57 protein-coding genes, 5 tRNA genes, 1 other RNA gene and 1 other annotated feature (2 of these 64 running past the window's edge) are annotated in these 57,671 nt (G+C 34.5%); of the genes, 56 read left to right on the forward strand and 7 right to left on the reverse strand.

Annotated elements, in window-relative coordinates; genetic code table 11:
• The 33 genes from glmM to ald form a co-directional block, all read left to right on the forward strand.
• Window positions 1–678, forward strand: partial view of a phosphoglucosamine mutase gene (glmM, locus tag DTUR_RS05195; protein WP_012583382.1) — the 3' portion only. 666 nt of this gene lie to the left of the window's left edge; 678 of the gene's 1,344 nt are visible here — the last part of the coding sequence; its start codon lies beyond the left edge, outside the window; it ends in the stop codon at window positions 676–678.
• A 194-nt stretch (window positions 679–872) separates the two neighbouring features.
• Entirely contained in the window at window positions 873–2,699 is a 1,827-nt protein-coding gene (gene glmS, locus DTUR_RS05200) for a glutamine--fructose-6-phosphate transaminase (isomerizing) (protein ID WP_012583383.1), read from the forward strand.
• Between the two features lie 5 nt (window positions 2,700–2,704).
• Entirely contained in the window at window positions 2,705–3,085 is a 381-nt protein-coding gene (gene acpS / locus DTUR_RS05205; RefSeq protein WP_012583384.1) for a holo-ACP synthase, read from the forward strand.
• 5 nt (window positions 3,086–3,090) lie between these two features.
• Window positions 3,091–4,017 (forward strand): tetratricopeptide repeat protein, encoded by a 927-nt coding sequence (locus DTUR_RS05210; protein ID WP_012583385.1) that lies wholly within the window; start codon window positions 3,091–3,093, stop codon window positions 4,015–4,017.
• A gap of 43 nt (window positions 4,018–4,060) precedes the next feature.
• Window positions 4,061–4,236, forward strand: a non-coding RNA gene (ssrS, locus tag DTUR_RS09650) — 6S RNA.
• Between the two features lie 39 nt (window positions 4,237–4,275).
• Window positions 4,276–6,873 (forward strand): alanine--tRNA ligase, encoded by a 2,598-nt coding sequence (gene alaS / locus DTUR_RS05215; protein ID WP_012583386.1) that lies wholly within the window; start codon window positions 4,276–4,278, stop codon window positions 6,871–6,873.
• On the forward strand, window positions 6,870–7,295 hold the full coding sequence (gene ruvX / locus DTUR_RS05220; RefSeq protein ID WP_012583387.1) for a Holliday junction resolvase RuvX: 426 nt from the start codon (window positions 6,870–6,872) through the stop codon (window positions 7,293–7,295). The genes alaS and ruvX overlap by 4 nt, the downstream gene beginning before the upstream one ends.
• Before the next feature lie 25 nt (window positions 7,296–7,320).
• A tRNA-Val gene (locus DTUR_RS05225) sits at window positions 7,321–7,395 on the forward strand.
• Between the two features lie 4 nt (window positions 7,396–7,399).
• Window positions 7,400–7,623, forward strand: a binding site (T-box leader).
• Window positions 7,624–7,678: 55 nt separating this feature from the next.
• Window positions 7,679–9,595 carry a threonine--tRNA ligase gene (gene thrS, locus DTUR_RS05230; RefSeq protein WP_012583388.1) on the forward strand — a complete coding sequence of 639 codons (1,917 nt, stop codon included), beginning with the start codon at window positions 7,679–7,681 and terminating at the stop codon, window positions 9,593–9,595.
• Window positions 9,595–10,359, forward strand: a complete 765-nt coding sequence (locus DTUR_RS05235; protein ID WP_012583389.1) for a prepilin peptidase — start codon at window positions 9,595–9,597, stop codon at window positions 10,357–10,359. Before thrS ends, DTUR_RS05235 begins: the two co-directional genes overlap by 1 nt.
• A 7-nt stretch (window positions 10,360–10,366) precedes the next feature.
• On the forward strand, window positions 10,367–10,846 hold the full coding sequence (locus DTUR_RS05240; RefSeq protein ID WP_012583390.1) for a type II secretion system protein: 480 nt from the start codon (window positions 10,367–10,369) through the stop codon (window positions 10,844–10,846).
• On the forward strand, window positions 10,821–11,210 hold the full coding sequence (locus DTUR_RS05245; RefSeq protein WP_012583391.1) for a hypothetical protein: 390 nt from the start codon (window positions 10,821–10,823) through the stop codon (window positions 11,208–11,210). The genes DTUR_RS05240 and DTUR_RS05245 overlap by 26 nt, the downstream gene beginning before the upstream one ends.
• Window positions 11,207–11,761, forward strand: a complete 555-nt coding sequence (locus DTUR_RS05250; protein ID WP_012583392.1) for a prepilin-type N-terminal cleavage/methylation domain-containing protein — start codon at window positions 11,207–11,209, stop codon at window positions 11,759–11,761. The genes DTUR_RS05245 and DTUR_RS05250 overlap by 4 nt, the downstream gene beginning before the upstream one ends.
• Complete coding sequence (locus DTUR_RS05255; RefSeq protein WP_012583393.1) at window positions 11,751–12,944, forward strand: hypothetical protein; 1,194 nt, start codon at window positions 11,751–11,753, stop codon at window positions 12,942–12,944. The genes DTUR_RS05250 and DTUR_RS05255 overlap by 11 nt, the downstream gene beginning before the upstream one ends.
• Before the next feature lie 75 nt (window positions 12,945–13,019).
• The gene (pilM, locus tag DTUR_RS05260; protein ID WP_012583394.1) at window positions 13,020–14,009 is read left to right on the forward strand and encodes a type IV pilus biogenesis protein PilM; all 990 of its coding nucleotides are present in this window, start codon (window positions 13,020–13,022) and stop codon (window positions 14,007–14,009) included.
• 3 nt (window positions 14,010–14,012) lie between these two features.
• Window positions 14,013–14,567 (forward strand): PilN domain-containing protein, encoded by a 555-nt coding sequence (locus DTUR_RS05265; RefSeq protein WP_012583395.1) that lies wholly within the window; start codon window positions 14,013–14,015, stop codon window positions 14,565–14,567.
• Window positions 14,564–15,145 carry a type IV pilus inner membrane component PilO gene (locus tag DTUR_RS05270; RefSeq protein ID WP_012583396.1) on the forward strand — a complete coding sequence of 194 codons (582 nt, stop codon included), beginning with the start codon at window positions 14,564–14,566 and terminating at the stop codon, window positions 15,143–15,145. Before DTUR_RS05265 ends, DTUR_RS05270 begins: the two co-directional genes overlap by 4 nt.
• 13 nt (window positions 15,146–15,158) lie before the next feature.
• Window positions 15,159–15,743 (forward strand): hypothetical protein, encoded by a 585-nt coding sequence (locus DTUR_RS05275; protein ID WP_012583397.1) that lies wholly within the window; start codon window positions 15,159–15,161, stop codon window positions 15,741–15,743.
• The gene (locus tag DTUR_RS05280; protein ID WP_423201563.1) at window positions 15,736–20,010 is read left to right on the forward strand and encodes a secretin N-terminal domain-containing protein; all 4,275 of its coding nucleotides are present in this window, start codon (window positions 15,736–15,738) and stop codon (window positions 20,008–20,010) included. The genes DTUR_RS05275 and DTUR_RS05280 overlap by 8 nt, the downstream gene beginning before the upstream one ends.
• 5 nt (window positions 20,011–20,015) lie before the next feature.
• Window positions 20,016–21,080: a M24 family metallopeptidase gene (locus tag DTUR_RS05285; RefSeq protein WP_012583399.1), complete on the forward strand. Its 1,065-nt coding sequence runs from the start codon at window positions 20,016–20,018 to the stop codon at window positions 21,078–21,080.
• Between the two features lie 22 nt (window positions 21,081–21,102).
• A complete protein-coding gene (gene efp / locus DTUR_RS05290; RefSeq protein ID WP_012583400.1) occupies window positions 21,103–21,660 on the forward strand; it encodes an elongation factor P in 558 nt (185 codons plus the stop codon).
• A gap of 4 nt (window positions 21,661–21,664) precedes the next feature.
• Window positions 21,665–22,108 carry an acetyl-CoA carboxylase biotin carboxyl carrier protein gene (accB, locus tag DTUR_RS05295; RefSeq protein WP_012583401.1) on the forward strand — a complete coding sequence of 148 codons (444 nt, stop codon included), beginning with the start codon at window positions 21,665–21,667 and terminating at the stop codon, window positions 22,106–22,108.
• On the forward strand, window positions 22,101–23,444 hold the full coding sequence (accC, locus tag DTUR_RS05300; protein ID WP_012583402.1) for an acetyl-CoA carboxylase biotin carboxylase subunit: 1,344 nt from the start codon (window positions 22,101–22,103) through the stop codon (window positions 23,442–23,444). Before accB ends, accC begins: the two co-directional genes overlap by 8 nt.
• A 28-nt stretch (window positions 23,445–23,472) precedes the next feature.
• Window positions 23,473–23,841 carry an Asp23/Gls24 family envelope stress response protein gene (locus DTUR_RS05305; RefSeq protein ID WP_012583403.1) on the forward strand — a complete coding sequence of 123 codons (369 nt, stop codon included), beginning with the start codon at window positions 23,473–23,475 and terminating at the stop codon, window positions 23,839–23,841.
• Entirely contained in the window at window positions 23,838–24,371 is a 534-nt protein-coding gene (locus DTUR_RS05310) for an alkaline shock response membrane anchor protein AmaP (protein ID WP_012583404.1), read from the forward strand. The genes DTUR_RS05305 and DTUR_RS05310 overlap by 4 nt, the downstream gene beginning before the upstream one ends.
• Before the next feature lies 1 nt (window position 24,372).
• On the forward strand, window positions 24,373–24,597 hold the full coding sequence (locus DTUR_RS05315; RefSeq protein ID WP_012583405.1) for a DUF2273 domain-containing protein: 225 nt from the start codon (window positions 24,373–24,375) through the stop codon (window positions 24,595–24,597).
• A gap of 3 nt (window positions 24,598–24,600) precedes the next feature.
• Window positions 24,601–25,035 carry a transcription antitermination factor NusB gene (gene nusB, locus DTUR_RS05320; protein ID WP_012583406.1) on the forward strand — a complete coding sequence of 145 codons (435 nt, stop codon included), beginning with the start codon at window positions 24,601–24,603 and terminating at the stop codon, window positions 25,033–25,035.
• Entirely contained in the window at window positions 25,016–26,872 is a 1,857-nt protein-coding gene (dxs, locus tag DTUR_RS05325) for a 1-deoxy-D-xylulose-5-phosphate synthase (protein WP_012583407.1), read from the forward strand. Before nusB ends, dxs begins: the two co-directional genes overlap by 20 nt.
• A 3-nt stretch (window positions 26,873–26,875) precedes the next feature.
• The gene (locus tag DTUR_RS05330; protein WP_012583408.1) at window positions 26,876–27,691 is read left to right on the forward strand and encodes a TlyA family rRNA (cytidine-2'-O)-methyltransferase; all 816 of its coding nucleotides are present in this window, start codon (window positions 26,876–26,878) and stop codon (window positions 27,689–27,691) included.
• Entirely contained in the window at window positions 27,667–28,461 is a 795-nt protein-coding gene (locus DTUR_RS05335; RefSeq protein ID WP_012583409.1) for an NAD(+)/NADH kinase, read from the forward strand. Before DTUR_RS05330 ends, DTUR_RS05335 begins: the two co-directional genes overlap by 25 nt.
• 6 nt (window positions 28,462–28,467) lie before the next feature.
• Window positions 28,468–30,210: a DNA repair protein RecN gene (gene recN, locus DTUR_RS05340; protein ID WP_012583410.1), complete on the forward strand. Its 1,743-nt coding sequence runs from the start codon at window positions 28,468–28,470 to the stop codon at window positions 30,208–30,210.
• A gap of 1 nt (window position 30,211) precedes the next feature.
• On the forward strand, window positions 30,212–30,742 hold the full coding sequence (locus DTUR_RS05345) for an NUDIX hydrolase (protein WP_164931010.1): 531 nt from the start codon (window positions 30,212–30,214) through the stop codon (window positions 30,740–30,742).
• 3 nt (window positions 30,743–30,745) lie between these two features.
• Entirely contained in the window at window positions 30,746–31,870 is a 1,125-nt protein-coding gene (gene ald, locus DTUR_RS05350) for an alanine dehydrogenase (RefSeq protein ID WP_012583412.1), read from the forward strand.
• A gap of 12 nt (window positions 31,871–31,882) precedes the next feature.
• Here the strand turns inward: ald and hslO are convergent, their stop codons facing one another.
• Window positions 31,883–32,770: an Hsp33 family molecular chaperone HslO gene (hslO, locus tag DTUR_RS05355; RefSeq protein ID WP_012583413.1), complete on the reverse strand. Its 888-nt coding sequence runs from the start codon at window positions 32,768–32,770 to the stop codon at window positions 31,883–31,885.
• A gap of 88 nt (window positions 32,771–32,858) precedes the next feature.
• On the opposite strand from hslO, the gene DTUR_RS05360 reads away from it, so the two are divergent.
• From DTUR_RS05360 to DTUR_RS05405, 10 genes are all read left to right on the forward strand, one after another.
• Window positions 32,859–33,632, forward strand: a complete 774-nt coding sequence (locus DTUR_RS05360) for a basic amino acid ABC transporter substrate-binding protein (protein ID WP_012583414.1) — start codon at window positions 32,859–32,861, stop codon at window positions 33,630–33,632.
• A gap of 14 nt (window positions 33,633–33,646) precedes the next feature.
• Window positions 33,647–34,303 (forward strand): amino acid ABC transporter permease, encoded by a 657-nt coding sequence (locus DTUR_RS05365; protein WP_012583415.1) that lies wholly within the window; start codon window positions 33,647–33,649, stop codon window positions 34,301–34,303.
• Complete coding sequence (locus DTUR_RS05370) at window positions 34,296–35,024, forward strand: amino acid ABC transporter ATP-binding protein (protein WP_012583416.1); 729 nt, start codon at window positions 34,296–34,298, stop codon at window positions 35,022–35,024. Before DTUR_RS05365 ends, DTUR_RS05370 begins: the two co-directional genes overlap by 8 nt.
• Window positions 35,025–35,108: 84 nt before the next feature.
• A complete protein-coding gene (gene aroE, locus DTUR_RS05375; RefSeq protein ID WP_012583417.1) occupies window positions 35,109–35,936 on the forward strand; it encodes a shikimate dehydrogenase in 828 nt (275 codons plus the stop codon).
• Window positions 35,933–37,099 carry a chorismate synthase gene (gene aroC / locus DTUR_RS05380; RefSeq protein ID WP_012583418.1) on the forward strand — a complete coding sequence of 389 codons (1,167 nt, stop codon included), beginning with the start codon at window positions 35,933–35,935 and terminating at the stop codon, window positions 37,097–37,099. Before aroE ends, aroC begins: the two co-directional genes overlap by 4 nt.
• Window positions 37,087–38,154, forward strand: a complete 1,068-nt coding sequence (gene aroB, locus DTUR_RS05385; RefSeq protein WP_012583419.1) for a 3-dehydroquinate synthase — start codon at window positions 37,087–37,089, stop codon at window positions 38,152–38,154. The genes aroC and aroB overlap by 13 nt, the downstream gene beginning before the upstream one ends.
• 72 nt (window positions 38,155–38,226) lie before the next feature.
• Entirely contained in the window at window positions 38,227–39,252 is a 1,026-nt protein-coding gene (aroF, locus tag DTUR_RS05390) for a 3-deoxy-7-phosphoheptulonate synthase (protein WP_012583420.1), read from the forward strand.
• The gene (locus DTUR_RS05395) at window positions 39,249–40,094 is read left to right on the forward strand and encodes a prephenate dehydrogenase (RefSeq protein WP_012583421.1); all 846 of its coding nucleotides are present in this window, start codon (window positions 39,249–39,251) and stop codon (window positions 40,092–40,094) included. The genes aroF and DTUR_RS05395 overlap by 4 nt, the downstream gene beginning before the upstream one ends.
• Window position 40,095: 1 nt before the next feature.
• Window positions 40,096–41,397 carry a 3-phosphoshikimate 1-carboxyvinyltransferase gene (aroA, locus tag DTUR_RS05400; protein ID WP_012583422.1) on the forward strand — a complete coding sequence of 434 codons (1,302 nt, stop codon included), beginning with the start codon at window positions 40,096–40,098 and terminating at the stop codon, window positions 41,395–41,397.
• Complete coding sequence (locus tag DTUR_RS05405; protein ID WP_012583423.1) at window positions 41,387–41,686, forward strand: YerC/YecD family TrpR-related protein; 300 nt, start codon at window positions 41,387–41,389, stop codon at window positions 41,684–41,686. The genes aroA and DTUR_RS05405 overlap by 11 nt, the downstream gene beginning before the upstream one ends.
• A gap of 10 nt (window positions 41,687–41,696) precedes the next feature.
• Here the strand turns inward: DTUR_RS05405 and DTUR_RS05410 are convergent, their stop codons facing one another.
• The 5 genes from DTUR_RS05410 to DTUR_RS05430 form a co-directional block, all read right to left on the reverse strand.
• Window positions 41,697–42,686 carry an ABC transporter ATP-binding protein gene (locus DTUR_RS05410; RefSeq protein ID WP_012583424.1) on the reverse strand — a complete coding sequence of 330 codons (990 nt, stop codon included), beginning with the start codon at window positions 42,684–42,686 and terminating at the stop codon, window positions 41,697–41,699.
• Window positions 42,679–43,647 (reverse strand): ABC transporter ATP-binding protein, encoded by a 969-nt coding sequence (locus DTUR_RS05415; protein ID WP_012583425.1) that lies wholly within the window; start codon window positions 43,645–43,647, stop codon window positions 42,679–42,681. Before DTUR_RS05415 ends, DTUR_RS05410 begins: the two co-directional genes overlap by 8 nt.
• 10 nt (window positions 43,648–43,657) lie before the next feature.
• Window positions 43,658–45,040, reverse strand: a complete 1,383-nt coding sequence (locus tag DTUR_RS05420; RefSeq protein ID WP_012583426.1) for an ABC transporter permease — start codon at window positions 45,038–45,040, stop codon at window positions 43,658–43,660.
• 10 nt (window positions 45,041–45,050) lie between these two features.
• Window positions 45,051–46,115, reverse strand: coding sequence for an ABC transporter permease (locus DTUR_RS05425; protein WP_012583427.1), 1,065 nt, complete (start codon window positions 46,113–46,115; stop codon window positions 45,051–45,053).
• Between the two features lie 71 nt (window positions 46,116–46,186).
• Window positions 46,187–48,292 (reverse strand): ABC transporter substrate-binding protein, encoded by a 2,106-nt coding sequence (locus tag DTUR_RS05430; RefSeq protein ID WP_012583428.1) that lies wholly within the window; start codon window positions 48,290–48,292, stop codon window positions 46,187–46,189.
• Window positions 48,293–48,438: 146 nt separating this feature from the next.
• Between DTUR_RS05430 and DTUR_RS05435 the strand changes: the two genes are divergently transcribed.
• The 10 genes from DTUR_RS05435 to DTUR_RS05475 all read left to right on the forward strand — a co-directional run bounded on the left by DTUR_RS05435 (window position 48,439) and on the right by DTUR_RS05475 (window position 54,344).
• Window positions 48,439–48,513, forward strand: a tRNA-Gly gene (locus tag DTUR_RS05435).
• A 12-nt stretch (window positions 48,514–48,525) separates the two neighbouring features.
• Window positions 48,526–48,601 (forward strand) — tRNA-Cys (locus tag DTUR_RS05440).
• A gap of 19 nt (window positions 48,602–48,620) precedes the next feature.
• Window positions 48,621–48,695: transfer RNA gene (locus DTUR_RS05445), tRNA-Ala, on the forward strand.
• 21 nt (window positions 48,696–48,716) lie between these two features.
• Entirely contained in the window at window positions 48,717–49,415 is a 699-nt protein-coding gene (locus DTUR_RS05450; protein WP_164931011.1) for a hypothetical protein, read from the forward strand.
• A 64-nt stretch (window positions 49,416–49,479) separates the two neighbouring features.
• Window positions 49,480–50,331 carry a sulfide/dihydroorotate dehydrogenase-like FAD/NAD-binding protein gene (locus DTUR_RS09460; protein ID WP_012583429.1) on the forward strand — a complete coding sequence of 284 codons (852 nt, stop codon included), beginning with the start codon at window positions 49,480–49,482 and terminating at the stop codon, window positions 50,329–50,331.
• Complete coding sequence (gltA, locus tag DTUR_RS05455) at window positions 50,312–51,697, forward strand: NADPH-dependent glutamate synthase (RefSeq protein ID WP_012583430.1); 1,386 nt, start codon at window positions 50,312–50,314, stop codon at window positions 51,695–51,697. The genes DTUR_RS09460 and gltA overlap by 20 nt, the downstream gene beginning before the upstream one ends.
• Before the next feature lie 6 nt (window positions 51,698–51,703).
• Window positions 51,704–51,949 carry a metal-sensitive transcriptional regulator gene (locus DTUR_RS05460; protein WP_012583431.1) on the forward strand — a complete coding sequence of 82 codons (246 nt, stop codon included), beginning with the start codon at window positions 51,704–51,706 and terminating at the stop codon, window positions 51,947–51,949.
• Between the two features lie 64 nt (window positions 51,950–52,013).
• Window positions 52,014–52,090: transfer RNA gene (locus DTUR_RS05465), tRNA-Arg, on the forward strand.
• Window positions 52,091–52,113: 23 nt separating this feature from the next.
• A complete protein-coding gene (locus DTUR_RS05470; RefSeq protein WP_012583432.1) occupies window positions 52,114–52,938 on the forward strand; it encodes a DUF4388 domain-containing protein in 825 nt (274 codons plus the stop codon).
• Complete coding sequence (locus DTUR_RS05475) at window positions 52,935–54,344, forward strand: NAD(P)/FAD-dependent oxidoreductase (RefSeq protein ID WP_012583433.1); 1,410 nt, start codon at window positions 52,935–52,937, stop codon at window positions 54,342–54,344. Before DTUR_RS05470 ends, DTUR_RS05475 begins: the two co-directional genes overlap by 4 nt.
• On the opposite strand, the gene DTUR_RS05480 is transcribed toward DTUR_RS05475, so the two are convergent.
• Window positions 54,327–55,844: an amidohydrolase gene (locus DTUR_RS05480; RefSeq protein ID WP_012583434.1), complete on the reverse strand. Its 1,518-nt coding sequence runs from the start codon at window positions 55,842–55,844 to the stop codon at window positions 54,327–54,329. The genes DTUR_RS05475 and DTUR_RS05480 overlap by 18 nt on opposite strands.
• Before the next feature lie 121 nt (window positions 55,845–55,965).
• On the opposite strand from DTUR_RS05480, the gene DTUR_RS05485 reads away from it, so the two are divergent.
• The 3 genes in view from DTUR_RS05485 to DTUR_RS05495 are tightly spaced (each overlapping or abutting the next) and all read left to right on the forward strand, a layout consistent with a single transcriptional unit that may run on beyond the window.
• The gene (locus tag DTUR_RS05485; protein WP_012583435.1) at window positions 55,966–56,367 is read left to right on the forward strand and encodes a Fur family transcriptional regulator; all 402 of its coding nucleotides are present in this window, start codon (window positions 55,966–55,968) and stop codon (window positions 56,365–56,367) included.
• Window positions 56,364–56,813, forward strand: a complete 450-nt coding sequence (gene argR, locus DTUR_RS05490) for an arginine repressor (protein WP_012583436.1) — start codon at window positions 56,364–56,366, stop codon at window positions 56,811–56,813. Before DTUR_RS05485 ends, argR begins: the two co-directional genes overlap by 4 nt.
• Window positions 56,813–57,671 carry the 5' portion of a histidine kinase N-terminal domain-containing protein gene (locus tag DTUR_RS05495; RefSeq protein ID WP_012583437.1) on the forward strand. It continues 578 nt past the right edge of the window, so 859 of the gene's 1,437 nt are visible here — the first part of the coding sequence; its start codon is at window positions 56,813–56,815; the stop codon falls past the right edge of the window. Before argR ends, DTUR_RS05495 begins: the two co-directional genes overlap by 1 nt.

Here is a 57,671-nt window from a genome sequence, read left to right on the forward strand (position 1 = left end):
AGTAAGAAGCTTTTCTTAAACTCGGGGGCTCATATAGGTTTTACTTATGATGGGGATGGAGATAGGGTAATTGCTTTTTCCGAGAACGGAGAGATAATAGATGGTGATATAATGCTGGGTATTTTGGCAAAATATCTTAAAGAAAAAGGGCTTCTTAAGGGAGATAAAATTGTAGGAACAATTATGACTAACTTGGGACTTGAAGAGTATTTAAAGAATATAAATGTGGAACTTATTAGGACTAAAGTTGGGGACAGATATGTGCTGGATGAGATTTTAAAATATGGTTTAAATCTTGGAGGTGAAACCTCTGGTCATATAATTCTTTTTGATTATATGTCTACAGGAGATGGTTTGTTGACCTCTTTATTTCTGCTTAAGATATTAAAGGAAAAGGGAGTAAAGCTTTCTGAGTTAGCTAAAGATATAAAGATCTTTCCTCAAGTACATGAAAAAGTCTCTGTAAAAGGACTTAATATTACAGAAGATATGGAGAAAAGATTTATAGAAATAACCGAGGAGGTGATAAATGGAAAAAATATAAGATATATAGTGAGGAAATCGGGTACTGAGCCAGTTGTTAGGATAACTTTAGAAGGAGATGTCCCTAAGGAATACCTAAATGAGTTAGTTTTAGAAATTAAAAGTAGAATAATTGATCTTCTTTCAAATTTTTAAGCGCCAGGACTTACTCTTTTAGGGAGTAAGTTGACGAGGTGGAGGTTTATCGAGGTTTTCGGCGGGTGCCTCCAGGTAGTTGCTACCTACCTTAAGGAGACTCACAAAACTGGTGGGTGACCACCAGGACAAAAGGTCTCCAAGTAGCATTAGGGACTATCTCCTTCTCCAAAAGAGAAAAGGAGGAGGAGAAAATGTGTGGTATTTTTGGTTATATAGGAAATAAAAACTGTATTCCTTTTATTATTTCAGGATTAGAGAAATTAGAGTATAGAGGCTATGATTCAGCAGGGATGGCTTATATAAGGAATGATAGTGTTTTGGAAATTAAGAAAGTAGTAGGGAAAGTTCAAAATTTAAAAGAGATATTGGATTTCAGTGATTTTTCAAAAGTAGGTATAGGTCATACTAGATGGGCAACCCATGGAGGAATATCTGTGGAAAATGCTCATCCACATACTGATTGTAAGGGAAACATTGTGGTGGTTCACAACGGGATTATAGAGAACTATAAGGAGTTGAAGGAGCTACTAATAAATAAGGGACATGTTTTTAAAAGCCAAACCGATACAGAAGTAATTCCTCATCTTCTAGAGGAGATGGTGGATAAAGAAGAGATAGGTTTAGAAGAAGCTGTAAAAGAGCTTTTTAAAAAATTAGAAGGGGCTTTTGCTTTATTGATCATGGATAAAAGAAATCCCAATATTTTATATGCTCTAAGAAAGCAGAGTCCTCTTATAGTTGGATTTGGAATAGGGGAAAACTTTATTGCCTCAGATATTCCTGCTTTAGGTGATTATACCGATAGATTTTACTATCTAAAAGACAATCAGATGGCGAAAATTTCTGCTAATGAGATAAAAGTATATGATATGGGAGTAGGCAAATATATAGGCGTAGAGCCCATAAGAATACCTCAGGATAGAATAAGGGCAGAAAAGAACGGATATCCTCACTTTATGTTAAAAGAGATTTTTGAGCAACCGTTAGTAGTAAGAAGAATTCTTTCTACAGTAAATAAGAATAGAGATGAGCTTCAGATAGAAGATATAAAAAGTATAGATATTTCTTGGGAAAAGATTAAAAAAGTTTTTATTGTGGCTTGTGGAACTTCTTACCATGCTGGATATTATGCTAAATTTTTGTGGGAAGAAGAGTTGCCATATTTTATAGAAGTTGAACTTGCTTCTCAGATGCATCATCGAAATTTGAGAGTTCCTGATGAGACTTTGTTTATAACTATAAGTCAATCAGGGGAAACAGCAGATGTGATCTCTACACTAAGGAAAGTAAAAGAAAAAGGCTTTAAGGTATTGTCCTTAGTTAACAACCCTCAAAGTACAGTGGCTAGAGAAAGTGATTACTTTATTAACCTGAGGGCCGGAATAGAAATTGGAGTTGCTGCTACAAAAACTTTTATGGCTGAGCTTGTTTATCTGGGACTTCTTAAAGAATATGTTAAAAACAAACTTTATAAGGTAAAAATTGATTTAGATAAGTGGAATATGCTACCTACATATTTGGAAAATTACCTTTCTAATATAAAAGATCAAGTGTTTGAGACAGCAAAGAAGTATTATCAAAAGAAGAACTTCCTGTATCTCGCAAGAGGAAGAAATTTCCCTCTTGCCCTCGAAGGAGCATTAAAATTGAAAGAAATTTCTTATATTCACGCAGAAGGTATTCCAGCGGGTGAGATGAAACATGGACCGATAGCATTATTAGATCCTGAAACACCAGTTTTTGGTATAGCGTATAAGGATGATGCTTATTCGAAAATGATAAACAATCTTGAGGAAGCAAAAGCAAGAAGAGCACCTATAATTGCTATTGGAAATGAAAAGGATAAAAAATTGGAAAACCTTGTAGATGATTTAATTCCTGTTCCCAATATTGATCCTTTTTATTACCCTTATATGGGAGTAATGGTACTTCAACTTTTTGCTTACTATGTAGCTGATCTTCTTGGAAGGGAAATAGATCAACCAAGAAATTTAGCCAAATCAGTGACAGTGGAATAGAAAATATGGAAAATATTAGTCTTGAAGTTGGACTTGATATTATAGAGATAGAAAGAATTAAAAATGCTTGCGAGAAACATAGAAATTTTAAAGAGAGAATATATTCTCACGAAGAACTAAAACAATTGGGCAATAAAAAGGATATTTATGCCTCCTTAGCTGCACGTTTTGCAGCTAAGGAGGCTTTTATTAAGGCTCTTGGTGGAAAATATGAGGGGTGGCGTTGGAAGGACATAGAGATACTTTATGGACTAAATGGAAAGCCGGAGATTAGACTTAAAAATAAAGCGTTAGAGATGGCTCTTCAGAAGGGTGTTAAAGAGATTAAGGTGAGTCTATCTCATACTCATAAATATGCTGTTGCTATTGTGATACTTGTGAGGTGAGAAGTATGAAAGATTCTCCTATAGAACTTTTAAGGGAAAAAGTAGCTGATTTAAGAAAATTAATTAGTAAAATCTTAGTTCCAACCCAATCTGAAAGTAAGAGATATGCTGAAGACTTTATTTTGAAGAGGCAAGAAATTCAGGAATTAGTAGAGGATATTAGAAGGTTAGGTATATCTATAGAAGCCGAACTTGTGGAACTTAGTGAAATTGACGGAGAAGTGAAAAAGAATTTGGACACTATCTACAAGTTGTTAAAAAATTCTGATCTGAAATCTAAAGGCAATACCTATCCTAGGGATTATTGGTGGTGGCATATATGGGATATAGTTGAGAAAAAAAGAAAAAGGAAGATTAAAAGGATAACAATTTATTCTTTACTGACAGTTTTAATCCTTATAGGGGTAGTAATTTTGTCAAATTATTTTAAGCCTTCCTCTCAAGAGATTATAGAAACTATGGATAGCAGTTATAAGTATTTATCTGAAGGCAAAGTAGATATGGCTCAGAGAGTTCTTGAAGAGAAAATAGAAAAGTATAATAATAGTCCTGATTTATGGCTTTCCTTGGGTATTGTTCTTGAGCATAAAGATGTTAAAAAAGCAAAGGAAGCTTTTGATAAGTCATTGAAGTTATATAAGACTAAAAAAGATTTTCTAATAAACAGAGCTATTCAATACAAGAAATTAGGATTTTACGAAAAAGCTGAAAGAGATTTGGAAGAAGTCTTAAGTATGGATAAAGATAATTCTCAGGCTCTTTACATTTTAGCTACCATATTTGAGGAGAAAAAACAGATTGGAGAAGCTATAAAAATTTATAAAAGAATAGAAGAACTAGGTGATAAAGCAGATCCTCAAATACTGGTTATGAGTAAAATGAGGCTTATTACCCTTTTACAAAGCTCAAATTTACCTTCTGATTCAAAATAAAAATTTGAAAAATCTTTTATTTTGTGCTATATTCATAATCAAAAGCGCCCTGCCGTGTGCGTGGTGTTTGCTGTGGTCCTGGCTCAACACCTCATTTCGGGAGGCCGATCTCCTGTTTTGGGATTGCGGCTCTTGAAGAGCTACATAACCAAGCAGGGTAGGCCTCAACTTTTGGGATGGGGCACAAGGACTCACACACCACGGCACGGCGGGGCTTTTTGATATTTCATAAAACCTTGCAAGGAGAGGTTATAACTTATGAGAAGTAGTGACATAAGGAAAAAATTTATAGATTATTTTGTAAGTAAGGACCATCTACATTTGCCCAGTGCCTCATTAGTGCCATCCGATGATCCAACTCTTCTTTTTACCACTGCTGGAATGGTACCTTTTAAACCATATTTCTTAGGTCAGGGCATACCTCCCAAAAGGAGAATTACTACTGTTCAAAAATGTTTTCGAACCACTGATATAGAAAGGGTAGGTATAACTCCAAGACATCTTACATTTTTGGAGATGCTTGGAAATTTTTCCTTTGGAGACTATTTTAAGAGGGAGGCAATCGGTTTTGCATATGAATTTTTAACTAAAGAACTTGGAATTCCTATATCCAAATTATGGATTTCAGTTTACGAAGAAGATGATGAGGCTTATGATATTTGGAATAAAGAGATAGGAATTCCTAAGGAAAGAATTGTAAGATTAGGAAAAGAAGATAATTTCTGGGGTCCCCCAGGACCCACTGGACCTTGTGGTCCTTGTTCCGAGATTTATTATGATTTTGGACCTAAAAGTAAAGATGAAGAGGATTGTAAGCCTGGAGACCCCTGTGATAGATTTATGGAAATATGGAATTTAGTATTTATGGCATATTATATGGATGAAGAAGGAAAACTTTCTCCTCTTCCTCAGAAAAATATTGATACAGGTATGGGGCTTGAGCGAATCACCACAGTGGTGGAAGGGGTAAGTAATGTTTTTGAAACGGATCTATTTGTTCCTATTATTGAGGAAATCAGGAAGATTGTAAAGGATTCGGATTCTGTTACGGAAAGATTAATTTCTGATCACATTAGAGGAATTACGTTTTTAATGGGAGACGGTGTAGTACCGACCAACGAAGGCAGAGGTTATGTTTTAAGAAGACTTATAAGGAGGTCATTAAGGAGGGCATATAAACATGGTATAGTGAAACCTTTCTTATACAAGTTAGTCCCTATTGTGGTTGATATAATGAAAGATGCTTATCCTGATTTAATAGAAAAAAAAGATTATATTCAAAAAGTACTCATAAAGGAAGAGGATCAATTTTTAAGGACCTTAGAGCAAGGTCTGTCCCTCTTAGAAGACTACTTTAGAAAAGCTCCAAGTAAAACGGTAGGTGGGGAGTTTGCTTTTAAACTTTATGATACTTATGGTTTTCCTATTGAGTTAACAAAAGAGATAGCAGAGGAAGAAGGATTCGTCGTAGATGTAGACGGTTTTAACAAATATATGGAGGAGCAAAGAGAAAAAGCAAGAGCCTCTATGGAGGCGAAGCTTGAAGAAAGTTTTATTTCTCTTTCCGATGATGAGGTCTATCTTATGAAATCTCTCCCTAAATCTGAGTTTGTTGGATATGAAGTTTTGGAAAGTGAAAGTAAGGTACTCTTCTTCATTGGAGGAAAACATGGGAAAAAGATTTCCAATGGAGAAGAAGTTTACTTTTTAATGGATAAAACCCCCTTTTATCCCGAAGGAGGAGGTCAAGTCTCTGATACAGGTAAGGTTTATAATTCGGAAGTTGAAGTAATGGTTTTGGAGGTCAAAAGATTAGGAGAAGATTTCATTATTCATAGAGGAAAGGTTTTAAAAGGAGAGTTTGAAGAAGGCCAAATAGTTAGGGCAGAAGTTGATAAGGAGAAAAGATATCACACTATGAGACATCATACCGCAACTCATCTTCTCCATGCAGCACTAAGGGAATATTTAGGTACCCATGTTATGCAGTCGGGATCCTTAGTGTCTCCCGAATTTTTAAGATTTGATTTTACCCATCATTCTCCCCTAACCTATGAAGATTTAAAGATAATAGAAAGAAAAGTAAATGAAAATATTTTAGCGAACCATAAGGTAGAGAAATTCTGGACTAATTTAGAAGAAGCAAAAAGGATGGGAGCTATTGCTCTGTTTACGGAAAAATACCAAAAAAATGTGAGAATTATTAAAATTAATAATGTAAGTATGGAACTTTGTGGTGGTACTCATGTGGATTGTACTGGAGAAATAGGAAGTTTTTACATAGTGAAAGAAGAAGGAATAGGAAGTGGGATAAGGAGAATTTTTGCTGTCTGTGGGTTAAAGGCTTGGGAGTTTCAAAAGAGAAGAGAAGAAATTCTAAATAAAATCTCTTTCGTACTTAAGTCTTCTCCCGATGAGATTTATGTGAAACTGGAAAAGTTAATTGATGAAATGAAAGAAAAAGAAAAGAAGATAAAAGATCTTGAAGAAAGAATAATTGAGAAAGAGTTGGAAGTTTTGGCTAATAAGATTGAAAATTGGGGTGAGTTTTCCTTTATTTGTACTTATGTAGATATGGAGAATGAAGCCATAAAAAAGCTTGGCGATCACTTAAAGAGTAAAAATGATAATCTAATTATGGTTTTCTTTAAGCCCTCAGATAATAAGCTTTTAGGAACAATTATGGTGAGCAAAAAAGTAAATTTGAAGGGAATAACTGCTAAAAAGATTGTGGAAATAATTGGAGAAAGATTTAATGGTAAAGGAGGAGGAAAGGATACCTTAGCCCAGATTAGTTTACCTAAGACTGATATAGAGGACATAAAGAGAGCCTTAAAAGAGACACTTTTGAAATGAGAGTCCTTGCTATTGATTGGGGAGAAAAATATATAGGGCTTGCTATATCGGATCCTTTAAGGATAATTGCTCAGGGATTAGATGTTTGGGAAATTAAAGATGAAGAAGATTTTGTAAATAGATTAAAAAAGTTGATAAAGGAATACAATGTTAGTGAAATAGTCTTAGGATATCCTATAAGTCTGAGAGGACATGAAAATGAGAAGACAAAAAAAATAGAGTATGTTGCAGAGAGAATAAAAACTGTCGTAAATCTGCCTATAAAATTTGTGGATGAAAGATTTACTACTATGGAGGCTGAAAGAGTTCTTTTAGAGGGTGACATAAAAAGAAGAGATCGAAAACTTTTGAAAAATAAACAGGCAGCAGTAATAATTTTACAGAAGTATCTTGATTCTTTATCTCTTGACACAAAAATATAAATAAGATTATAATTCTCTAAGGCATGGGCGCGTAGCTCAGTGGGAGAGCACTATCTTGACGCGGTAGGGGTCGGTGGTTCAATCCCACCCGCGCCCACCATAAATTAAGGGCAAAGAAGAGGAGAGTAGCCTTTTTCTTGACTTCCAGAGAGGAAAGCCTAAGGCTGAGAGGCTTTCTAAGTCGAGAAAAGGTGAACACCACCTTGGAGCTCCATGCTGAAATTCCTAAGTGGAAGAGTAAGCATTGGCGGTTGATCCCGTTATAGATCAAGAGAAAGTCCCTTTGGGGACTTATTAAGGTGGAACCGCGGGAACTCCCGTCCTTTACTGGGCGGGAGTTTTTTTATTTTTTTAAAAATATCAGCTAAGGGAGGAGATAAAAAATGGGTTGGAAGATGCAATATAAAGATAAAGTATGGGAAAAAGAAGGAAACCTTTTGGAAGTGATCAAAAAGGAGGGACTTGAAGGTAGAGTTTTTGGGGCTAAAATTAATGGGGTTTTTTCGGATTTAAATGTCTATCCTCCAGATGGGAGTTTAGTAGAACTCCTTGATTGGGAGAATGAAGAAGGAAGAAACATATATAGGCATACATCTGCCCACATTCTTGCGCATGCTGTAAAAGAGTTATTTCCTGAGGTAAAACTTGGAATTGGTCCTGCAATTGAGGATGGGTTTTACTATGATTTTTACAGAAAGGAACCTTTTTCTCAAGAAGATCTTGAAAAGATTGAAAATAAAATGAAGGAGATAATAAATCGCAATTTACCTATTGAAAGAATTGAAGTTACCAGGGAAGAGGCTATAAAGATTCTAAGGGATTTGAAAGAGGATTTTAAATTAGAACTTCTTGAAGAGATACCAGAGGGAGAAAAAATATCCTTTTATAAACAAGGTAGTTTTATGGATCTTTGTAGAGGACCTCATTTACCATCCACAAGTTGGGTAAAAGCTTTTAAACTGTTAAGTGTTTCTGGTGCTTATTGGAGAGGTGATGAGAAAAATCCTATGTTTCAAAGAATATATGGAACCTCTTTTCCCTCAGAAGAGGAGTTAAAAAAATATTTAGAGGAAAGAGAGGAGGCTCAAAGAAGAGATCACAGAAAATTAGGGAGGGAACTTGAGATATTTAACACTTTTGAAGAGGCAGGTCCAGGATTGATATTTTATCCTCCTAAAGGGGCTATGTTAAGACTTATAATTGAGGAGTTTGAAAGAAAAGAGCATTTAAAAAGAGGCTATTTTCCAGTAATAACTCCTCATTTAATGCAGGCAGAGTTATGGAAAAGATCTGGACATTGGGATAATTACCGAGAGAACATGTTTTTCTTACAGGTGGAGGATAAGGATTATGCGGTAAAACCTATGAATTGTCCTGGGCATATTTTGATTTACAATTCCAAGGTGAGAAGCTATAGAGATTTACCATTAAGATTTTTTGAGATGGGTACGGTTTATAGGTATGAAAGATCAGGAGTACTTTATGGTCTTGAAAGAGCTAGAGGTTTTACTCAAGATGATGCTCATATATTTTGTACTCAAGAGCAGTTAGAAGATGAAATAAAGGGGGTTTTAGATTTTGTATTCTATATGTTAGATAGTTTTGGTTTAAAAGAGTATGTGGTAACCCTCTCTACGAAACCTGAAAAGTATATAGGCTCAGATGAGATTTGGGAAAAAGCGACTCAAGCTTTAAAGAATGCTTTAGAAAGTACTGGTATTGAATATAGAATTGCCGAAGGAGAAGGTGCTTTTTATGGTCCAAAGATTGATGTAGGATTAAAAGGACTTCTTGGGAAGATGTGGCAAGGACCTACTATACAGGTAGATTTTAATTTACCTGAGAGGTTTGATCTCACATATGATGCCCCTGATGGAACAAAAAGAAGGCCTGTTATGATTCATAGAGCTATACTTGGGTCTTATGAAAGATTTATAGGTATTCTTGTTGAGCATTATGGCGGAAGATTTCCTTTATGGCTTGCTCCAGAGCAAGTAAGGATACTTCCTATATCTGAGAGACATAATGAATATGCCGAATATGTATTACGTAATCTAAGAAATAATGATATAAGGGCAGAAATTGATAAAGATCAGGCTAAGTTGAATTACAAATTAAGAAAAGCTATAGCTGAAAAAGTACCATACATATTTATTGTGGGGGATAAAGAAAAGGAGGAAAATAAGGTAAGTGTAAGGGTGCATAATAAGGACTTGGGAATGTTTGACCTAGCTTATGTGGTAACCAAACTTCTTGAAGAGATAAGAAGCAAAAAAGTATTTAGCGGGGGTTTTGACTAATGATAAAGATATTGTTAACTTTTTGGTTTTTCCTTCTTGGAAGTGCTGTGGGAAGTTTTCTTAATGTAGTGATATATAGGCTTCCTCGAAGAGAGTCTATAGTTTTTCCTCCTTCTCATTGTCCCTTTTGTGGACATAAGTTGTCTGCAAAAGATCTTATTCCTATATTAAGCTATATTATCCTTAAAGGTAAGTGTAGGTACTGTGGAGCAAAGATTTCGTCAAGATATCCCATAGTAGAATTTCTTACTGCTATTTTTTATGCATTAGTATTCTGGCTATATGGGTTTTCTTTTTCTACTTTAAAACTTCTTATTTTGTTTTCTATGCTTCTTCCTGTTTTTTTCATTGATCTCGAACATATGTTAATACCTGATGTGATTACTATTCCTGGAACAGGAGTAGGATTAATTATTTCTTTGTTTGAAGGAAGGTTAGCTCAAGGTATTTTAGGAAGTTTAATTTTTGGTGGAATTCTCTTACTGATTTATGTGATAGCCTTGTTGATATTAAAAGAGGAAGGTATGGGACAAGGTGACATAAAACTCGGTTTTATGCTGGGAAGTTTTCTTGGAATAAAATTATCCCTTCTTTCTTTATTTCTGAGTTATTTTATAGGTGGTTTATTCTCTCTACTGATAATATTGATAAAAGGTAAAGATTTAAAAACAGCCATTCCCTTTGGTCCCTTCCTAATAATTGGAGCATTAATATCACTATTCTTTGGTAAAACATTAATTAACCTATATCTTTCTCTTTTTTAAATGTATAATGTATAATAGAGGCTTTACTCTAATTGAGTTGCTTCTGACTTTTGTAATTTTGGGTATTATTGCAACTATTACTTTGAATTTTAGCCTTGCCATAATTGATGAGAGAAAAATGCTACAAAAGTCTTATGAGATAATGCAATGTCTTGTTGAGGTCAGGGGTGGTGCTTTTACAAAAGAGGAAGATTATCCTGATTTAGTTTGTTTTTACCCATTCTCTGATTTAATTTTAGTAAAAACTTTTGATAGAGTTAAAAACATGTATAAAGTTATAAAAAAAATTGATTTATCACAGGAAAATATAGATTTAACATCGGCAGTTTTTGGTACTAACAATTATGTTTACTTTAACAAGTTAGGCATTCCTTCTTCTGGAGGAACTATTGCAATTTCATATAAAAGTGTGAGAAAATACATTATAGTAACTCCTGCAACAGGGAGGATATATGTAAGTAATGAAATGCCAAAAAGTTGGGACTGAAAGGGGATTTAGTTTATTAGAGGCTCTTGTAGTGGGTGTATTACTTTTAATAAGTATCATAGGCATACTTCAAATGTATTCTGTTACTTTTTATAATGCGCCTAAGGTAGATAATTTAATGATGGCGAATTATATATTAACAAAGGAAGTGGAAATAGTTTTAGCCCAAACATATACCACATTGGATAATTTTCTTTCATCTAATTATCCTAAAATTGTAAACTATGGAAATGTAAATTATACTATAACGTATACTTTATTAGACAATATTAACTGGGGGAAATATATTAGAATAATCAACTCTTGGAGGGAAGGAAAAGAAAATAAAAATTTGAGTATTGAGTTATTTAAGGCGAAATTATGAGAAAAGGTTATACCTTAGTTGAGCTTTTAATAAGTATTTCTATAGTGCTAATAGTAATAGCATTGGTAGTTAATTTTCTTATTACTGGTTCTTTAGGATATCAGTTTATCAATAAAAAAGTTCAATATCAGAGAAATGCAAGGCTTGTGGCTGAAAGAATGATAAGAGAAGTAAAAAAAGCTTCTCTAATTGATAGTGCTTCGGATGGAAGTAATTTGATTTTTAGTTACACCTATTATGACTTTTCAACAAACCCTATAAGTTCAACTTTGTCTACAGTTAAATATTATGTAGATTCTAATGGGATTTTAAGAAGACAGGTAAAACAGGGGAGTTTATGGGTAGGTAATAACCCTTTGACGGAAAGCGATTTTAAAATTTTGACTCCCATTTTTTATTATTATAATTCAGCAAGACGATTGGTATCTCCCCAAAATGCAGAATTAATTGAAATAGTTTTAAAATTTGATGGGGATAAGAACAATATACCAGACTATACTTTGACCTTTAATATTTTCTTACCAGTAAGGAGTGTCTATTATGTTAAATAAAGAGAAGGGACAATTAATTTTTGCTGTGCTGATTGTCCTTTTTGTGTTTTTACTTGGGATGATTATTATACAACTTATGCCCTCCGAATACGCCATAACTAAAAGAACAGTAGAGAGTAATCAAGCTTTCTATCTTGCCCAATCAGGGCTTCAGCAAGCTATATATTTTATCAATAATAATCCTGATTTAGCTTTCCTTGAGTTGTCTTTAAGAAAATCAGGTCAGAGTAATCTTTTATCTTATACTTTAACATATACTTATGGAGGTAATAAAAAGGAAAATATAAATTTAAATAGTATATCCTTAGGTGAATATTCTGTTAATGTAACCTATTCTCTTTCTAATATGTCCTCAGGAGGTATTATTGTTAGTTTTCCCATATATAAGATTGTAAGTATCGGATATATTCCTTCAATTGCTAATCCAAGGGTTGTAAGAAGTATAGAGATATATGGAAATAATACAGATATCTCTTTAGACCCTTTTAAATTTGCGGTTTATGCAGGGAAATCTGTTAGTTTTTCTGGAAAATCTGCAGTAATTGAAGGTGAAAGACTCCCTGATGGTTCTTTTGATACTGCTATATATTCCAATGGTCCTGTGGATTTAAGAAACCCTCCTTTGATTAATGGTACTTATTCTCCAATTCTTGGAAAAGATGTTATAGCTAATGACAGTACTCTAACTATGCCTGTTTTAAATGATAGTTATCTTAAAAGCATTTCTCAGTCTCAAGGATTATATAGGTCTGGCAATAACATAGACATAGGTAATATTGTAAGTTATGCCAAATCTAATCCCAACTGGTATAATTCAGCTACAAAAACGTGGCTTACCTGGTCTCTTGTAATATATATAGAAGGCTCTGCTAAAATGGCAGGAAATGTGGAATTTCAAGGGATGGTTATAGTAAAAGGTGATGTTAAGATTACGGGAACAGGAAATAAGATAAGAGGCATTTTATATGCAGCTGAAGTAGACACTGCAGTGCAAGATTTATCTATTTATGGTGATCCCATAATTGAGGGAACCAGTATAGGTGAGGACGTAAGTATAGGAGGAAACAGTACTGTAAGACATAATAAACAATATATTGAAAACATATTTAAAACTCATAGTATAACGAACATTGTAAAAGCTGTAAAAACTAAGTTAAAAATTCTTGCTTGGCAAGAAAGATAGAGTATTGTATTTTTTTTAAGTTTGTATTAAAATAAAATCCAATCAGGGAGAGGTTGAAAGAAAGGAAAAATGGGGATGAGTTTATTTTCTTCTGAGGTTCCAATTCTAAGTATTGAATTTGGTAATCCGTTAAGGGTCATTTTTGGGGGGAAGAGGAAAGATAAGAAGGTTGTAATTAAAAATTTTGCATTAGAAACTCTTCCACCAGAAATTATTCAAGGTGGTCAATTAAACAATTCAGATTATCTTTTAGAAGTGCTCAAGAGTATTTTAAAGAGGTTTAAATTAAAATCGGGAAAAACTTTAATATCCATACCAGCCCAAAATGTAATTGTGAGGTTCTTTAATTTTCCTTACATGCCTGAAGAAGAACTTAGGGAGTCAATAAAGTGGGAGCTTGAAAGATATGTTCCTCTTTCACCTGAGGATATAAATTATGATATACAGGTTGTATCTTTGGTAGAGAGAGGAGATATAAAAGAAAGTAGAGTGATGCTTGTGGCGGTTCCTAAGGAAGTTTTAAGTCCTTATCTTGATGTGGTTAAAAAACTGAATCTTGATCCTGATTTAGTAGATGTTAGTGTTTTTTCAGCGGTGAGAACAGTGATTATGAATAGAAAAGACATTCCTAAGGGAAATACTATATACCTTTATACTCATGATAATGTGGCAGAATTTGTGGTGGCAAAAGAGAATCAGCCTTTATTTTTCAGAAGCACTGTTATGGAGGAATGGAATCCACAAGAAGAAGTAGATGATTTGACCAAGTCTTTTATGCTTGAGGATTTTGTTAGAAAGATACAGGAGGCGGTAAATTTCTTCTATATGCAATTTCCTGAAGAACACATAGATCAAGCCATAGTTACAGGGAGTAATGCTAAAAATAAGGACTTTATAGATCTTTTAGAGGCAATTCTCAATGTTAATACTGAAGTTTCTCCAGGTTCTTCGGTTAATATAAATGACTTATTAGTGTTGAATTTAAAAAAGCAGGATAAAGAGTTTTTAGGTGATATTTACTCCTGGGTTGTTCCCATCGGATTATTCTTCTGGGAGAGGTTATGAACCATGTTTAGGATCAATTTACTGCCAAAAGAGGTTAAGAAAAAAGAGCCTATAAGATTACCTTTTCTGGGCATATTAATTACAGTAGTAGGTTTAATTCTACTTCTTGGAGAAGTTATACTCTATTTTAATCTTTCTTCAGAGGTTACTAATTTGAGAAATGAAAATACGTCCTTGGAGTTTCAAATTAATGATCTTAAATCTAAGATCAATGAGCTTCAAAGGTTGCAGAGTATAAAGACCCAGTATGAGGAAAAGTTGAGGCTTGTAGATGAGATATCCAAAAGAGAAATATCTTGGCTTGATCTTTTTGAAACTTTGAATAGGATAACTCCTAAAAATTTATGGGTTAAGAGCTTTAATTTAGATTCCTCTGATAATATTAATATTGAAGGCTTCGCACTAAATTATAAAGAGATCGCTATATTTTTGGATCAACTTGATAAGAGTGATCTTGTGAAAAATGTTTCTTTGGGTTTTGCTCAAAAAGTAGGAGAACCACCTTTGGTTTCTATAAATTTTAGAATTGTGGCTCAATATAAGAGGGGTGAGCAATGAAGATAAGTATAAACAAATGGGTTATAATTGGTATTATAATCTTTATAATCGCAATTGGTTTCTATTTTGTTTTCTACAAAGCTTTAGAGAATGAAAAAGTGGCTCTTACAGAGAGCATTGAAACTAACAGACAAATGCTTTTAAAATACCAACTTAGTTATAAGAAAAGTTTAGAGGAGTGGGAGAAATTTAAAGATTCTCTCCAAAGATTTGCCGAAATTCAACAAAAACTTCCTACTAAAGAAGATTTGCCAACTCTTTTAGCTTTTATTGAATCCATAGCTAAGAATTCTAAGCTCTCTATTAATAGCTTTAAACCATTACCTCCTGCGACTAAACAGGAAACTACAACTCAACAACAGGGAAAACAACCTCAACAAGAGCAAAAATCAACTTATGAGGAGAGATCTTATAGTCTTGATCTTCAGGGAAATTATGGTGGGTTTCTATTATTCTTGGCAAAATTAAAAACTGCACCGAGATTGATTCTTATGAAAGATCTAAAGATAGATCCTGTGGATGTAAGTGCAAAAGAGTTGAAATTTTCTTTTATTCTTTCAACTTTTATAACTAAATAGGTGGGAAAGAAAAATGGATTTAAAAAGTTTGTTTAATAATCCAAAACAAAGAATGATGTTTTTAGTTATTCTTCTTGTTTTAGTTGGTCTTATTGGAGGATATTACGTCATCACCAATTATATATTACCACCATCGGAAGAAACTGTGGTGACAACTCCTAAGCGAGTGAGAACTACTCAGGAAACTTATACTTTAGCTCAAGTGCTTGAGACATTAACCCAACAAACTGCAGTAGTATTTACTTATTCAACAGTAGAGCTCGGTAGGAGTAATCCATTTATTCCTGTTATTGATCTTACTCCTAAAAAACCCTCACTGGTTCAATCTTCACCAGCTGCCTCCAGCAGTGTTAATATTTCTGTGACTCCTAAGGTGTCTTCAGAACCAATTAAAACATGGTACAGTGGTTTTAAGTTAACGGGAATTGTAAGGGGGAGAGATCGAAGTTATGCTATTATTGAAGAGGGAGAGAGAGGATATGTATTGAGGGAAGGAGATCTTTTAAGAAGTGACATTTATGTTTCTAAAATTAATGATAATTCGGTGATTTTAAAGAGGGGTAATGCTTACGCCACATTAAAATTGGGAGGTGAATGATTTGATATTTAAAAAGGGAAAGGACTTGGTTTTTTATTGTGTTATTTTAGTTTTTCTTTTTACACTATTATATGCTCAAACAGGAAATCTTAGCTTAGTAGGAGTACAAGTAGATGAAGTAGGTGCAAGTTTCAACATTGGATTTTATTTTTCTCCTGCAAGTTCGGCTCCTAAATTTGATATACAACAGAAAGACAATAAATTAGTTATTACTTTTTTTAATACAAATATTAAGATGCCCTCTAAATCTATAGATATAAATAAGGCTTTTCTTACTAATATTGAACTCGTTCAAAGTGGGAGTAATGCCGTTGCCAATATAAATTTCGTAGGTATTATACCTACTTATGTCTATAATTCAGGGTTAGGAACTTTAAAATTGGTATTAAATCCTTCAACATCCACCGTTTCAGCCATATCCTCTACTGAACCGAGCACTAAAACAGCCGAAGTAAATCTATTAAGTGTAAATATTGATAAAAATTATAGGCCAAATTTAATTATTTTGAATTTTTCTGATAATGTGCCTGAATATAAAGTATCTTTGCTTAAAAATCCTTTAAGACTTGTCATTGATGTTAATAACACAATAAATAAAGTGGCAACAAAAAGTATTTCTGTAAATTCAAGTCCAATTCTTGATGTCAGAGTCTCTCAGTTTACTATTAAACCTTATGTTACAAGAATAGTAGTAGACTTAAAAACATCCTATCCTCAATTGTTAGTTAAAGATTATCAAAATAAATTATACATTGGGACTTCTGAGGTATTGGCGAAAGTAGTGCCTGCTTCTCAAAAGGTAGTAGCAGAAATACCTAAAACCGAAGAGGCGCCAAAGGTAACAGAGGTTAAAACTACTACCATGGAAGAAAAACCTATAGAGAAGCCCCAGGAGACAGTAAGTAAACCCGTAGAGGTAAAGGATAAATTTCAACAGAGGATATCAGTCTCTTTTGATAGGGCAGAGATAAGGGATGTATTAAAAGCAATGGGACAACTTGTAGGATTGAATATTATTACCGATATAGGAGTACAGGGAAGGATAAGTGTTTACCTTAAAGATATTCCTTTTAAAGATGCTTTTTATGCCTTACTCGCTTCCTCAGATTTAGGGTATATTCAGCAAGGTGAGATAATCATTGTAGCTAATCTTGATAAGCTACAAAAAATAGAAAGTAGAGATTTGATGACAAAAGTTTATCAATTGAAGTATTTTGAAAGTCAAAAAGCGAAAGACATTTTAAGTAAAATCTCTAAGACTGCGATCTTTGATTCTGACGATTCAAGAAATTGGCTTATAGTTTCTGCTCCACCGTCAGAATTTGCAAAAATAGAGAATACAATTAAAACCTTGGATATCCCGTCAGAAAGTATAGCAGGAGCTAAAAATTTAGGAAAAGTTATATTAGAAAAAAGTGAAGATACCTATCTTGTGACTTTAACTGCAAAGGGCGACGATATAAAAGATATTCTTCAAGAAATAGTTCAAAAGTCCGGTAAGAATATTATCTTTTCAAAAGATGTCTCGGGAGGGGTTTATTTAACCCTTAACAGAGTTCCTCTTGATAGGGCTGTCGATTTGATAGTAAGGAGTACTGGATATATTTATGAGGTTAGAGAGGGAGGAGTAATATTGGTGAGTGCTCCTAAGGCTGAGGGAGTTCCTTCACCTATAATTGAGATTAAAGAGCTTGTTAAGGTTGAAAAAATTGGGGATGTATTTTATGTTACTGCAAGTCTTAAGAAGTCAGATATTAGAGATGTTTTGCAGGAAATTGCAAGTAAAACAGATTTGAATTTTATTATAGATCCTAAGGTTTCTGGTACAGTAGATCTGTTTGTTAATAAAGTACCTCTTGATGAGGTTTTGACCATAATTCAGAGACTTGCTAATTTTGATATGGAAAAAGTTGGCAAGACTTATTATATAAAACCTAAGGAAGTACAGACAGCAACAGTTCCTCAAATAATAAGTACTAAGTTATATGTGTTGAGATATATAACTCTCCAAGATATTTTGAGGGTAGGGGGGAGTTTAGTAAAGAACTTAAGTTTGAGCTATGATGATAAGACTAAGCTGCTAATTGCGCAAGGTAAGGAAGATGACTTGAAGGTATTGGATGACCTAATAAGTAGGATAGATGTAGAGAAGAAGGAAGCGGTAGTTGCGAAGGAGCTACTTACAGTAGAGAGGGAAGGGGATAAGGTATATGTGAGTTGTGATTTAAGGAGTGCAGATATAAGGGAAGTATTGAGGGAACTTGGGAAGAAGGCAGATATAAACTTTGTAATAGATCAGAAGGTGACAGGGCAGATTGATCTCTATCTAAATAGGGTGGAACTTCCTGAGGTATTGAACATAATTCAAAGGGTAGGGAAGTTAAGCATAACTACTGAAGATAAAGTGACTTATGTGAAGCCATATGAAGAGAAGGTAACAGTACCTGTAGAGGTAGCAAAGACCAAGATATATGCATTAAAATACATTACCTTATCTGATATAGAGAGGGTAGGAGGGAGTTTAGTAAAGAACTTAAGTTTGAGCTATGATGATAAGACTAAGCTGCTAATTGCGCAAGGTAAGGAAGATGACTTGAAGGTATTGGATGACCTAATAAGTAGGATAGATGTAGAGAAGAAGGAAGCGGTAGTTGCGAAGGAGCTACTTACAGTAGAGAGGGAAGGGGATAAGGTATATGTGAGTTGTGATTTAAGGAGTGCAGATATAAGGGAAGTATTGAGGGAACTTGGGAAGAAGGCAGATATAAACTTTGTAATAGATCAGAAGGTGACAGGGCAGATTGATCTCTATCTAAATAGGGTGGAACTTCCTGAGGTATTGAACATAATTCAAAAGGTAGGGAAGTTAAGCATAACTACTGAAGATAAAGTGACTTATGTGAAGCCATATGAAGAGAAGGTAACAGTACCTGTAGAGGTAGCAAAGACCAAGATATATGCATTAAAATACATTACCTTATCTGATATAGAGAGGGTAGGAGGGAGTTTAGTAAAGAACTTAAGTTTGAGCTATGATGATAAGACTAAGCTGCTAATTGCGCAAGGTAAGGAAGATGACTTGAAGGTATTGGATGACCTAATAAGTAGGATAGATGTAGAGAAGAAGGAAGCGGTAGTTGCGAAGGAGCTGCTTACAGTAGAGAGGGAAGGGGATAAGGTATATGTGAGTTGTGATTTAAGGAGTGCAGATATAAGGGAAGTATTGAGGGAACTTGGGAAGAAGGCAGATATAAACTTTGTAATAGATCAGAAGGTGACAGGGCAGATCGATCTCTATCTAAATAGGGTGGAACTTCCTGAGACTCTTGAGATATTAAGTAGAATCACTAATATTTCCTTTGAGAAAGTTGGTTCCGCAACCTTTGTCAAACCCTTAAATACAACTGTAACTACAGCAAAAGAGGGCACTCCTACTGTTACAAAAGAATACAAGCTAAAGTATATATCCTTGGATACTTTAAAATCTGTAGTATCAGGAATAGCAAAGGATGTAAGCTTCTATTATGATCAAACTTCAGGTCTTTTGTTGGTACAAGGGCCAGCAGATCAAGTTTCCTCTGTAGAAAGTATGATAGCGAAGCTTGATAAGCCTACTCCTCAAGTAAAAATTGATGTACAGGTAATTGAAGTATCAAGAGAAAATGTTAAGGATATTGGTATAGAGTGGAGTACAGGTAGTATTTCTACTGGATTACAAATTACAGCTAACCTGGGGTGGCAGGATCTCAGGGTAAGTATTGTGAATCCAGGACAAATTAGTGCTAACATTAGGGCATTAGAAACTCAAAATAAAGCTAGAATACTTGCTCAACCCAGTATGACTACTTTAAGTGGTAAGGCTACAAGGATCATGATTGGTGATAGAGTTCCATTAATCTCCTATGATGCTCAAGGTAATAGACAAGTAAGTTTTGTGGATGTAGGTATCATCTTAAATGTCACTCCTACAGTAAATGCTGATGGAACCATAACAGCTAATATAAATCCTCAGGTTAGTACAATTCAAGGCTATGTAAGTGATGTGCCTATAATTTCTACTCGTGAGGCTCAGACAATTGTCAATCTAAAAAATGGTGAAACTCTTGCTCTTGGAGGTTTGTTGAGACAAGAGGAAATAGATAGTATGTCAAAAGTACCACTTCTTGGAGATATACCTATACTAGGAGAACTGTTTAAGGCAAGAAAGACTCAGAAAGTGGAAAGAGAGCTTATTATACTAATTACACCAAAACTTATTGAGCAATAAGAGCTATGATAGAGAAAATCCAGGAGAGATTAAAGAAAGAAGATATAGATGCTATATGGATAAGCAATATAATAAATATTAGATATCTCACTGGTTTTACTGGATCTACAGCAGATTTGCTTGTTCTCAAGGAGGGGGGGTATATATTAGTAGACTCAAGATACTGGGAACAAGTAAATCACGAAGTTAGAAAAGTCAAACCAATATTAGTAGATGGAGACCTTAACTTATTTACTTTTCTGAAGGAATTGGAGAATAAAGATGGTTTAAAAAAAATTGGATTTGAAAGCTCAAATGTGGTTTATAGTACTTGGGTAAAATTAAGGGAGCTCCTTCAAAATATTGAATTAATTCCTTTAAGCCATTGGGTTGAAGAATTACGTATGGTTAAAACAGAAGATGAGATAGAAAAAATAAAGAAAGCATTAATGATAGCAGAACAAGCTTTTGAAAAAATACTACCTTTAATAAAGGTGGGAATAACGGAAAAAGATATTGCTATTGAGTTGGAATATCAAATGGCTAAATTAGGAAGTGAGAGACCTGCTTTTGATACTATAGTGGCTTCAGGTGAAAGAGGGGCTTTACCACATGGAAAAGCGAGCAATAAAAAGCTTATGGGTAATGAATTTATAGTTTTTGATTTTGGGGCGGTTTATGAAGGCTATCATTCTGATATTACTCGTACTATTTACTTTGGTAATCCTGGTGAAGAAGAAATTTTAATTTACAATATAGTTTTAGAAGCTCAAAAGAAAGCAGAAGAGGTTATTGAAGAAGGTATTCAATGTAATTTTGTAGATAAGGTTGCTCGTGATATAATTCAGGAGAATGGTTTTGGAAATTATTTTGGACATGGTTTGGGTCATGGTGTTGGACTTGAGATTCATGAGTTGCCAAGAGTCTCTCCGAAGAGTGAAACGGTTCTTAAAAAAGGAATGGTTATTACGGTGGAACCAGGAATTTATATACCTGGAAAATTTGGTATAAGGGTGGAGGATATGGTAGTAGTAGATAGCCATTGCTCAAAAATATTAAATAAACTTACTAACGATTTAATAATTATTTAAAGTAAAGGAGGTAAAAAGATAGATGATTTCTGTAAATGATTTTTATCCTGGATTAACTATTGAATTAGAAGGAGAAATATATATAGTTCTTGAATATCAACATGTTCATATGGCTCAAGGACAAGCAACGGTTAGAGTGAAGCTTAAAAATCTAAAAACAGGCAACGTAATAAGGAAAACTTTTAAATCTGATGAATATGTCCCTCAAGCTTTCATCAATAAGAGAGAGGCAGAATACTTATATAAACAGGGTGATGAATATTATTTCATTGATAATGAGAGTTTCGAGCAATATATTCTTACAGAAGAGCAATTAGGAGATGCCATAAAATATTTAAAAGAAGGGAATACAGTTAGTGTGTTATTTTACGAAGGAAATCCTATTGGAATCGAATTACCAACTACTGTGGTTTTAGAAGTTGTGGAAACAGATCCAGGTTTGAGAGGAGATACAGTCTCGGGCGGATCTAAACCTGCAAAACTTGAAACGGGTCTTGTAATTCAAGTTCCTTTATTCATACAGATAGGCGATAAGGTTGTTGTAGATACCAGATATGCTAAATATGTGGAGAGGGCATAGTAATATGAGAGAATGGAATTTAGAAGATTTAAAAGAGATTATAAATCTGTTCTCAAAGAGTAACCTATCAGAGTTAATAATAGAAAATGGGGAAAATAAATTAATATTGAAAAGAGGAGATAATGTAGTAAATATAATTTCAGATCAAGAAATCAAAAAAGAGCAAGAAACAAAGGGAATCTCTACCAGAGAGGAAGAAGGAGTATATATTACAGCTCCTCTTGTAGGAGTCTTTTATAGGTCTCCAGCTCCTGGAGCGCCTCCTTTTGTAGAAGAAGGAGATCTTGTTGAACCAGGACAGACAGTATGTATAATAGAAGCAATGAAATTAATGAATGAGATTAAGAGTCATGTAAGGGGAAGAGTAAAAAAGGTATTGGTAGAAAATGGTCAAGCAGTAGAATTTGGGCAAAAACTATTTTTAATAGAAACCGAAAGCAATGTTTAAGAAAATACTTATTGCTAATCGTGGCGAAATTGCGGTAAGAGTAATAAGAGCTTGCAGAGAATTGGGAATAAAAACAGTTGCGATCTATTCTGAAGCAGATAAAGAATCTCTTCATGTATATATGGCTGATGAAGCAATATGTATTGGCCCCCCACCAGCATCTCAAAGTTATTTAAATATACCTAATATAATAAGTGCAGCTTTGGTGACTAATGCAGAAGCTATACATCCTGGATATGGGTTTTTAGCAGAATCTGCAAGATTTGCTGAGATATGTCAGGATCATGGTATAGTTTTTATAGGACCTAAAAAAGAAGTAATAGAAAACTTAGGAGACAAAGCCAGAGCCAAAAAGCTAATGAAGGAAGCAGGAGTTCCTCTACTCCCTGGATCTGAGGGGCTAATTGAAGATGAAAAACAAGCTTTAAAGGTTGCAAAAGAAATAGGCTTTCCTGTTTTAATCAAGGCTACCGCAGGCGGCGGCGGGAAAGGAATGAGAGTATCCTATAGTCCTGAAGAGCTTGTGAAAAATATTCGACTTGCTAAAATGGAGGCAGAGAAGAACTTTGGAAATCCTGGAGTTTACATAGAGAAATTTATTGAAGAGCCAAGACATGTAGAGATTCAGATTTTAGGAGATCAGTATGGAAATATTATCTCTTTGGGCGAAAGAGACTGTACAATTCAAAGAAGATATCAAAAACTAATTGAAGAATCTCCGTCTCCTGTGGTCAATAATAGAATAAGAGAAGCTATGAGTAGAGCTGCTATAAGGGGAGCCTATAAAGTGGGTTATGTGGGACCTGGAACTTTTGAGTTTTTATTAGACAAGGATGGAAAGTTCTACTTTATGGAAGTGAATACCAGAATTCAAGTAGAGCATACTGTTACTGAGATGGTGACTGGTATTGATCTTGTAAAATGGCAGATTTTGATTGCTGCTGGAGAAAAGCTTGATTTGAAGGATGTAACCTTAAGAGGGCATGCTATCGAGTGTAGAATTAATGCAGAAGATCCCGATAATAATTTCTCACCTTCCATAGGAAAAATTGAAAAATATATACCACCGGGTGGTCCTTTTGTGAGGATAGATACTCATATTTATGAAGGGTATGAGATGGTACCCTTTTATGATTCTTTACTTGCTAAGGTTATCACATGGGGTAAGGATAGAGAAGAGGCTATAATAAGAATGAGACGAGCCTTGAATGAGTTTATTGTGAGAGGACTTAAAACTACTATACCACTTCATCTTAAGATTTTAGAAAACAGCTCTTTTATTAAAGGTGATTATTCTACTAATTTCCTTGCAAGGAGGATTTTAGTTGAAGATTAAATTTGATAAAATAGTATAGGTGAATATTATGAAAGAAGAATTATCTTATGGTTCTGTTAATATCTCAAAGGAAGTAATTGCAATTATTGCAGGGATAGCAGCTCAAGAAATTGAGGGAGTTGCTCAAGTTGGGGAAAGTATAGCGTCTTTTGTAAAACTTGTTTCGGGAATACCTATAGGTAGGGGATTAAAAGTAGAATTGATAGACAAAGACGTTTATATAAAGATTCCTGTCTATGTTAAACAAAATGTATTTTTTCCTGACGTAGCAAGAGATATTCAAACTCATGTTAAGGAAGTTGTTGAAAGTATGACAGGACTGAATGTTCGTGAAGTTAATGTCATAATTAAAGGGGTAATTTTAGGTAAAAAGCGTGAGGAGGAAAAGGTTAAATGAGAATAAATAAGTCTGAAAGAATAACAACTTTTTTACTTCTCTTTATTTCTGCTTTAATATATGTCATTCTTATCCTTGCCTTATTAAAATGGTCTCCTGCTTTGAGCTTTTTAGGTTGGGCATCTCATCAAGGATTTCTTTTTGTCTTAATTTTCTTAATTGTTTTATTTGTTGTGTCTTTCAGCATGAGCTTTTTCTATCTTTTATTTAGAGAAAAAACCACTATTAGTTTGGGGAATACCTCAGGGCTTGGAGAGATAAGTATATCTCTAAATGGTATTAAAAATGCTATAAGAGAGATTGCTGCATATTTTTCTGAGATTCAGGAAATTAGACCCGAGATAGAAAATCTAAGGGGAAAGATTATATTAACTTTGAGAATAAAAGTTCCCTCTGGTAGTGATATAACAAGAGTGGTGAATGAGTTGCAGCATAGGGTGAAGGTTTATTTTGAAAATGTCTTAACTTTAAATCTTGAAAATATTAATATAATTATTGAAGATGTAGTGCCTGCAAAGAAGGGTAAATAGGATGAATTTCAAAATTCCAAACTTAAGAGAGTATAGATATAGAATAATCTTTTCTTTTGTATTTCTGATTATTGGAATTTTGATTCTTTTAATTGGATTTTGGAAGACTCTTTTTCTTGTTTTCTGTTTTTTAGTTGGGTATTTGGTAGGACTGGCAATTGATAAGAACTTTATTTTAGAGGTTATTGAGAAGATAAAAGAAATATTTTATATAGGAAGGGAATAAGGAATGAGTAAGGAAAGAACAAGGTGTCGTGAAAAAGTTTTAGAATTTCTTTTTCAAAAAGACTTGGGACAGGAGATTGAAGTAGATTTCAGTGATTTTTCTCCTCAGGGGCAGGTTTTTGCATATAAGTTGTACGATGGTGCTCTTTACTATAAAGATTTGGCTGATGAAATAATTAGTAAATTCAGTAAAAATTGGAAGCTTGAGAGAATTGGAACCATTGAAAAGAACATTTTGAGAATGGCAATTGCGGAGATGTTTACTTTTTCTGACATTCCTCAGGGAGTAACTGTGAATGAGGCGGTGGAACTTGCTAAAAAATATGTGAGTCCAGAAGCAGGAAGATTTATAAATGGCATTTTGAGAAACATTGTTAGAAATTGGGATGAGGTAAAAAAATTAAAAGAGGGTTTTGTGGATGTTACTTCAGAAAATTGAGTCTCCAAAGGATCTTAAAAAACTCTCTATAGAGGAATTAAAAAAGCTTTCCTCTGAAATAAGAGAAATTATTATAAATACTGTAGAAAATAATGGTGGACATTTAGCATCCAATTTGGGTACAGTAGAACTAACCTTAGCACTTCATTATGTCTTTGATGCTCCTAAGGATAAAATTATATGGGATGTAGGACATCAAGCCTATACTCATAAATTAATAACAGGAAGAGCAAAAGATTTTCATACTCTACGTCAATATGGAGGAATTAGTGGATACATTGCTCCTTGGGAAAGTGAATATGACCATTTTGCTGTGGGGCATGCGGGCACATCTCTTTCTGCTGCTTTGGGTTTTGCAAAGGCAAGAGATTTAAAGGGAGAAAAATATAAAGTTGTGGCTGTAATAGGAGATGGAGCATTGACATCAGGTATGGCATTAGAGGCGTTGAACCAAATTGGTTATTTAAATACTGATCTTATTGTGATTTTAAATGATAATGAGCATTCTATATCTCCTAATGTGGGGGCTATGGCTTTATATTTAGCAAAGCTTCGTAAACATCCCCTATATAGATTTTTTAAACAGACGACTCAAAACTTATTAAAAAATTCATCCATAGGAAAAGGTTTATTGGCTTTTGATTTAAAGTTAGAGAGGAGCTTAAAAAGTTTGCTTCTTGAGAATCCTATGTTTGAATATTTAGGATTTAAATATTTTGGTCCCTTTGATGGACATGATATTCCTTTACTCATCTCAGTTTTTAAGGGAATAAAGGATAATTTGTCTTGTCCTGTGTTGATCCATGTTACCACTAAGAAGGGTATTGGACATAAAGATGCAGAGGCAACTCCATCTAAATTTCATAGTATAGGCTCGAAATCTGAAAAAGAGAAAAAGGTACCAACTTATACGGAAGTGTTTGGTAAAGCTTTAGTAGAGCTTGGAGGAATGTATCCTGAGGTTGTGGCAATAACAGCTGCTATGCCTGAAGGGACAGGACTCTCTTATTTTGCACAAAGGTTTCCTGAAAGGTTTTTTGATGTAGGAATTGCAGAACAACACGCAGTAACTTTTGCAGCAGGTCTTGCAAAAAACGGCTTAAAACCTGTAGTTGCTATATATTCAACTTTCCTACAAAGATCTTTTGATCAAATAATACACGATGTATGTCTACAAAAGTTACCTATAACATTTGTTTTGGATAGGGCAGGTATAGTAAGCGATGATGGTCCCACTCATCAGGGGATTTTTGATCTCTCATATTTGCGTTTAATTCCTAATATGGTTATCGCTGCTCCAAAAGATGAATCAGAACTTAGAGATCTCTTGTATACTGCAATCAATTATCCCGGACCCTTTGCTATAAGGTATCCCAAAGGTAAAGGAGTAGGAGTTGAATTAAAAAATAGATTTGAAAAAATTGAAATTGGAAAAAGTGAAATAGTGAAACAAGGAAGGGATGTATTGATTCTTGCTATTGGTTCAATGGTTTATCCTGCTGTTGAAGCTGGGAATATTTTGAGATCAGAAGGTATTTATCCTACGGTAGTTAATGTTAGATTTCTAAAGCCCTTAGACATATTAACTTTAGAGGAGCTAATTTTATCTCATAATACTATAATAACTGTTGAAGAAAATGTGATTACAGGAGGACTTTTTGGGGCTATAGCAGAACTAATTAACATCTTAAAAATTAATAAAAAAGTTATTCCTATTGGACTTCCTGATAAATTTATTGAGCAAGGAAATGTACAACTCTTAAGAGACATATATGGCCTTAATGAATACAAAATAGCTGAAAAAATCATAAGTGTTTTGGAAGATATTAAGGTGTAAGGCTTGAAGGAAAAGGAAAGATTAGATGTATTATTAGTAAAAAGGGGCTTTTTTGAGAGTAGGGAAAAGGCGAGAGCTGCTGTTATAGCTGGCATAGTGAAAGTAAATGGTAACGTTGTAATTAAACCTGATTTAAAAATTCCTATCGACTCTCTGATTGAAATAAAAGAGAATATACCCTATGTTAGTAAGGGCGGTTTTAAATTAAAGAAAGCAATTGATACTTTTGAAGTTGATGTCAAAGGAAAGATTGCAGTAGATATAGGAGCAAGCACGGGGGGATTTACGGATTGTCTTCTTCAAGAGGGAGCTTTAAGGGTATATGCTGTCGATGTAGGAAAAGGACAACTTCATGAGAAATTGAGAAGAGATTCAAGAGTAATATTGAAAGAAGGGATAAATGCGAGGTATTTGAAAGAAGGCGATATTCCAGAAAAGGTGGATATTGTGACTATTGATGTTTCTTTCATATCTGTTTTAAAGATATTTCCATCTATAAAAAGTTTTTTGCATGGTGAAAGTATAATTATACCCCTAATAAAACCTCAATTTGAAGCCTCTCCTAAGGAAGTAAGCAGAGGAGGAATAGTAAAAAATATTGACGTACATATAAAAATATTAGAGAATATTAAAGAAACTTTAAAAGAGCAAGGTTTTTACATGCAAAAATTAACTTATTATTTGAGCAAAGAAGGTAAAGGAAATATTGAGTATCCCTCATTATTTACTTTAAAACCAGAGCGAGAAATAGAAGAAGTTGAGATAGAAAAAGTAGTTCAGGAGGCATTTTCAAATTGGAAATTAAGCTCCAAAAAATAGGAGTTTTTTATAATCCCAAAAAAAGAGAGGCAAAAAAGGGAATAGATATATTAAAGGATTGGGCTGAAAGAAGAGGAATAGAGGTTATTCCAGAGGGGTCTAATGTGGATCTTGGAGTAGCAATTGGAGGAGATGGAACTGTTCTTTATACTCTTCAAAAGCTTTCCATATATAACATACCTGTAGTCGGTATTAATACAGGAAGACTCGGATTCTTGACTACTGTGGAGTTTAAGGATATTGATGTACTTCTTGATTCCATAGAAAAGGGGAATTTTTTTATTGAAAAGCATCCAGTGATAAAGCTTACTATTGATCAAAATGTATTTTATGCATTCAATGAGGTGGTTTTTTTAAAATCAGAAAATACCCCTCTAATTTCTATAAATTTTATCTTTAACAATGGTTCCATATTAACTCCCCCGGCGGATGGAGTAATTGTAGCCACTTCAGCAGGATCTACCGCTTATGCTCTTTCGGCTGGTGGTGCAATTATTTTCCCTGAGTTAGAAGTTACAGAGGTGATTCCTATATGTGCTCATTCTTTATCTTCAAGGCCGTTGGTTTTAGATCTGAATAATATTAATATACAAGTAAAATTTCAGAGGAAGTCAACCCAAGTTGAGATATGGATTGATGGTAAGGAAATTGATATTGTAAGTAATAAGAATGAAATTACCATTAGTAAAGCAGATTTTTATGGAAGATTAATTTTCCTGCCTGGATGGGATTTTGTAAATAGACTTAAAAAGAAACTACATTGGAGGTAGAGAAGAATGTTATTAGCGTTAAGAGTAAAAGATTTTGCAATCATAGATGAGATTACCTTGGATTTTCATGATGGTCTGAATGTTATAACGGGTGAGACAGGTGCTGGAAAATCTCTTTTGGTAGATGCTCTTGCTTTTCTTTTAGGAGAGAGAGCCTCGACGGATATTATTAGGTCAGGAAGTAATAGGAGTGTAGTTGAAGCCATGTTTACCATGAATGAAGAGGTAGAAAGATTACTTGATGAATGGGAAATTCCAAAAGAAAAAGATGGTACTCTTTTAGTTTCTAGAGAGCTAAATAAGAGTGGAAGAAGCAAATGTAGAGTTAATGGTGAACTTGTTACAGTAGGAATGTTGGAAAGACTTCTTTCAAATATTGTTGAAATTCATGGACAACATGAACATCAGAAAATACTTCATAGGGATTTTCAACTTGAGGTTTTTGATAGGCTTGGTGGAGAAGAATTATTAGATCAAAAGAATAAGGTGAAGGAGTTATTTCTGAAGCTGAGAAATCTCTATTCTGAAAGGGACGAGATATATGGTAAGGAAAAAGAAAGACAACAAAGGATTGATCTTTTATCTTTTCAGATAGAGGAAATTGAGAAAGCAAATTTAAGAATAGGTGAAGAAGAAGAATTATTAGAGGAAAGACAGAAATTGCAAAATTACGAAAAAGTAAGAGTAGGCATAGAAGAAGCTATTAAGTTTTTATATGAAAATCCAGAGGGGATGTCAGCTTTTGAACAATTAGGAGAAGGTTTAGATATTATTAGATCTCTTTCCTCTATGGATGAAAATGTGGGAAATATTGTTAGTCTACTTGAAAATGCAAAGGTTTACCTTGGAGAGGCGGTGGACAATCTCATTAGATATAAAGATAGTATGAGTTTTGAGCCATCCACAATTGAGGAAATTGAAGAGAGACTATATCGAATCTCACAACTCAAGAGAAAATATGGGAAAAATATTGAGGAGATATTGAATTATAAAGAAAAAGCAAAAGAAGAACTTGATATGCTCTCTAATATGGAGGCGCGATTGGAAAATATTGAAGCTGAAATAAGTGCTGTTGAAGAGAAACTTCTCTATGAAAGCGAAAAACTCTCTGAGATGAGAAGGAATATGGTAGAAGATTTTGTTAAGAGAGTGGAAGAAGAGCTTTCCGAGCTTGGAATGGAACATGCAAAATTTGCTGTTGAATTTATGGAGCCGTCTTCGGGATTGAATATAAATGGAGTAAAAATAAGTGAAAAAGGTAGGGAAGTGATAGAGTTTATGTTGTCTTCCAATCCTGGAGAGTTATTTAAGCCATTAAGGCACGTAGCATCTGGAGGAGAATTATCCAGGGTCATGTTGGCTTTGAAGACTATTTTGAATGAGGTGGATAACACTCCTGTGCTTGTTTTTGATGAAATTGATGCTGGAATAGGGGGAGAGACTGCTTATCTTCTTGCACAAAAGTTGTGGAATATATCAAAAAAGAGACAAATTTTCTGTGTGACCCATCTGCCTCAGATAGCTGCTTGGGCAGATTATCATTTCCATGTAGAAAAAAAGGTAGTGAATGATCAGACTCGAATTAGAGTTTCCATGCTTGAGGATAAATCAAGAATTCTTGAACTTTCAAGGATGCTTGGCGGAAGTATAGTTTCTGATGTTAGTCAACAGCATGCAAAGGAATTATTAGTTAAAGCATCAGAACTTAAGAGTAGAGGAGCTTTAAATGATAGAGGAGGTGAAAATTGAATTGGAAGAAAAAATAATAGAAGAGAGTGAAAAATATAAAGGAAGGATAATTACAGTTAAGGAGTACAGAGTTGTACTTATAAACGGGAAAGAGACTAAGAGAGAAGTAGTGCATCATCCTGGAGCTGTGGCAATTTTGCCAATTTTAGAAGATGGATCTTTATTTTTTGTGAAGCAATATCGCTTACCAGCAAAAAAAATTCTTCTTGAGATTCCGGCTGGAAAATTAGATCAAGGAGAAAATCCTGAGGAATGTGCTTATCGGGAATTGGAAGAGGAGATAGGTTATGTTCCTGGAAATTTAAGGCTTATTCATACCTTTTATCCATCTCCAGGAATAAGCAATGAGATTTTATATCTTTTTGAGGCAACCAACTTAAGAAAAACAAAGAATAACCCTGACGAAGACGAGTTTTTAGAGGTTATAACTTTAAATAAAGAAGAGGTTAAAAGGTATCTTTTTGAAAATAGGTTTGAAGACTCTAAAACCTTAATTGGAGTTTATTATTATTTATACTCAAGGGGGAGTTAAATTATGATAATTGGAATTCCTAAGGAAATTAAACCTGAAGAGAATAGGGTAGCTATTGTTCCTGGAGGAGTGGAGACTTTAGTTAAAAGAGGGCATAAAGTTCTTATAGAAAAAGGAGCAGGATTTGGAAGTGGTTTTTCAGACGAGGAATTTGCTAAAGCCGGAGCTGTGATTGTGGAAAGACATGAAGATGTTTTTTATGAGGCAGAACTCATATTGAAAGTTAAGGAGCCATTACCTGAAGAGTACAATCTTCTTTCTGAAGGCAAAATTCTTTTTACTTACTTGCATCTTGCAGCGTCACAAGATTTAACTATGAACCTTTTAAAAAGAAAAATTATTGGTATAGCTTATGAGACTGTTCAAACTGACGATGGTTTTTTACCTCTTTTAGCTCCCATGAGTGAAATAGCTGGGAGGATGGCTCCTCAAGAGGGTGCTAAGTATTTAGAAAAAACCTTTGGAGGAAGAGGAATTTTACTTGGAGGAGTTCCTGGAGTTCCTCCAGCAAATGTGGTGATAATTGGAGCTGGAAATGTAGGATTTAATTCAGCAAGAATTGCTTATGGAATGGGTGCTTCAGTTACAGTTCTTGATATAAATCCCAGGAAATTACGATTTATTGATGATTACTTTCAGGGTAAAGTTATAACTATGTTTGCTGACGAATACAATGTAAGAATGGCTATTGAATATGCTGATCTTGTTATTGGAGCAGTTTTGGTTCCAGGTGCAAAGGCCCCTAAGATTATTACAAGAGAGCTTCTTAAAAACATGAAAAAGGGTTCGGTACTTGTGGATGTGGCTATAGATCAGGGTGGTTGTGCGGAGACTTCTCGTCCTACCACTCACAGAGATCCCATATATGAGGAGGAAGGAGTAATACATTATACCGTAGCAAATATGCCTGGTGCTGTACCAAGAACTTCTACAAGAGCTTTGACTTTAAATACCTTGCCTTATGTGATAGAAATTGCGGATAAAGGATGGAAAAGAGCAGTAATGGAGAATAGAAGTTTATCAAGGGGAGTTAATATAGCATATGGAAAGATAACTCATGAAGAAGTAGCAAAGGCTTTTGATCTCCCATATGTACCTTTAGAAGAGGTTATTAAAGGGGGAGCCTAATCATGGGCTCCCTTATGTTTTGTTTTTTAGTTGGTTTATTATTTCTTCTATATTATTTTTGTTAAAAATATAAATTTTACCACAGAATTCACACTTAACCTCAATAGATTTTTCCTTTTCAATTAGTTCTTCTAATTCTTTAATCCCCAATGCTATAAGAGTATTTTCTGCCCTCTCTCTATTACATCTACAGGAATATTTTAAGTACTCCCTTGAGAATTGTTCATAGTCAATATCTTTGAAAATTTTACTCATTATTTCCTCAGGGGTTTTACCTTCAAGAATCATTTTGCTTGGAGGATCAAGATTTTTAATATTACTTTCCAGAATATCAACCATATCATTATCAGCATTTTCTATTATTTGAACAATATATCCTCCTGCAGAAATTACTCTGCCATCTTTGTTTACGTATACTCCAGCAGCTACTGCCGAAGGCAATTGCTCTGAATAGGTAAAATAATAAGCTAAATCCTTGGCTATACCCCCAGAAATAAGAGGTACAACTCCTCTATAAGGCTCTTTTAAACCTAAATCTCTTATTACACTAAGAGTTCCATCTTTACCAACAGCTGATGGCACATCTAATTTTCCATCAGGAGTTGGCGGTAAATCAATATATGCTCTTTTGATAAACCCTCTTACGTTTCCTTTAGGATCTGCTTCTGCAAAAATATTTCCCAAAGGACCATTTCCAGTTATCTGTAAACTTATTCTTTCCTCGTCTTTTTTAAGCATTTTTCCCATGATTGCAGCAAGGGTAAGGGTTCTGCCAAGGGCTGCAATAGCTGTAGGAGAAGCTTTATGGATTTTTCTTGCTTGTTCCACAAGATCAGTTGTTCTTGCTACATATGCTACAATTCTTTTGTCCATTGAGATTCCTCTTATTAAATAATCCATTTTTTCACCTCCATTTAGATATTATACTTGACTTTTTAAAAGTTTTGTTCTTATACTTTTAAAAATTATGCAGTCAGGAGGCAAAAATATGCGGAAAGGTATAATTATAAGTTTTTTGTTTTTTCTTTTGGTGCTATATCCTGTTTTAGGGGCTGGTGCTGTTGAGAGGATTAAAAAAGTAGGAGTATTAAAGGTAGGAAGCGATGTGGCATATGCTCCCTTTGAATTTATGGAGGGTGATAAACCTGTAGGTTTTGATATTGATATTGCTCAGGAAATTGCAAAAGCTCTTGGGGTTAAATTACAGGTTATAAATACATCTTTTGATGGTATAATTGCAGCCCTAAAGGCTAAAAAGTTTGACATCATAATTTCTGCCATGACTATAACCGAAGAAAGAAAAAAAGAAATTGATTTTTCCATTCCTTATTATGATTCGGGACAGATTATTGTGGTGAGAAGTGAAAATAAAGATATTAAGTCGGAAAAAGATTTAAAGGATAAAGTAGTTGGGGTACAACTTGGAACAACCGGAGAACTTACTGCAAAGAAATTAAAAGATCAGATAGGGATAAAAGAGATTAGAAGTTATGAAACTATTCCTGAAGCCTTTATGGATCTTGAGTTAGGAAGATTGGATGCGGTTATTAACGATCTGCCAGTTTCTCTTTATTATTCTAAGAATAATCCAAAACTAAAATGTGTTGGAAAGCCTTTTACTATAGAGCAATATGGGATAGCAGTGAGAAAGGAAGATAAAGATCTTTTAAAGAAAATAAATGAGATATTGATTAATCTAAAGAAAACTGGTAAATATAATCAGATATACAAAAAGTGGTTTGGTGTAGAACCACCTAAGTAATAAGAGGTGAGAAGTTGGATTTTAATATAAATATATTTATCGAAAGTATACCTTATTTACTGAAAGGCGCAGTGGTTACATTGCGCCTTTCAGTAATTTCGGTAGCTTTTGGGATAATTCTTGGCTTATTTTTAGGACTTGCTCGTATATCCAAAAACTACCTATTAAGAATTCCCTCTACCATATATGTAGAAGTAATAAGAGGCACTCCTCTCTTAATGCAACTTCTGATCATCTATTATGCTCTGCCTTCTTTTGGAATAAATTTAGGGGCTATAACTGCTGCAATTGTAGGTTTATCTTTAAATAGTGCTGCATACACTGGAGAAATATTTAGGAGTGGAATACAGTCTATTGATAAAGGGCAAATGGAAGCTGCAAGATCTCTTGGCATGACCTATTTTCAAGCTATGAGATATATAATTCTTCCTCAAGCCTTTAGAAGGATTCTTCCACCTTTAACTAACGAGTTTGTCTCTATGTTAAAGGAAAGCTCTTTAGCCTCTACTCTTGCAGTTACAGAGCTTCTTAGAGCAGGAAGGGAGATCGTGGCTTGGAAGGCAAATGTATTTAGTCCATTTTTAGGAGTAACGTTAATATATTTATTAATGACCTTACCTTTAACAAGACTTTCAGTATGGTTAGAAAAGAGGTTGAAGACAGGTGATTAAAGTAGTTAATTTACACAAGAAATTTAAACATCTTCATGTTTTAAAAGGAATAAATTTAGAGGTTAAAAAAGGTGAAGTACTTGTGATCATAGGTCCCAGTGGAGGAGGAAAAAGTACTCTTCTTCGGTGTATAAATAGACTGGAAGAGCCTACTGAAGGAGAGATTTACATTGATGGGATAAAAATAACTGATTCTTCCGTAGATATAAATAAGGTTAGGCAAAAAGTTGGTATGGTTTTTCAACTTTTTTATCTTTTCCCACATCTTACGGTACTTGACAATATAACTCTTGCTCCTATAAAGGTTAAGAAAATGGATCCTAAAATTGCTACAGAAAAAGCATATGAACTTTTAAAAAGAGTTGGTCTTGTAGACAAAGCAAAGAGTTATCCATCTCAACTTTCAGGGGGACAACAACAGAGAATTGCTATAGCAAGAGCTCTTGCCATGGAACCAGAAGTAATGCTGTTTGATGAGCCTACCTCCTCTATAGATCCCGAAATGACAAAAGAGGTTTTAGATGTTATGAGAGAACTTGCCCACGAAGGTATGACCATGATAATTGCAACTCATGAGATGGGGTTTGCTAAAGAGGTAGCAAATAGGGTGATCTTTTTGGATCAAGGGAGAATTGTTGAAGAAGGTACTCCTAAGGAGATTTTTGAACACCCAAAAGAGGAAAGAACCATTGAGTTTTTAAGTAAGATACTTTCGGTTTGACAAGATAAATCTTTTTTGATAAATTAACCTTTAAATTTACCTCAATGGGGAGAGGATTAAAAGAAAGAGAGGTGATTAATTTCTTTGATTTCTCCATCGACAAAGTTATATGGACTTATAGGTTACCCATTAGGGCATTCCATATCTTTTTACATTCACAATGCCGCTTTTAGGGCATTATCTATTGATGCTTTATACTTAAACATCCCTATTGAACCAGAATTTTTCTCCAAAGCAATTTTAGGAATTAAATACCTTCCTATTTATGGCTTAAATGTTACTATACCTCATAAAGAAAGTATAATAGAGTTTTTGGATGAAATATCAGAGATTTCTAATATTCTTGGAGCAGTAAACACAGTTTATAGGGAAAACCATAAATGGAAAGGGGACAATACTGATTTTGGCGGATTTTTAAAGACTCTTGAGGATTTAAATCTAAGTAGTGATTTTTCTTGTTTAATTTTAGGAGCAGGAGGCGCAGCAAGGGCAGTAATTTATGCTGTACTTGAATATGGATTTAAAGAGGTTTATTTAACTAACAGAACTTACGAAAGAGCAGAAAAAATTGCTGTCGAGGTAAAGAAAAACAAGAATTTTGAAATAAAAGTTATACCTTGGGAGGATAGGGAAAAAATTAGTGAAAAAGTAATTTTGATAAATACCACTTCTATTGGTCTTGATGGAAAAGAAACTCCATGGAATGGAGACTTTAAAAAATTAGTTTTTGTATATGACATCATATACAATCCCAAAGAGACTCCTTTATTAAAACTCGCAAAAGAAAATAATGTGCCTTACAAAAATGGACTTGATATGCTCATATATCAAGCATGTCTTTCTTGGGAAAAATGGTTTGGTTTTGTGGGACCCTTTGAGGTAATGAAAAGGGAGGCTGAAAAGTTATTATGAGATTTTTGACCTCTGGAGAATCCCATGGAAAGGCTCTTATGGCGATTTTAGAGGGGGTACCTGCAGGTCTTCATATAACATCGGAGTATATAAATAAAGAGTTGAGAAGAAGGCAGATAGGATATGGACGTGGTAAGAGAATGGAAATAGAAAGAGACGAAGTAGAAATAATTTCTGGAGTAAGGGGAGGATACACTCTTGGAACTCCCATTGGAATTGTTATAAAAAATAGGGATTGGGAGAATTGGAAGAATGTAATGGACCCTGAAGAAATTTTGGAAGAAAAAATGGTTACAAAGCCAAGGTCTGGTCATGCGGATTTTGCTGGAGCAATTAAGTATCACTTTGAAGACATAAGAAATGTTCTTGAGAGAGCCAGTGCAAGAGAAACAGCGGCAAGAGTTGCAGTAGGCGCTATTGCTAAGGCTTTTCTTTCCGAGTTTGGTATTGAGATTATAAGCTTCGTAGAAGCCATAGATAGTATTGAAAACAGATTTGATATTAACAATTTTGAATGGGATGTTCTAAAGAGGAAAGCAGAAAAATCAGATTTGAGGATGATTGATGAAGAAAAGGAAAGACAGGCAAAAGAATTAATAGATAAAGCTAAGGAAGAAGGAGATACCCTTGGGGGAAGGTTTGTTCTTCTTGCAAGAGGAGTACCTATTGGGCTTGGAAGTCATGTTCATTGGGACAAAAGACTTGATGCTCTTATCTCTCATGCCATTATGAGTATACCCTCGGTTAAGGGGGTGGAGATTGGAGAAGCCCTTTATGCGAGCTTAAATAAGGGTTCAAAAGTTCATGACGAGTTTTATTTTGGAGAAAATAGACTTAGAAAGACAAATTATGCTGGTGGGATTGAGGGTGGAATTTCGAACGGTGAGATTATTATGGTTAGGGCCTTTGTTAAACCTATACCTACTTTGAGAAGACCTCTTAAAACTTTTGATATCAAAGAAAAGAAGATTACTGATGGATATTATGAGAGAAGTGATGTTTGTGTAGTGCCTGCTGCTGGGGTAGTAGGAGAGTCAATGTTGGCTTTTGTTCTGGCAAAAGAGTTTTTGAATAAATTTTCAGGGGATCATATAAGTGAAATAAAAGAAAGTTTTGAAAAATACAAAAAGTATGTTTATGAGAGGTTAGGATGGAAGAGTTAACTATTGATTTGAAGGATAAAAAATACCCCATATATATTGGTTATAACATATTGAGAAGGCTTATAAAGGAATATTGGGATAAATATTCTTCATCTTTTCTTATAACTCATCCTTTTCTACGGGAGATTTATAAGGAGGATTTATCTATTCCTGAGGAAAATGTTATTTACGTTCCTGTAGGAGAAAAAAGTAAATCTTTTCAAGAGGTAATAAAAATCTCCAAAGAGCTTGCGAAGAGAATGGCTGATAGGAGAAGTGCTCTTTTTGCTTTTGGTGGTGGTGTTGTGGGAGATCTTACTGGTTTTATAGCCTCCATTTATATGAGAGGTATAAAATATATTCAAATTCCTACAACTTTACTTTCTCAGGTGGATAGTTCCATAGGTGGAAAGACAGGAATAAACATAAGGGAAGGGAAAAACTTGATAGGAACTTTTTATCATCCTGATGCAGTAATCATAGATATAAAGACTCTGGATACTCTTTCTGAGAGAGAGTATAAAAGTGGCATCGCAGAAGTTATAAAGTATGGAATGATCATGAATTATGAATTCTTTAAGTTTCTTGAAAAGAACGTTGATTCTATATTGAGCAAGGATGTTGATAAACTTCTGTATGTTATAAAGGAAAGCCTTCTTTGTAAGAAGTATGTGGTTGAGAAAGATGAAAAAGAATCGTCTTTGAGAATGATTTTAAACTTTGGTCATACTTTTGGACATGCTATAGAGGCGAAAGGAGGATATAGGAGGTTTCTACATGGTGAAGCTGTAGCAATTGGTATGCTTTTGGCTACTTATTTAGGATATAAGCTTGGATTTTGCAATTATGAGGTTTTAGAAAGATTAAAAGAATTACTAATGCTTTTTGGATTTAAAATTAAAAGTCCATATAGAATTGAGGATTTAATGGAGTATATAAAAAGGGACAAAAAAGCATATGGAGGAAAACTTAGACTTATTCTACCAAGAGAAATAGGAAGGGTAGAGATTGTAGAAGATATAGAGGAAAAGGATATAATAAAGATCTTAAAGGAAGGTGATGATTATGGAAAGTGATTTTTATGAGTTTAGGATTCATATTTTACTGGTAAATCATTTAAATTTTACGCTTAGGGAGGAAAGAAAAGTATGATTATTGTGCTTAAGTCTGGTGCTACTGAGGAGGATATACAAAAAGTAATAGATAAATTAAAGGAATATAATTATGGGGCTCATATATCAAGAGGGGAAAATAAAGTTGTCATAGGGGCAATTGGTGAGAAAAGAATGGAAGAAAAGATTCTTATAATGGAGCAGATAAGCTCTTTTCCTTTTGTAGAGCAAGTTATTCCTATTTTAACACCTTATAAATTAGTTACAAAGGAATTTAACCCTCAGGGGACTAGGATAAAAGTAAACCAAGTAGAAATTGGAAATGAAGAGATAGTTGTCATGGCCGGACCTTGTGCCGTAGAAAGCAGAGAACAACTTCGTGAGATTGCAGGATTTGTTAAAGAAGTAGGAGCTAAGGTTTTAAGAGGAGGGGTATTTAAGCCTCGTACATCTCCTTATAGTTTCCAAGGATTAGGAATAGAAGGGTTAAAGCTCCTTTATGAAGTAAAAAATGAGTTTGATATACCTGTAATAACAGAGGTTATGGATCCAAGAGATTTGGACATAGTTGCAGAATATGTAGACATTATCCAAATAGGGGCAAGAAATATGCAGAACTTTACTTTATTAAAGGAGGTTGGAAAATTAAGAAAACCAGTTCTTCTTAAGAGAGGGCTTTCGGCAACTTTAGAGGAATTCTTGTTTGCAGCAGAGTATATTTTGCTCGGAGGAAATTCTGAAGTTATCCTTTGTGAAAGAGGAATAAGAACTTTTTCTGATTTTTCTAGAAATACTTTAGATCTTTCTATTATTCCTGCCTTAAAGGAGAAGACGCACCTTCCAGTATTTGTAGATCCGAGTCATGGTACTGGAAATTATAGGTATGTACCCAGTATGGCAAAGGCTGCTATTGCTGCAGGGGCAGATGGATTAATAATAGAAGTACACCCACATCCTGAGAAAGCTCTTTCTGATGGACCCCAATCTCTTACCTTTTCTGATTTTAGAAGGTTAATGAATGAATTGAAAGCTATAGCGAGTGCTGTAGGGAGAAGGTTATGATAATAGGTATTGTAGGACTCGGATTAATAGGTACTTCCTTAGCCCTTTCCCTTAAAAAAGGATTTGGTGATCTTTATCTTTGGGGGGTGGATAATGATTGTGAAGTTTTAGGGTATCTCTCAGAAAAAAAGATCTTTGATGTCTTAGAAAAAAGATTAGATCGTTTTAAAGATCTAATTAGGGAGACAGATTGTGTATTTATATCTGTACATCCTTCGTCAGTCATGGATGTGGTTAAGAATATTGAAAGCTATGTAAAGGAAGGAGTCATTATAACTGATACGGCAAGTACAAAATCTAAAATTATGAGTTATGTAAATAATGATGAATTTTTAAGAAAGATTTTTATAGGGGGGCATCCCCTTGCAGGAAGAGAGATATCGGGCCCTTTAGGGGCTGTGGATAATCTTTTCGACGGAAAGATTTATTTCTTATGTCCTGCTATAGAAGTTTCTAAGGAGAAAATTGGGAGTTTAGAAAAGCTACTAAAGAAAATAAATGCAACTCCTCTTATTATTGATCCTGAGGTGCATGATGAAATTCTTGCTTTTACAAGTCATCTTCCTCAAATTATTGCTTATTTGTTATCTTATGTAGCTATAAATGAAAATAACATAGACTTTTTTGGAAGTGGGTTTAAAGATATAACAAGAATAGCCAAAAGTGATTATAATTTATGGGTTGATATTGTGAAAGAGAATAATATAAAAATAAAGAAAGCTTTAGGCGAATTTGAGAAGACTTTAAGAGATCTAGTTGAAAAATTAGAAAAGGAGGATTTTGTAAGTATAGAAAAATTATTCAAAGAATCTAAAGAAAAAAGGTTAAAGTTGAGGGATTAAAATGGGAAAATTGATGATTAAGAAAAGTAGGAGTTTAATGGGAGAGATAAAGATTCCTGGAGACAAATCTATCTCTCATAGAGCTTTAATATTTTCCTCTATGGGTGAAGGGGAAAGTATTATAAAGAATTTTCTTTTCTCTCAGGATTGTATTTCTACAATGAACTGTTTAAGAGCTCTTGGAACAAGTATTGAAATCTGTGAGAATGTGATCAAAGTGAAAGGAAATGGCATAAATGGATTTAGAGAGCCTGAAAATGTTCTGGATGCTGGAAATTCAGGGACTACTATTAGACTATTTACTGGCCTTTTAAGTGGCCTTCCGGGAATATTCTCGGTAATCACGGGAGATGATTCTTTAAGAAGAAGACCAATGAAGAGGGTTGTGGAACCTCTTTTAGGGATGGGAGCAAAGATATGGGGAAGAAACGGTGGTAATAATCCTCCTCTTGCTATAAAAGGAGAAAAACTCAAAGGAAGAGATCATACATTGAGTGTAGCAAGCGCTCAAGTAAAATCTGCACTGCTTATTGCGGGTCTTCTTGCTGATGGGGAAACTTCTGTTACAGAACCATCTTTATCAAGGGATCATACCGAGCGAATATTTCAATATTTGGGATTACCTCTTATAAGAAATGGTTTGACATTAAAGACTCATGGTATAGAAGGCTTTAAAAATAAAGATTTTAACATTCCTGGAGATTTCTCTTCGGCAGCTTTTATTATTGCTGCAGGACTATTAGTAGAAGGATCTAAGATTGTTATTAAAAATGTTGGGATTAATCCGACAAGAATAGGCATGTTAAGTGTACTTAAAGAAGCTGGTGCCAAAATTCAGATTCTTAATCAGTGGGAAGAAGGGGGAGAGCCTATTGGGGATTTAATAGTAGAATTCTCAATATTAGAATCCTTTGAGGTAAGGGGAGAGATTGTACCAAAGCTTATTGACGAAGTTCCTATTTTGGCAATAATAGCAACTCAAGCAAAAGGAAAGAGTGTTTTTAAAGACGTAGGAGAATTGAAAGTGAAGGAGTCTGATAGAATTAAGGCAGTGGTTGATGGAATAAATAAAATGGGGGGAAAGGCAGAGATAATTGATGAGGGATTTGCAGTATATGGTCCTACAAAATTAAATGGAAATGAAATAGAAACCTATAATGATCATAGAATTGCTATGTCTTTTGCTATTGCAGGACTTCTTGCTGACGGAGAAACGATAGTAGAGAGTAATAGTATAAGTATATCTTTTCCAAATTTTGGTGAGACTATCAAAAAATTAGGGGGGAATATTATTGAGTTATAATCCTAAGTGGATAGATGATGATATTTACTTTCTCGTAAAGGCTTTACTTACTCTCAAAAATGAGGAAGAAGTTTTGAGGTTTCTTGAAGACATCTGTACTATCACAGAAATAAAAGAATTATCTCAGAGATTAAAGGTTGCTAAAATGCTATATGAAGGAAAATCTTATGAGGAGATTGAGAGAGAAACAGGAACAAGTTCTGCCACTATAAGCAGAGTCAAAAAGTTTTTGCTTTATGGTGCTGAAGGATATAAAACCGTTTTAGATAGATTAATAAAAAAGGGGTAAGCTTAAACGCTTACCCCTTTTTATATAACCAACATTTAACCCAGTGTTCTTTTGATACTTCAATCTCTTCTGGTTCTTTCTCTTTACATATATCCATAACATATTGACAACGAGGATGAAATCTGCACCCTGATGGTGGATTAATTAGGTTTGGTGGCTCTCCTGGTGGAACTTCCCTTAGTTTGAAGCGGTTTTGAGGATCAGGATCTGGTATTGCAGAAAGAAGGGCTTTTGTATAAGGATGCAATGGATTATTTAATAATTCTTCTGTTCTTGCTCTTTCTACTAAATTTCCTGCATACATTATGAAGATCCAGTTTGAGAAAGCTCTTACTGTAGCAAGGTCATGGGTGATATATATCATACTCATATGGTGGCTTTCTTGAAGATCTCTTAGGAGTTCAAGGATCTCTATCCTTACCGAGGCATCAAGCATGGATACTGGTTCATCTGCTATTACAAGTTTTGGTTTCATAATTAATGCTCTTGCTATGACCACCCTTTGCATTTGCCCCCCTGATATCATGTGAGGATATTTTCCAATAAAATCGGTTACTGGTGTAAGCTTAACTTCCTCTAAAGCTTTGAAGATCATTTCTCTTCTTTCTCCGGGAGTTCCAATTTTGTTTATTAAAAGAGGTTCTTCTAAAATTCTATATATGGTAAAATGGGGAACTAAAGCACCAAAAGGATCTTGCTGAACAAATCCAGTTTCCTTTCGATACCAATTTAGCTCTTTGTAATCAGCTTTTGTTATATCTTTGTCTTCAAAGACAATTTTTCCATCTGTGGGTTCATATAGTCTTAATATAGTTCTTCCTAAGGTGGTTTTTCCTGAGCCACTTTCTCCAACTAAGGATATGGATTCTCCCTTTTTAAGCTCAAAATTTACCCCATCTACAGCTTTTACATACATGGGCTTTGCTAAAATGTTTTTTCTTATTTCAAACCAAACTTTTAAGTTCTCAACCCTTAATAAAATATTATTATTGTTACTCATGGCTCTCACCTATATAACATTTTGCATAATGTTCTTCGTCTTTTTTAAACATGGGAGGTTCTTTTTCTCTACATATATCCATAACATATTGACAACGAGGATGAAATCTGCATCCTGATGGTGGATTAATTAGGCTTGGTGGAGATCCTGGAATGGATTTTAGCTTTTTTGTAGTCTTAAGAGTGGGAACGCTATTTAAAAGCATCATAGTATAGCCATGGGCTGGTGAATTGTAGAATTTTTCCGATGGACTTATTTCTACAATTTCTCCCGCATACATAACTGCAACCCTATCTGCAAGTTCACTAGCTGTAGCTATATCATGAGTAATGAAAATGTAACTTAGATTGAGTTCCTTCTTTAAAACTTTTAAAAGATTCATTATATTTGCTTGGGTGATCACATCGAGAGCTGATGTAGGTTCATCTAATATTACAATATTAGGGCGGGTTACAAGGGCCATAGCTATCACTACCCGTTGTTTCATACCTCCCGAAAGCTCAAAAGGATATCTTTCTGCGAAAGACTCGGAAATACCCACTAAATTCAGTATTTCTTTTGCTCTTTTGTAGGCAGATGTCTTTTCCATTCCAAAGTGTACTATCAATGGTTCTGCTACTTGATGGACTATCTTTAATATGGGATTTAGTGAATTCATTGCTCCTTGAAATACCATAGATATTTTGCTCCATCTTATATTCTTTCGGAAGTCTTCCTCTTTTAAAGAAAGTACCTCCGTTTCATTGATATATATTTCTCCACTTGCTTTTTCTAAATTTCTTGGGAATAGTCTTAATATTCCCCTTGCAAGGGAGCTTTTTCCACAACCTGACTCTCCTACGATGGCAAGAGTTTCTCCCTCTTTGAGCTCAAAACTTACATTTCTTACTGCCTCTAAAGGCCCCTGTTGGGTCTTATAAACTACCGTGAAATTATTTAACTTAAGAACTGTGTTTGCCATGTTACCACTCCTATACTTCTTTAAGTCTTGGATTAACTATTCTATCTATGACAAAGCCTAAAAGTGCAAAAGATATAGCTAATAATACAATGATTAATGAAGGTTCAATTACCCAGTAATAAAAGCCTTTATACAAAGCACCATTTTGAAAGGCTTCTTCAATTATCCTTCCGAGAGTTGGCTCTGTGGGGTCAAGTACGCCAAAAAGGGATAAAATTGCTTCTAAAAATATATAAGCAGGTATACTAATAATTAACCCTGGGATTACCGGGGGTAATATCTTAGGAATAATGTATAGGAAAACTATCCTCATATTGCTTGCTCCATAAGTTCTTGCAGCTTCTATATAAGGTAGTGTTTTTACTTGAAGAACCATGGCTCTTTGGGTCTTTATTCCAGAACCAAAAAGGCTTAGGATTATTAATACTACTAATAGTTGCCAAATGGTTAATTTATAGAATAAGGAAATCATAATCATGAGAGGCAGAAATGGAAGTAACATGTATATCTCAGTTAATCTTTGTATAAGATTGTCTACCCATCCCCCATACCAACCACTTACAGTAGCTAATATTAATTGTATTACAGTAATACTTAAAGAAGCTCCAAGCCCAAAGGCAAGGTCAATAGGAGTTCCGTATAAAATTCCAAGTTCTAAAGGTCTTCTTAGATGATCTGTTCCTGCGACTCCATAAACTTTTCCGTAAATTATGGGCTCTATCTCGATGGTATCACTTTTATCAGTAAATTGAACTTCTATTTCGAGTTTGTAGTTTCCTTTATTAACCTTTGGATTTTCTGTTTCTCCAAAGAGTCCACGCATGACTGTAACAGGGAAATTGGGATAAAAACCTAATTTTTCCTTATAATACTCTATGAATTTTTGTTCTATAGAAGATTCATTTCCAATATAAAAAATATCTTTCTCTGCTCTTTGAACTTTTTCAAAGAGCAATATTCTATCTCCATATGGATTTATCCAGTAGATTCTTAGATTAGGAGGATTGTTTTTAAAAGTACTATTTAGAAATATGTTAAATTCACTGGGAAAATCATCATAAGTATAGTTTATGTCATACACATATTTTACTATTTTAGGAGTTTCAGAGACGCTTTCTATCTTTGGATCTTTTAGATATATGTTCTTAGGTAGGTTTTTCCCTGTAAAAAATGCTAACCATGTGGGTATGGCATTTCTTGGGTACTTTAGCCAAGCTTGGCTATCGTTCCAAAGTTCTTTTGCCTTATCATAAGGCATGCTCAAATAAGCATAGACAGATAAAAGAATAAGTATAGCAAATATTAAAAGAGAGAAAACTCCTGTTTTATATCTTAAAACTTCTCTTAATATTCCTTTTAAACTATAGGATGACGTAAATTCCATGTTATCCATGTCTATCACCTCATACTCTCACTCGAGGATCAATAAGGGCATATATAAAATCTAAAAGCAGTACTGTTGCTCCAAGTAGATAGGCATAAATTACTGTGACTCCAACTATGACTGGTGCATCAAAGCTTCCTATAGCTCTACTTAGGACCATGCCAAGGCCAGGCCAGTTAAATACTGCTTCTGTTACGATTGCACCCATCCATGAAGAGATAAGAGCAAGGGCAAAAGAAGTAATAATAGGAGGTAGAGCAGGTCTTAGGATATATCTTCTTTCTATGATTTTATCTGGGAGTCCCTTCGCCTTTGCTACCTCCACATAGTCTTCAGTAGAATAAATTAAAAAGAAATTCCTTTCACTATAGGTACTCAAGAAAATAGAACTTATAAACCAAGAAAGAATGGGTAAAATCATGTGTTTAGCAATATTTAATATCCTCCCTAATAAAGTTGGTGGGGGAGGAAAGTCAATAAAACCTCCTGGAGGCAATATATGAAGCCATGAATAAAAAATCATTATGAGAAATATACCATAAAACCATCCAGGAATGGTAGAAAGAGGAGAAAGATAAACTATTAATTTGTCAAGGAAGGATCCATATCTTCTGGAAAGTTTTAACCCTAAATATAATGCAGAGAAAAAGTTAATTAAAGTTATGGTGGTAAAAAGAAGTATAGAGAGGGGAATTCTCTCTAAGATGATATTTTTTACAAGCATAGAGCCACTATCACTGGTCATAGAGGAGGCAGTACCAAGATCAAGCAAAAGTGCCCTTTTTAAATGGTAAATACTTCTTATTATGAATGGTTGATCAAGACCTCTTCTTCTCATTTCATTTTTTACTCTGTTTTCTATTATTTTTTGTTTTTGTTCATCGGTAAAACCTCTTACTGTGGGATCATTTCTTATAGCCATGGCTACATTCATTCTTATCTCATCCTCTATGATTTTATCCACGTATCCTCCAGCATTAGCTATAACAATGGTTAGATAAATTGCTATTGCAATAGTAATAAATACGGCAACAGCTCTTTTTAAAAAATAAGTGAGAATTTTTTTAATTCCTTCTATGTTCATCAACCTCCTTTGTTATTATTTCAAAAAAAAACCCAGGGGGAATTACCCCCTGGGTATATATTATACAACAATTACTTCAAAAATTTAGCATTCTTTAAGAGAATTGTATGAGCTACAGTGTCTGCCTTTTCTAAGTAGTATGGACCATTGCTTACCCAGAAGTGTTTGAACCTGTTGTACCAGTTGGAGAGGGCATTATATCTTTCCTTGATTTCTCCTTCTTTCACATATTTTCCTACAAAGTTCTTGAATGGTACATAGTTATCTTTCTGGGATTTATCAAGCATCTCTTTCAATATTCCAAGGCTTGGTCCGCCAATATAGTTCATCCATTCCACCTTTGTAGCTTCTGCTTTATCTGCAGAGAATGCAAGTTTTCCTTCTTCTTCTGCTCTAATTCCTATGGCAAGAGCATGCCATGGGAAGAGTACTGAAGTTGTAGGCCATAATGCGGTAAGTTCTGCGTCAAGCTCAGCATAGTTAGTGTAATATTCAATTACTAATGGATGTTCTTTTACAATCTTCCATGCTACAAAGGATTCTCTCCAGGAATTAAAGTAATCAACATAGCTTTCATCATAGAGTTTACTGTCTTTGCTTGCTCTTTCAAAGCCGACAATGAAGTCTACAAGATAGTCAGCAAGACTTTGGACTGTCCCATCGTGATACTTCTTCTTTCCAAGAACATCTCCATAGTTGATTACTACTTTAACCTTTGCCTCTTTAACTCCTGCTTCTTTTGCTGTTACCATGGTTTGTTTCTTGGCATCCCAGCCATACCAGGCATCGTCAGGAACAGTTATGCTCTTTACTCTCTTCACTTTTAGCCAATTTTCAGATCCCTTGTTGGGGAAGGTAGGTACATCAGAGGTGACAGTTAAATCTGCACTTTCTATTCCAAAAAGAACTGGAAGTCCAGTGTAAGGATGGTAGATCCATGTTCTCCCAAAGGTTGCTTCCCAGAATATGGTATCGTATACCCAGTTAGAACCAGCTATAGGGTTCCATGGGTCTATGATTACTTCAGACATTCCAGCCTTTACACTTCCACCCTCTTTTCCAGCAATTCTTAAAGTGTAGGGCCAAGCCCTTGAAGAGTTTCCACCAGCATAATCTACTGCTATATCAATGTCCTTTCTTCTTGCCCATGCTGCTTTTTGGTCAATTAGGAATATCCTTACAGAGTCTTTTAAGCAAAGTTCCAATGCTTTTCTCATTAAGTAGTTTCTCTCTGCCATGGATTTAAAGGTTCTTTGAGCAAGCTTATTAGCTATATCCCTAAACTCTTTATCTGGTTTATAAGCTCTCCAGAGAGGTGAATAGGACATTTCTGAATCTGGAGTATAGAAGAATCTAAAATTATCAGCCATATCTCTTGCAAGAACAGTAGTTATCCATCCACCTGTATATATATCCCATTGACCATCCTCAGGATTTCCTCTCACCCAAAGAGGAGAAGCTTCTCTTGAAGTCTTATACATTCTTTCTACTGTAAATCCTAACTTTTCAAGCTGATTTGCCACATAGTCTCCAATTTGCTTTCTTCTATCTTCAGTTCTTATAATGAATTTAACTACCACTGGATTTCCTTTATAATACCATTTATTTCCTTTAAGTTCCGCACCCATTTTCTTCATTTCTGTTGTAATTATCTGTTTCCCTTTATTAAAGTCATACTTATAAAGTTTCTCTAAATTAGCTATTGTGTCTTTGTATCTTTCATACTCTGGAAAACCTTTGTTAAGGGGTAATAACTTAACTTCTGCAAGTCCTCCCATTATTTCGTCCACTATATATTGTCTATCAACAACCATGTTCATTGCTTCTCTGATCTTTTTATTGCTAAAGGGATTAAGTCTGCCATCTTTATAGGTAGGTCCTACTGGGTTAAAGGTTAATTCATAGTAAAGTCCAAAGGAGGTCCCATAGGTTAAATTTGGATCTTCTTTTACTCTTCTAAAAAGTTGTGGATCATTAATTTCATTAAAGTAGATGTCAATATCTCCTTTAGACATCATTTCTACAGCTTTTGCCATGTCTTTTTCAGGTATAAATGCTACCTGATCGAGCCATCCATTAGGGTTGACGCTTAGGGTTTGCGCTGGAGCAGAGAAGAGAGAAAATAGCATTAAGAATAGGATTATTAGAATTATTCTGTGGATACCCTTTTTAAACATATTGCACCTCCCACCTGAAAGATTTTAGTATTTATGATAAAAATAATTTTTTTTATTGTCAACTTAAATAATTTTTCTTTACTGCAATAAAAAATCTTGACAATCCATTAAAAAAATCATATTCTAAAAAAGTAGTTCTTGGGAAGGCGGGTGTAGCTCAGAGGTAGAGCATCGGCTTCCCAAGCCGAGGGTCGCGGGTTCAAATCCCGTCGCCCGCTCCATGATGATAGTGGGGCGGCATCGCCAAGCGGCTAAGGCAGGAGATTGCAAATCTCCCATTCCCCGGTTCGAGTCCGGGTGCCGCCTCCAAAAATTAAAATTAATTGGTGGGGCTGTGGCGCAGAGGGAGCGCGCTTCCATGGCACGGAAGAGGTCGGGGGTTCAAGTCCCCCCAGCTCCACCAAATTTTTTATTTTTAAAAGTAATGTTTAAGTTTTTAAAATATTTTCTTTTTATTTCATTAATAGGATTATTTATTCTTACCTTTGTTTTGGGTGGGGAAGAAGACTTATTACTAAAATTAGCAAAAGAAAACGAGGAAAAATATTTAAAAAATCCCGATAAAAGCTATATTTCTTGGAATATAGCTGTGGATTATTACACTAAACTTTATCAGGTCTACGGCTATACGGAACTAAGAGAGAAATTAATTAAGCTACACATTGATGGGGCGTTGATAAACAGCAAAAATCTTAATTTTTTTAATTTTCATTATGGCTATTCATCTAAATATCCTATTAAAATCACTGTTTTGAATTTGACAAATTATCCTAAATTTGATTATTACATATTCGATAAAGTTCTACCTCTATTTATTACAATCTATAACAATGGTGATAAAAATATTGACCTCTCAAAAGCAATAATTAATTTGGAAAACATATCTAATATTCCTGAAAAGACTCTTAACAATGAGGATATATTTAGAAGAGTACTTGGTGATGATTTAGTTTATTATCCCATAAGCAAAGTATTAAAATCTCAAGAAAATTTTTCTTTTATTCTCCTTTTTACTTATAATAGCCCGCCTAAAATCTTTAGGTTTACATACCAAGATGTAGAAGTAAATGTAATATTTTTTGAGAATATTCCCCTTATTGAATCTTCCTCTCCTAAAGCTTAATAGGTTTAATTTACATCTTTTTGTGTTAATGTTATAATTTTCAACCAAAAAGGAGGGATTTTTATTGTTTGAGATAATAGTTAAAAAAGAGTTGGCTCCGAATGTAAAATTGATTGAGGTAAAAGCGCCTCTTATTGCTAGAAAGGCGTTACCTGGGCAGTTTGTAATTTTAAGGGTTTACGAGAAGGGAGAAAGAATACCTTTAACTATTGCTGAGAAGAATATAGAGACAGAAAGTATTACCATAGTTTTTCAAGAGGTTGGAAAGACCACAAAATTATTGGGAAAGTTAAGGGTTGGTGATAAGATTTCTGATATCGTAGGTCCTCTTGGAAATCCCAGCGAAATAGAAAGATTTGGAGTAGTAATAGGTGTAGGAGGAGGAGTAGGAATAGCTGCATTATATCCTATTTTAAAAGGGTTAAAAGAAAAAGGAAATTATGTAATTAGCATAATTGGTGGTAGGAGCGCTAATTATGTAATATTTAGAGAAGAAATTGAAAAAATTAGTGATGAAATTTATGTAACTACCGATGACGGATCCTTAGGAAGAAAAGGATTAGTTACTGATGTTCTCAAAGAAATCTTGGAAAAAAGGAAAATTGACAGGATTTGGGCGGTAGGTCCAACTATAATGATGAAAGTAGTTTCCGATCTTACCAAGGCATATCATGTTCCAACTATTGTAAGTTTAAATCCCATCATGGTGGATGGAACAGGGATGTGTGGAGGATGCCGAGTTACTGTAGGAGGAAAGATCAGGTTTACTTGTGTAGATGGTCCTGAATTTGATGGACATCTTGTAGATTTTGATGAATTGTTGACAAGATTAAAAACCTATAAAGATGAAGAAACCTTAGCTTTGAGACTATTTGAGGAAAGCGAGGGAGAAAAAGTTGGCTATAGCAAAAGCTAAAACTCCAATTCCAGAACAGCCAGTGGAGCAGAGAGTAAGAAATTTTGATGAGGTTGCTTTAGGTTATACCGAGGAGCAGGCTTTAATGGAAGCAAGTAGATGCCTTCAGTGCAAAGATGCTCCCTGTGTGAGAGGATGTCCGGTTAATATTGATATTCCTGGTTTTATAAGATTAATTAAAGAGAAAAAATATGATGAGGCAATTAAAAAGATAAAAGAAAATAATAACCTTCCTGCTACCACAGGAAGGGTATGTCCTCAAGAGACTCAATGTGAGGCACTATGTACTTTGAAAAAGATAGGAGAGCCTGTTGCTATTGGTAGACTTGAAAGATTTGTTGCAGATTATGAGCTAAGTAAAGGTTATGATATACCTTTAATAAAGGTAAGACGTGATAAAAGGGTGGCAGTGGTAGGTTCGGGCCCTGCAGGACTTACTGTAGCTGGTGATTTAGCAAGAATGGGAATTAAGGTTTCAATCTTTGAAGCCTTTCATGAACCAGGTGGGGTCTTGATTTATGGAATTCCAGAATTTCGTCTTCCTAAGAGAATAGTTAGGGCAGAGGTAGAGTATATAAAAAGTCTTGGGGTTGAAATCTTTACTAATGTGGTTGTGGGAAGAAGCATAACTATAGATGAGCTATTAAAGGAATACGATGCAGTTTTTATTGGAACAGGTGCTGGTGCTCCTCAATTTTTGAATATTCCTGGAGAAAATTTGATCGGAATATATTCTGCTAATGAGTTTTTAACAAGGGTAAATTTGATGAAAGCTTATAAATTTCCCGAGTATGATACTCCTATAAAAATAGGAAATATAGTAGGAGTGATTGGGGGAGGAAATGTAGCTATGGATGCTGCAAGAACAGCTCTAAGACTTGGTGCAAAGGAAGTACATATACTTTATCGTAGGACTGAAGAAGAAATGCCAGCAAGATACGAAGAAATAATACATGCAAGAGAAGAAGGGATAATATTTAATTTTTTAGTTTCACCTGTAAGATTTATAGGCGATGATAAAGGACAGCTTATAGGAATAGAACTCCAGAGAATGACCTTAGGAGAACCTGATAGTAGTGGAAGGAGAAGACCCATTCCTATCGAAGGCTCTAATTTTATATTTTCCTTAGACATGGCGATAGTTGCTATAGGAACCGTTCCAAATCCTTTAATAAGTATGACTACTCCTGATCTTTCAATTAATAAAAATGGCACCATACTTATAGATAAGGAAACAGGAAAAACCTCTAAAGATAGAGTCTTTGCAGGTGGAGATGTGGCAAGCGGTTCTGCTACAGTGATCAATGCTATGGGGGCGGGAAAGATTGCTGCTAAAAGTATATTTAAGCTATTAGTAGAGGAGTGAAATTCTTTGGACAAGAAAGAGTATTTGGTTGCTTTGAGAAGGATTGAAGGACAAGTAAGAGGGCTTCAAAGAATGATAGAGGAGGAGAGGGATTGTAAAGAGATAATTTCTCAAATTGCCGCAGTAAGATCTGCCTTGAAAAGAGTTGGTATATTAATAGTTGAGGAATACGCTAAGAAGTGTATCATAGGTGGGGAAAATGCAGAAAGTGAGATAAGTGAACTTTTGAAAGATTTACAGTCTCTTTTCTAACATTACTTAATTTTCTTATAATTTGACTTAAGTCTAAAAAACAAGATATAATCTCATAAAGAGTGCGCCCATAGCTCAACAGGATAGAGCGGCGGACTACGAATCCGTAGGTTGGAGGTTCAAGTCCTCCTGGGCGCACCAAGAAATTTGAGGGGAGAGGGTTTATGCCATTAACAGGAAATTTAAAGGAGTTTGATCTCGTATCTCTGCTCCAAATACTCTCAGGTAAGTTTTCCACAGGAAGGCTTATTATCACTAAACCCTTTAAAAAGGGTATTCTTTATCTGAAAGAGGGGAAAGTAATTAATTCAGAGGTTGGAAAGTTGAAAGGGATGCCAGGCTTTTTAGAGCTTTTTACTTGGGAAGAGGGGAATTTTGAGTTTGTAGATGAAGACGTATCTAATATTTCTGTTGCGATAAGTATGTCTTCTGAGGCATTGATCCTTGAGGCTGCGAGAATTATGGACGAGTGGCATGAAAAAAGGAAAAAATTAGGATCATTAACTTGTGTGCCCTTTTTTCCAGATCCATCACGTGCTATCCCATCCTCAGTACAAGTACTACTTTTAAGAAAAGATCCTGAAAGTATGACCCCAGAAGAAAAGGAAAGATTTATTTTATCTAATATTGATGGTAGAAGAGATTTTGCAACTATAGCAAGAATAAGTGGCTTAGGGACTTTGCTTGCTATTGATGTGGTCTTAAATAGTTTAGAAGAAGGAAGAATAGCTTTAAAGGATCTTGTAAATTTACAACATGTGGTTCCCGAAAAGGTTGGAAATGTAAGTTCTAATGATCCTGCAGTGCAGAAAATGCTAAGGATTATGGATGGAAAGATGAATATGGAAAAAATCCTCTTGGAAATTGAAGAAGAAAGAGGTAAAATTATACCGGAGTTGGTCAAGCTGGTTAAAGCAGGAAGAGTAAGATTAAAAGAAGGAGTTGAATATCTGCCAAGACTATCACAGGAGAATTTATATCCGTCATGAGATATGATGTAATCATAATTGGCGGTGGTCCAGCAGGGATATTTAGTGCTATATCCTTAGTGAGGGGTAAAAAACCCCTCAAAATTTTGCTTGTAGAAAAAGGAGAGCTTACAAGCAAGAGGGTATGTCCTGCCATTGTTAATAGGCAAGGATGTGTACGTTGTCCTCGTTGTAATATTGTTTCGGGTTGGGGTGGAGCTGGAGCTTTTAGTGATGGAAAGTTAACCTTCTCTACGGAAGTAGGTGGATGGCTAAAGGATTATATTGGGGAAGAAAAGCTTTTAAAGTTGATGGAAGAAGTTAATAATATCTATACTGAGTTTGGTGCAGATCAACCTGTTATAAAGCCTGATCCTGAAAAATTTGCTTACTTTCAGAGGAAAGCTATTGCTGCTGATTTAAGATTGGTTTACTTTGCTGTGAGACATCTTGGTACGGAAAAATGTGCGCCTATTCTTCTTAACATGTATGAATACTTAAAAGATAAGATAGATATTATTTTGGGTAAGCAGGTTTCCAAAATCCTTGTAGAAAATGGAAAGGTTAAAGGTGTAGAGCTTGAGGATGGAAAGATTTATTATGCCGATTACGTAATAGTGGGACCTGGAAGAGAGGGAGCAAAGTGGTTTTCTGGAGAGGGACAAAGGATCGGTCTTTCTTGGGTAATAAATCCTGTGGATATTGGAGTGAGAGTTGAAATTCCAGCTGCAGTAATGAAGGAATTAACTGATGAGCTTTATGAGGCTAAGTTCATATACTATACAAAAACTTTTGATGACAAAGTAAGAACCTTTTGTATGAACCCTTATGGAGAGGTAGTAATGGAACAGAATGAAGGGATAATTTCAGTAAATGGGCATAGTTTTGCTGAGAAGAAGACTGAGAATACCAATTTCGCTATATTAGTATCTAAGAACTTTACTGAGCCTTTTAGAGATCCTATTGCTTATGGAAGGGCCATAGGAAGTCTTGCCAATCTTTTGAGTAATGGAGTAATACTTCAAAGACTTGGAGATCTTCTAGCTGGGAGAAGATCTACATGGGATAGATTGCAAAAAGGTATGGTTGTTCCTACGTTAAAGGATGCTGTACCTGGGGATTTAAGTTTAGTACTGCCTTATAGATATTTAGTAGACATTATTGAGATGATCCAAGCTTTGGATAAGGTAACTCCGGGAATATATTCAAGGCACACTTTGCTGTATGGTGTAGAGGTCAAATTTTATTCTGCAAGGGTAAAGCTTAATTCCTCTCTTGAAACAGAAATCAAAAACTTATTTGCTATTGGAGATGGAGCTGGAATTACAAGAGGACTTATGCAAGCTTCCGCATCGGGATTATTGGTAGGACAAGAAATTCTTAAGAGAATGGCTCTTTTATCCGATATATCAGAGGTTCGTAACTAAATTTGTATCTTTATAGACAAATCTTCCTCTTGAGATTGTGGCTACAATTTTAATATTTAATATCTCTTCTTTTTCTCGAAACTCAAAGGGATTTTTCTCTAAAATAACTAAATCTGCATCTTTATTTCTCTCAATAGACCCCTTTTCTTTTTCAATAAATCCTATATAAGCACCATTGTAAGTGAACATTTTTATCGCTTCTTCTAAGGTTATTCTCTCTTCTTCATTAGGATGATTTATGGCGGAATAAATTCCTAAAAAAGGATCCATAGGTGTTACAGAACTATCTGATCCTCCTCCTGCAGTTATCTCTTCTTTTAAGATGCTTCTTAAAGGAATGATTCTTTTTGCCCTTTCTTTTCCAAGAAGTTGTTCATAAAGTTTTCCTTCCCCTCCCCAGAAATATAAGAAGCTTGGCTGGAGAGATAGCGTTAAGTTTAATTGAGATGCAAGTTTTATATGTTCTTTATTTGGGAGTTCAAAATGTTCTATGCGATGTCTGTGATCTTCTTTTGGTATTTCCTTAAGCACTTTTTGATAGGCTCTCACAAGAAGGTCAATTCCTCTATCCCCTACCGCATGAAAGGCGATCTGTAAATCCTCTTTATGGGCTGTTCTTATAAAATTGGAAAGAGTTTCCATGTCCCAAAAAAGAACTCCATAACCTTGATTGGGTAAATAGGGCTCAGAGACAGCAGCAGTTAATGTACTTATGGATCCATCTACCAAAAGACAGCCTCCTATTCTTCTTAGTCCCAATTCTTTTACCTTTTTTATAGAGGTAGTCTGATAATAAATGATCACATCTATAGGGAAATACTGACTTAAACCTAAAAGCAGTTGTGGAGAATTAGGAGGAGAAGTGTAACCTCCTTCAAGGGCATGAATAGTGGTTATTCCTTTTTCTGCTGCTTTCTTCAGAGTTTTTATTAAACCTTTTACCAAAAGAGATGGATCAATATTTTGGTATACTTTTCCTATTGCAATTTGGTGGTCTCTTTCCTTAATTAAGCCGTTTTCAGGAAAAATCTCCACATCTAAAAGTTTCATTCCTAAAGAGTTGATTATACTTGAGTGAGAATCCTTTCTTATGATTAAAACGGGATGTTTGGGAAAGTTTTTATCCAGTTCTTCTTGGGTAATATTTCTTTTCTCTTCTAAATTAACAGGATCAAATTCCTTTGCTACTATCCAATCACCTTCTGGAAGAGAGTCTCTTAAGGCTTCTAAGGCTTTTACTATCTCTTTTATTGAGGTGAAATTACTCAGATCGATCAAAATTTCGTTGATAGCGGTGGATGTTAAGTGGACATGGGAGTCTATAAAGCCGGGAAGGATAATGTAATCAGATAGATCTATTATGGGTATATCTGTATCCTTAGGAATTAAGTTGTTTCCTAAATCAGAAATTTTATTATTCTCAATGAGTAAAGTGTCATAGATGGACTTCTGATGATCAAAGGTATAAATTTTTTTTGCTTTAATAAAATATTTTTTCATAAAAAATTTCCTTTTCCTATTGATTTTATTGCTAAAGTATTATATCACAAAAGTATAATTATTTTGACAAAAGAATAATTTTAAATTAAACTCTTATTAAATAGAAGGGAGAAAAAGAGAAATGCAAAGAGAAACAAGGCAAAGAAGATTGATAATGGAGATTCTTTTAAATAGTATGGATCATCCTGATGCTCTTACGGTTTTTAGAAGAGCACAGGATAAGAAGGCTAAGGTAAGTATTGGTACTGTATATAGAACGTTAGAGCTTCTAGTAAAAGAAGGAAAGGCTTTAAAGTTTTATGATGCTAATGCCATTGCAAGGTATGATGCAAAAACTGATTTTCATCATCACTTGATTTGTAAGATTTGTGGAAAGGTAGAAGATTTGGATGTGTCACTTTTTAAAAGTGATCAAATGATTAAAGAAATAGAGGAGAAAACTCATTTTAAAGATATAGAATATCATCTAACCATATATGGAATTTGCGAAGATTGTGCTAAAAGGGGAAATAGGGAAAGTTGAATAAAAAAGAAAGATTAGAAAAAATAAAAGAAATACTTAAAAAAAGAAATATAAGTAGCCAAAAAGAATTAATGGAAGCTTTAAGAGAGGAAGGAATTTATGTGGTACAAGCTACTCTATCAAGGGATCTTAAGGAGTTGGGAGTAATAAGGCAAAGTTCGGATCTTGGCAAAAGATATATTATTCCAGAAAATGCTATAAATGTTGCCTCTCTTAAAGATCTTTTCCATAGGGTAGTAGTAAGTATAGATTTTGCAGAAAATTTAATACTGGTTAAAACTATTCCTGGAAATGCACAGGCAGTGGCATTTCTCCTGGATAATTTTTTAAACGTTTATGACTATTTTGTAGGAAGTGTTGCGGGAGACGATACCATATTAATAGTTTTGAGAAGTAAAGATAAGACTCAGGAAGCATTAGAGAAGTTAGAAGAGCTTAGAAAATAATGACCAGAATAAAGAAAGAAACCACATACCTTTTGGAAGAACTTAAGGATTATGTTCCTTATCTATCTTTGATCTCAGATTTGTTAAGTGCTGATATTTATCTTTATCAACCTATAACAGACCTTTCTGCTGTCATTTTAATTGCTGAGGCTCATCCTAAGATAGTGCCTCCTCTTTCTTTAAGACAAGAAGTAGGGAAATTGATATTTTTTGAAGATGACCCTAATCTATTTGAAGTTATAAATACAGGAAAGCAAAAATTAGTTAAAAATGGTATTGTAATTGGTGGATTTCCAGTAGAAGAAGAAATTTATCCCATTAAGAAGGATAATAATTTAATTGGAATTTTGAAGGTACAGAGGAATTTGCTTGTTCATAGTGAATTTCCCTACAATGCGCGAAGTTATAAAGAAACCTCTCAATGGTTAATTAAAAATCTCATAAAGTTTAAACTAAACTGGAAAGGATATAATGAACCATTGACTGAAGGAGAAGGAATTATGATTTTGGATAGAGATGGAATTGTTCTTTTTGCAAATATGTCTGCAGTCAGACTCTTTAGAACTTTAGGAGAGGTAGGAAATATATGGGGAAGAAAGATAAAAGATTCCTTCTTCTATAAATATATAGAAACTTACACTGAGACTGGAATAATAAGGGTGTATGGAGAAGAGACCTATGAAGAGTATAATGATGAGACAAGAAGTTTCTATAGAAGGATTTTTCCTTTAACAAAGGGTGATCAAAATTTATGGAGGGTGTTTTATGTAATAAAGGAGACTACAGAACTTAAGCAGAAAGAAAGGGAGTTAAAGTTTAAATCAGTGTTGATAAAGGAAATACATCACAGAGTAAAAA

Origin of the sequence: Dictyoglomus turgidum DSM 6724, from assembly GCF_000021645.1 — a bacterium.
Taxonomy (GTDB): Bacteria; Dictyoglomota; Dictyoglomia; order Dictyoglomales; family Dictyoglomaceae; genus Dictyoglomus; species Dictyoglomus turgidum.

Coding starts and splice junctions, on each gene's coding strand:
- glmS (WP_012583383.1), top strand. CDS start 873: ATGTGTGGTATTTTTGGTTATATAGGAAATAAAAACTGTATTCCTTTT.
- acpS (WP_012583384.1), top strand. CDS start 2,705: ATGGAAAATATTAGTCTTGAAGTTGGACTTGATATTATAGAGATAGAA.
- DTUR_RS05210 (WP_012583385.1), top strand. CDS start 3,091: ATGAAAGATTCTCCTATAGAACTTTTAAGGGAAAAAGTAGCTGATTTA.
- alaS (WP_012583386.1), top strand. CDS start 4,276: ATGAGAAGTAGTGACATAAGGAAAAAATTTATAGATTATTTTGTAAGT.
- ruvX (WP_012583387.1), top strand. CDS start 6,870: ATGAGAGTCCTTGCTATTGATTGGGGAGAAAAATATATAGGGCTTGCT.
- thrS (WP_012583388.1), top strand. CDS start 7,679: ATGGGTTGGAAGATGCAATATAAAGATAAAGTATGGGAAAAAGAAGGA.
- DTUR_RS05235 (WP_012583389.1), top strand. CDS start 9,595: ATGATAAAGATATTGTTAACTTTTTGGTTTTTCCTTCTTGGAAGTGCT.
- DTUR_RS05240 (WP_012583390.1), top strand. CDS start 10,367: ATGTATAATAGAGGCTTTACTCTAATTGAGTTGCTTCTGACTTTTGTA.
- DTUR_RS05245 (WP_012583391.1), top strand. CDS start 10,821: ATGAAATGCCAAAAAGTTGGGACTGAAAGGGGATTTAGTTTATTAGAG.
- DTUR_RS05250 (WP_012583392.1), top strand. CDS start 11,207: ATGAGAAAAGGTTATACCTTAGTTGAGCTTTTAATAAGTATTTCTATA.
- DTUR_RS05255 (WP_012583393.1), top strand. CDS start 11,751: ATGTTAAATAAAGAGAAGGGACAATTAATTTTTGCTGTGCTGATTGTC.
- pilM (WP_012583394.1), top strand. CDS start 13,020: ATGAGTTTATTTTCTTCTGAGGTTCCAATTCTAAGTATTGAATTTGGT.
- DTUR_RS05265 (WP_012583395.1), top strand. CDS start 14,013: ATGTTTAGGATCAATTTACTGCCAAAAGAGGTTAAGAAAAAAGAGCCT.
- DTUR_RS05270 (WP_012583396.1), top strand. CDS start 14,564: ATGAAGATAAGTATAAACAAATGGGTTATAATTGGTATTATAATCTTT.
- DTUR_RS05275 (WP_012583397.1), top strand. CDS start 15,159: ATGGATTTAAAAAGTTTGTTTAATAATCCAAAACAAAGAATGATGTTT.
- DTUR_RS05285 (WP_012583399.1), top strand. CDS start 20,016: ATGATAGAGAAAATCCAGGAGAGATTAAAGAAAGAAGATATAGATGCT.
- efp (WP_012583400.1), top strand. CDS start 21,103: ATGATTTCTGTAAATGATTTTTATCCTGGATTAACTATTGAATTAGAA.
- accB (WP_012583401.1), top strand. CDS start 21,665: ATGAGAGAATGGAATTTAGAAGATTTAAAAGAGATTATAAATCTGTTC.
- accC (WP_012583402.1), top strand. CDS start 22,101: ATGTTTAAGAAAATACTTATTGCTAATCGTGGCGAAATTGCGGTAAGA.
- DTUR_RS05305 (WP_012583403.1), top strand. CDS start 23,473: ATGAAAGAAGAATTATCTTATGGTTCTGTTAATATCTCAAAGGAAGTA.
- DTUR_RS05310 (WP_012583404.1), top strand. CDS start 23,838: ATGAGAATAAATAAGTCTGAAAGAATAACAACTTTTTTACTTCTCTTT.
- DTUR_RS05315 (WP_012583405.1), top strand. CDS start 24,373: ATGAATTTCAAAATTCCAAACTTAAGAGAGTATAGATATAGAATAATC.
- nusB (WP_012583406.1), top strand. CDS start 24,601: ATGAGTAAGGAAAGAACAAGGTGTCGTGAAAAAGTTTTAGAATTTCTT.
- dxs (WP_012583407.1), top strand. CDS start 25,016: ATGTTACTTCAGAAAATTGAGTCTCCAAAGGATCTTAAAAAACTCTCT.
- recN (WP_012583410.1), top strand. CDS start 28,468: ATGTTATTAGCGTTAAGAGTAAAAGATTTTGCAATCATAGATGAGATT.
- ald (WP_012583412.1), top strand. CDS start 30,746: ATGATAATTGGAATTCCTAAGGAAATTAAACCTGAAGAGAATAGGGTA.
- hslO (WP_012583413.1), bottom strand. CDS start 32,770: ATGGATTATTTAATAAGAGGAATCTCAATGGACAAAAGAATTGTAGCA.
- DTUR_RS05360 (WP_012583414.1), top strand. CDS start 32,859: ATGCGGAAAGGTATAATTATAAGTTTTTTGTTTTTTCTTTTGGTGCTA.
- aroC (WP_012583418.1), top strand. CDS start 35,933: ATGAGATTTTTGACCTCTGGAGAATCCCATGGAAAGGCTCTTATGGCG.
- aroB (WP_012583419.1), top strand. CDS start 37,087: ATGGAAGAGTTAACTATTGATTTGAAGGATAAAAAATACCCCATATAT.
- aroF (WP_012583420.1), top strand. CDS start 38,227: ATGATTATTGTGCTTAAGTCTGGTGCTACTGAGGAGGATATACAAAAA.
- DTUR_RS05395 (WP_012583421.1), top strand. CDS start 39,249: ATGATAATAGGTATTGTAGGACTCGGATTAATAGGTACTTCCTTAGCC.
- aroA (WP_012583422.1), top strand. CDS start 40,096: ATGGGAAAATTGATGATTAAGAAAAGTAGGAGTTTAATGGGAGAGATA.
- DTUR_RS05410 (WP_012583424.1), bottom strand. CDS start 42,686: ATGAGTAACAATAATAATATTTTATTAAGGGTTGAGAACTTAAAAGTT.
- DTUR_RS05415 (WP_012583425.1), bottom strand. CDS start 43,647: ATGGCAAACACAGTTCTTAAGTTAAATAATTTCACGGTAGTTTATAAG.
- DTUR_RS05420 (WP_012583426.1), bottom strand. CDS start 45,040: ATGGATAACATGGAATTTACGTCATCCTATAGTTTAAAAGGAATATTA.
- DTUR_RS05425 (WP_012583427.1), bottom strand. CDS start 46,115: ATGAACATAGAAGGAATTAAAAAAATTCTCACTTATTTTTTAAAAAGA.
- DTUR_RS05430 (WP_012583428.1), bottom strand. CDS start 48,292: ATGTTTAAAAAGGGTATCCACAGAATAATTCTAATAATCCTATTCTTA.
- DTUR_RS05450 (WP_164931011.1), top strand. CDS start 48,717: ATGTTTAAGTTTTTAAAATATTTTCTTTTTATTTCATTAATAGGATTA.
- DTUR_RS05470 (WP_012583432.1), top strand. CDS start 52,114: ATGCCATTAACAGGAAATTTAAAGGAGTTTGATCTCGTATCTCTGCTC.
- DTUR_RS05475 (WP_012583433.1), top strand. CDS start 52,935: ATGAGATATGATGTAATCATAATTGGCGGTGGTCCAGCAGGGATATTT.
- DTUR_RS05480 (WP_012583434.1), bottom strand. CDS start 55,844: ATGAAAAAATATTTTATTAAAGCAAAAAAAATTTATACCTTTGATCAT.
- DTUR_RS05485 (WP_012583435.1), top strand. CDS start 55,966: ATGCAAAGAGAAACAAGGCAAAGAAGATTGATAATGGAGATTCTTTTA.